This window comes from Nocardia crassostreae (assembly GCF_001613405.1).
GTDB classification, from domain to species: domain Bacteria; phylum Actinomycetota; class Actinomycetes; order Mycobacteriales; family Mycobacteriaceae; genus Nocardia; species Nocardia crassostreae.
Genome location: NZ_BDCH01000011.1, coordinates 1 through 57671 on the forward strand (window position 1 = coordinate 1; position 57671 = coordinate 57671).

General features: G+C 68.7%; 30 protein-coding genes and 4 pseudogenes (1 of these 34 running past the window's edge). 13 read left to right on the forward strand and 21 right to left on the reverse strand.

Translation table 11 applies throughout. The features are described 5' to 3' along the window. From NC4_RS05620 to NC4_RS45275, 3 genes are all read left to right on the forward strand, one after another. On the forward strand, positions 1-24808 hold a 24808-nt coding region (locus NC4_RS05620; protein WP_157554310.1), incomplete at its 5' end, for a non-ribosomal peptide synthase/polyketide synthase. A gap of 111 nt (positions 24809-24919) precedes the next feature. Continuing rightward, a complete protein-coding gene (locus tag NC4_RS05625; protein WP_245721509.1) occupies positions 24920-25576 on the forward strand; it encodes a Uma2 family endonuclease in 657 nt (218 codons plus the stop codon). Positions 25577-25993: 417 nt separating this feature from the next. Continuing rightward, the gene (locus tag NC4_RS45275; protein WP_169814727.1) at positions 25994-27412 is read left to right on the forward strand and encodes a vanadium-dependent haloperoxidase; all 1419 of its coding nucleotides are present in this window, start codon (positions 25994-25996) and stop codon (positions 27410-27412) included. On the opposite strand, the gene NC4_RS05635 is transcribed toward NC4_RS45275, so the two are convergent. After that, positions 27366-28538, reverse strand: coding sequence for a GDSL-type esterase/lipase family protein (locus NC4_RS05635; RefSeq protein ID WP_067533826.1), 1173 nt, complete (start codon positions 28536-28538; stop codon positions 27366-27368). The genes NC4_RS45275 and NC4_RS05635 overlap by 47 nt on opposite strands. Positions 28539-28648: 110 nt before the next feature. On the opposite strand from NC4_RS05635, the gene NC4_RS05640 reads away from it, so the two are divergent. Beyond that, on the forward strand, positions 28649-29122 hold the full coding sequence (locus NC4_RS05640; protein WP_067533300.1) for a MarR family winged helix-turn-helix transcriptional regulator: 474 nt from the start codon (positions 28649-28651) through the stop codon (positions 29120-29122). Between the two features lies 1 nt (position 29123). On the opposite strand, the gene NC4_RS05645 is transcribed toward NC4_RS05640, so the two are convergent. Then, positions 29124-30074, reverse strand: a complete 951-nt coding sequence (locus NC4_RS05645; protein WP_067533303.1) for a helix-turn-helix transcriptional regulator — start codon at positions 30072-30074, stop codon at positions 29124-29126. Positions 30075-30137: 63 nt separating this feature from the next. Between NC4_RS05645 and NC4_RS05650 the strand changes: the two genes are divergently transcribed. Continuing rightward, positions 30138-31292, forward strand: coding sequence for an epoxide hydrolase family protein (locus NC4_RS05650; protein WP_067533306.1), 1155 nt, complete (start codon positions 30138-30140; stop codon positions 31290-31292). A gap of 10 nt (positions 31293-31302) precedes the next feature. Here NC4_RS05650 and NC4_RS05655 read toward each other — a convergent pair whose 3' ends face one another. The 4 genes and pseudogenes from NC4_RS05655 to NC4_RS05670 all read right to left on the reverse strand — a co-directional run bounded on the left by NC4_RS05655 (position 31303) and on the right by NC4_RS05670 (position 36230). Next, the gene (locus tag NC4_RS05655) at positions 31303-33270 is read right to left on the reverse strand and encodes a 5-oxoprolinase/urea amidolyase family protein (RefSeq protein ID WP_067533829.1); all 1968 of its coding nucleotides are present in this window, start codon (positions 33268-33270) and stop codon (positions 31303-31305) included. 44 nt (positions 33271-33314) lie between these two features. Then, positions 33315-33926: an urea amidolyase associated protein UAAP2 gene (locus NC4_RS05660; protein ID WP_067533309.1), complete on the reverse strand. Its 612-nt coding sequence runs from the start codon at positions 33924-33926 to the stop codon at positions 33315-33317. Then, a pseudogene (locus tag NC4_RS05665) lies at positions 33923-34671 on the reverse strand (DUF1989 domain-containing protein). The gene NC4_RS05660 and the pseudogene NC4_RS05665 overlap by 4 nt, the downstream one beginning before the upstream one ends. Before the next feature lie 71 nt (positions 34672-34742). Beyond that, a pseudogene (locus tag NC4_RS05670) lies at positions 34743-36230 on the reverse strand (sodium:solute symporter family transporter). Positions 36231-36513: 283 nt separating this feature from the next. Here NC4_RS05670 and NC4_RS05675 point away from each other — a divergent pair. Then, a pseudogene (locus NC4_RS05675) lies at positions 36514-37166 on the forward strand (TetR/AcrR family transcriptional regulator). Here the strand turns inward: NC4_RS05675 and NC4_RS05680 are convergent. Next, positions 37163-38668: a TerD family protein gene (locus NC4_RS05680; RefSeq protein ID WP_067533312.1), complete on the reverse strand. Its 1506-nt coding sequence runs from the start codon at positions 38666-38668 to the stop codon at positions 37163-37165. The pseudogene NC4_RS05675 and the gene NC4_RS05680 sit on opposite strands and share 4 nt — an antisense overlap. A gap of 158 nt (positions 38669-38826) precedes the next feature. Here NC4_RS05680 and NC4_RS05685 point away from each other — a divergent pair, with 158 nt between their 5' ends. Continuing rightward, positions 38827-40416 (forward strand): MFS transporter, encoded by a 1590-nt coding sequence (locus NC4_RS05685; protein ID WP_067533315.1) that lies wholly within the window; start codon positions 38827-38829, stop codon positions 40414-40416. A gap of 15 nt (positions 40417-40431) precedes the next feature. On the opposite strand, the gene NC4_RS05690 is transcribed toward NC4_RS05685, so the two are convergent. The 7 genes from NC4_RS05690 to NC4_RS05720 all read right to left on the reverse strand — a co-directional run bounded on the left by NC4_RS05690 (position 40432) and on the right by NC4_RS05720 (position 45040). Continuing rightward, positions 40432-40830, reverse strand: coding sequence for an NUDIX hydrolase (locus NC4_RS05690; RefSeq protein WP_157554316.1), 399 nt, complete (start codon positions 40828-40830; stop codon positions 40432-40434). Between the two features lie 21 nt (positions 40831-40851). Beyond that, on the reverse strand, positions 40852-41382 hold the full coding sequence (locus NC4_RS05695; RefSeq protein ID WP_067533321.1) for a hypothetical protein: 531 nt from the start codon (positions 41380-41382) through the stop codon (positions 40852-40854). A gap of 66 nt (positions 41383-41448) precedes the next feature. Then, positions 41449-42246, reverse strand: coding sequence for a family 1 encapsulin nanocompartment shell protein (locus NC4_RS05700; protein WP_067533324.1), 798 nt, complete (start codon positions 42244-42246; stop codon positions 41449-41451). After that, the gene (locus NC4_RS05705; protein WP_067533327.1) at positions 42247-43248 is read right to left on the reverse strand and encodes a Dyp-type peroxidase; all 1002 of its coding nucleotides are present in this window, start codon (positions 43246-43248) and stop codon (positions 42247-42249) included. Positions 43249-43309: 61 nt separating this feature from the next. Continuing rightward, on the reverse strand, positions 43310-43636 hold the full coding sequence (locus NC4_RS05710) for a cupin domain-containing protein (RefSeq protein WP_067533330.1): 327 nt from the start codon (positions 43634-43636) through the stop codon (positions 43310-43312). Positions 43637-43718: 82 nt separating this feature from the next. After that, the gene (locus NC4_RS05715; protein ID WP_067533333.1) at positions 43719-44213 is read right to left on the reverse strand and encodes a dihydrofolate reductase; all 495 of its coding nucleotides are present in this window, start codon (positions 44211-44213) and stop codon (positions 43719-43721) included. Next, a complete protein-coding gene (locus NC4_RS05720) occupies positions 44210-45040 on the reverse strand; it encodes a thymidylate synthase (protein ID WP_067533336.1) in 831 nt (276 codons plus the stop codon). The genes NC4_RS05715 and NC4_RS05720 overlap by 4 nt, the downstream gene beginning before the upstream one ends. Before the next feature lie 20 nt (positions 45041-45060). Between NC4_RS05720 and cobF the strand changes: the two genes are divergently transcribed. Continuing rightward, a complete protein-coding gene (gene cobF, locus NC4_RS05725; RefSeq protein ID WP_067533339.1) occupies positions 45061-45834 on the forward strand; it encodes a precorrin-6A synthase (deacetylating) in 774 nt (257 codons plus the stop codon). A gap of 50 nt (positions 45835-45884) precedes the next feature. Then, positions 45885-46751, forward strand: coding sequence for an Fpg/Nei family DNA glycosylase (locus NC4_RS05730; protein ID WP_067533342.1), 867 nt, complete (start codon positions 45885-45887; stop codon positions 46749-46751). 60 nt (positions 46752-46811) lie between these two features. Here NC4_RS05730 and NC4_RS05735 read toward each other — a convergent pair whose 3' ends face one another. The 4 genes from NC4_RS05735 to NC4_RS05750 form a co-directional block, all read right to left on the reverse strand. Next, entirely contained in the window at positions 46812-48260 is a 1449-nt protein-coding gene (locus NC4_RS05735; RefSeq protein WP_067533345.1) for a carboxylesterase/lipase family protein, read from the reverse strand. 152 nt (positions 48261-48412) lie between these two features. Next, positions 48413-48658 carry a DUF2630 family protein gene (locus NC4_RS05740; protein WP_067533348.1) on the reverse strand — a complete coding sequence of 82 codons (246 nt, stop codon included), beginning with the start codon at positions 48656-48658 and terminating at the stop codon, positions 48413-48415. Beyond that, entirely contained in the window at positions 48655-50064 is a 1410-nt protein-coding gene (gene pdxR, locus NC4_RS05745; protein ID WP_245721511.1) for a MocR-like pyridoxine biosynthesis transcription factor PdxR, read from the reverse strand. The genes NC4_RS05740 and pdxR overlap by 4 nt, the downstream gene beginning before the upstream one ends. Before the next feature lie 57 nt (positions 50065-50121). Continuing rightward, entirely contained in the window at positions 50122-51285 is a 1164-nt protein-coding gene (locus NC4_RS05750; protein WP_169814729.1) for an alpha/beta hydrolase family protein, read from the reverse strand. Between the two features lie 81 nt (positions 51286-51366). On the opposite strand from NC4_RS05750, the gene NC4_RS05755 reads away from it, so the two are divergent. Then, the gene (locus NC4_RS05755; protein WP_067533354.1) at positions 51367-52056 is read left to right on the forward strand and encodes a pyridoxamine 5'-phosphate oxidase family protein; all 690 of its coding nucleotides are present in this window, start codon (positions 51367-51369) and stop codon (positions 52054-52056) included. Between the two features lie 22 nt (positions 52057-52078). Here NC4_RS05755 and NC4_RS05760 read toward each other — a convergent pair whose 3' ends face one another. Beyond that, positions 52079-53320: a hypothetical protein gene (locus tag NC4_RS05760; RefSeq protein ID WP_067533357.1), complete on the reverse strand. Its 1242-nt coding sequence runs from the start codon at positions 53318-53320 to the stop codon at positions 52079-52081. Positions 53321-53350: 30 nt separating this feature from the next. Then, positions 53351-54124, reverse strand: a complete 774-nt coding sequence (locus tag NC4_RS05765) for a crotonase/enoyl-CoA hydratase family protein (RefSeq protein WP_067533360.1) — start codon at positions 54122-54124, stop codon at positions 53351-53353. A gap of 53 nt (positions 54125-54177) precedes the next feature. Between NC4_RS05765 and NC4_RS05770 the strand changes: the two genes are divergently transcribed. Next, positions 54178-54801: a TetR/AcrR family transcriptional regulator gene (locus NC4_RS05770; protein ID WP_067533363.1), complete on the forward strand. Its 624-nt coding sequence runs from the start codon at positions 54178-54180 to the stop codon at positions 54799-54801. Between the two features lie 9 nt (positions 54802-54810). Further along, positions 54811-56426, forward strand: a pseudogene (locus tag NC4_RS05775) (acyl-CoA dehydrogenase family protein). 22 nt (positions 56427-56448) lie between these two features. On the opposite strand, the gene NC4_RS05780 reads toward NC4_RS05775, so the two are convergent. After that, the gene (locus NC4_RS05780; protein WP_067533365.1) at positions 56449-56637 is read right to left on the reverse strand and encodes a helix-hairpin-helix domain-containing protein; all 189 of its coding nucleotides are present in this window, start codon (positions 56635-56637) and stop codon (positions 56449-56451) included. Positions 56638-56740: 103 nt separating this feature from the next. On the opposite strand from NC4_RS05780, the gene NC4_RS05785 reads away from it, so the two are divergent. Then, positions 56741-57671, forward strand: the 5' portion of a protein-coding gene (locus NC4_RS05785; RefSeq protein ID WP_067533368.1) for a CaiB/BaiF CoA transferase family protein. Its footprint extends 146 nt past the window's final position; only the first 931 of its 1077 coding nucleotides appear in the window; its start codon is at positions 56741-56743; the stop codon falls past the right edge of the window.

The window sequence follows — 57671 nt, forward strand, 5'->3', positions numbered from 1 at the left end:
GTTCGCAACCGAGGTCACCTTCCGGGCGCCGCGTAATGCGGTGGAGCACACCATTGCCGAGGTCTTCGCCGAGGTGCTCGGCGTGGAGCGGGTCGGCATCGACGATTCGTTCTTCGCGCTGGGCGGCGACTCCATCGTCTCCATCCAGCTGGTGTCGCGGGCCAAGGCGCGCGGCGTGGTCTTCAGCCCGCGCGATGTATTCGAACAGCGCACCGTCTCCGGTCTGGCCGCCGTCGCGGAAACCACCGACGGCCAGGACGATTCGGCTCCGCAGCTGACCGAGCTGCCCGGCGGCGGCGTGGGTGTCATGCCGCTGACGCCGGTGGTCCGGTTCATGGTGGAGCGTCCGGGTTCGTTCGGGCGGTTCAACCAGACCCTCGCGCTGGAACTGCCGATCGGTATCGACCGCGCGGGTATCGCGGCCACCGTCGGCGCGGTCGTCGACCGCCACGACATGCTGCGCTCCCGCCTGCGCCGGGTCCCCGGCGCGGACTGGATCGTGGAGACCGTCGAGCCCGGCACCATCGAGGTGGACGCGCTCATCGATCGGGTCGAATTCGATTCGGCGCTGACCGACGACGAGCTGGTCGAGATCGCCTCCGCCGCACTGGATGCCACTCTCGACAAGCTGGATCCGGCTGCGGGCGTTGTCATTCGGTTCGTGTGGCTGGAGCCCACCACGGCGAGCCGTGAATCCGGCACCGATCAGACCCGCGCGGGTCGCCTCATCGTCGCCGCCCACCACCTCGTGGTTGACGGCGTGACCTGGCGAATCCTGGTGCCGGACTTCGTCGCCGCCTGGGGTCAGCTGTCCGCCGGACAGACCCCCGAACTCGTCGCGCCCGCCACCAGCATGCGCACCTGGGTGCACGCCCTCGAGCGGGAAGCCGCGACCGAGGCGCGCCTGGCCGAACTCGACTACTGGCGCACCGTCGTCGACGGCCCGGACCCGCTGCTCACCGAGCGGCCCATGGATCCGGCCGTGGATGTCACCGCCGTCATCGAGAAGCATCGCGTCGAGGTCTCGGCCGAGACCACCCGGGCGCTGCTCACCACCGTGCCCGCGCTCTTCCACGGCGGCGTCAATGACGGTCTGCTGACCGCGCTGGCCCTAGCCGTCGCGAAGTGGCGCGCGGACAAGGGCATCGGCGCGGGGGAGAAGGCTGAGGGGCGCAATACAGCCCTCGTCCGCCTGGAAGGCCACGGCCGCGAGGAAGAGGTCGTGCCGGGCGCGGATCTGTCGCGCACGGCCGGTTGGTTCACCGCCATCTTCCCGGTGCGCTTCGACCTCGCCGATATCGACGTGGAGGCCGCCCTCGCCGGTGGCCCGGCCATGGGCCGCGCCATCAAGGCCGTCAAGGAGCAGCTGCTCGCGGTGCCGGACAAGGGCATCGGCTACGGCCTGCTGCGCTACCTGAACCAGGCCACCGCCGATCAGCTGCCCAAGCAGCTGCCCGGCCAGGTCAGCTTCAACTACCTGGGTCGCGTCAACGAGGGCGATGTGCCCGAGGCGCTGCGCGGCTTCGGCTGGATCCCGGCTCCGGAACTGGGCAACCTCGGCGGCGCGTACAACGCCGATATGCCCGCCATGGCGCCCATCGATATCAATGCCATCGTCACCGGCGACAAGCTCAGCGCGAATATCGGCTACCCGAGCACCCTGCTCGGCGCGGCCGAGGTGGCCGAATTCGGCGCGCTCTGGGTCGCGGCGCTGGAAGCGGTTGCGCGGCACGCGGAATCGGCGCGGGCGGGCGGGCACACCCCGTCCGACTTCGGCCTGGTGCATGTCACCCAGCGCGATATCGACGGCTGGGAACAGCGTTTCGGCGGAATCCAGCAGGTGTGGCCGCTGGCGGCCCTGCAGGCCGGTTTGCTCTTCCACGCCCAGCTGGCCGCCACCTCGGTGGACGTCTACACCGCCCAGGCGGTGCTCACGCTCGTCGGCCGCGTCGATGCCGACCGCTTGCGCTCGGCCGCGCAGGCGCTGCTCGACCGGCACGAAATCCTGCGCACCGCCTATGTTTCCGACGCCTCCGGCACCCCGGTGCAGGTGGTCGTGGACGGCGTGCGGGCGGCGTGGGCACAGCACGATCGCACCGCGACCGGCGATGCGAGCGACCTCATCGAGGCCGACCGCATGCAGCGGTTCGATCTCACCGAGCCGCCGCTCATTCGCTTCACCCTGGTGCAGGTCGCCGCCGATCGCTGGCAGCTGGCCGTGGCCAACCACCACATCCTGCTCGACGGCTGGTCCATGCCGCTGCTCATGCAGGACCTGCTGGTGCTCTACGCCACCCGGTCCGACACCAGCGCCCTGCCGCCGGTCCGCTCCTACCGCTACTTCCTGGAATGGGTTGCGCAGCAGGACTGTACGGCCTCGCTCGACTCCTGGCGGCGGGCGCTGCACGGCGTCTCCGAGCCGACCCTGCTGACCCGCCCCGATGCGGGCCGTGAGATCACCGCGCTGTCCGGCGAGTACTTCTTCGACCTGGACGAGGCCGCCACCGCGCGCCTGACCTCCCTGGCCGCGGAGCTCGGCCTCACCCCGAACACCGTGCTCCAGGTGGCCTGGGGCATTCTGCTCGGCCGCCTCACCGGCCGCGACGACGTGCTCTTCGGCACCACCGTCTCCGGTCGCCCCGCGCAGCTGGCCGGTGTCGAATCCATGGTCGGCCTGTTCATCAACACCGTGCCGGTGCGGGTCGCCTTCGATCCGTCCGAATCGGCCCGCGCGCTGCTCGCCCGCACCCAGGGCGAGCAGGCGGACCTGCTGGATCACCACTACATCGGCCTGGCCGACATCCAGTCCGCGGCTGGCATCGGCGGACTCTTCGACACCCTCGTGGTGTTCGAGTCGTACCCCGTCGACGCGGAAGGTCTGCAGGCCCAGGCCGCCGATATCGACGGTATGGGCGTCACCGCCCTGGATGCCGCCGACGCCACCCACTATCCGCTGACCCTCATCGCCCAGCTCGACAGCCGCCTGCGCATTCGCGCCGGTTACCTGCGCGACCTGTTCGACGAGGACACGGTCCGGCGCATCGCGGATCGCCTGATCCGGGTGCTGACCGCGATCACCACCGAACCGGCTGCGGCCGTGGGCGATATCGAACTGCTCGACGCCGCCGAGCGCGACCTGGTCGTCACGCGGTGGAACGACACCACCTTCGACGTGGCCGCGGTGCTCGCCGAACTCGAGGCCGGAGCGTCCGGCGATGCGGCGAACACTCTGGTGGCGCTGTTCGAGGCACAGGCCGCGCGGACGCCCGACGCGACCGCGGTCAGCTTCGAGGGGACAAGTCTGTCCTACGCCGAGTTCGGCGATCGAGTGCATCGCCTGGCGCGCTGGCTCATCGAGCGCGGCGTGGGCGCGGAATCGTTCGTGGCCCTCGGTATGCGGCGCTCGATCGACCTCGTCGTCGGCATGTACGCCGTGACCGTGGCCGGTGGCGCGTATGTGCCGCTGGATCCGGATCATCCGGCCGAGCGGACCGAATACATTCTGGCCACCGCCGATCCGGTCACCGTGCTGACCTCCGGCGAGGATCTGGAGATCGAGACCGCGCAGCTGCGCATCGATCTGCTGGATCTGGCGAGCTTCTCTGGCGCACCGCTCACGGATGCGGATCGTATTGCGCCGCTGCGGGAGTCGAACCACGCCTACGTCATCTTCACCTCCGGGTCGACCGGTCGCCCGAAGGGTGTGGCGGTGCCGCACTCGGCCATCGTGAACCGCCTGGTGTGGATGCAGTCGGCCTACGGGTTGACCGCCGCGGACGTGGTGTTGCAGAAGACGCCGTCCACCTTCGACGTGTCGGTGTGGGAGTTCTTCTGGCCCTTGCAGGTCGGCGCGCACCTGGTCGTCGCCAAGCCGGAAGGCCATCGCGATCCGGTGTACCTCGCGGAACTCATTGCGCGCGAGGGTGTCACGGTCACGCACTTCGTGCCGTCCATGCTCGCGGTGTTCGTGGCGGAGGACGCTGCTGCGCGGTGCACGAGCTTGCGGATGGTCTTCGCTTCCGGTGAGGTGTTGTCGCCCAAGCCCGCGCATCGTCTGCGTGAGCTGACCGGTGCTGAGCTGCACAACCTGTACGGCCCGACCGAAGCCGCCGTCGACGTCACCTATCACCGGGTGGTCGACACCGATATCGACTCGGTGCCGATCGGTCGCCCGGTCTACAACACCGAGGTCTACGTCCTCGATGCGCGTCTGCGGCCCGTTCCGGTCGGTGTCGCGGGTGAGCTGTATCTGGCGGGCGATCAGCTCGCGACCGGGTACGTGGCGCGCCCTGATCTGACCTCGGACCGCTTCGTGGCCAACCCGTTCGAGTCCGGTGAGCGCATGTACCGCACCGGCGACCTCGTCGTCTGGACCGCGGACGGAGAACTCGACTACATCGGCCGCACCGACTTCCAGGTGAAGCTGCGCGGTCTGCGCATCGAGCTCGGCGAGATCGAAACCGCGCTCACCGCACTGGATTCCATCGCCCAGTCGGTGGTCGTGGTCCGCTCCGACGTGCACACCGGCGATCAGCTCGTCGCGTATGTCATTGCGGCCCAGGGCCGCAGCGTGGATATCGAGACCGTTCGTCACGAGCTGGGCGATCAGCTGCCGTCGTACATGGTCCCGTCCGTCCTCATGGTCATCGACGAGTTCCCGCTCAATGCCTCCGGCAAGCTGGATCGCAAGGCGCTGCCCGCGCCGGTGTTCGAGGCCGCGGTCTTCCGCGCCCCCGCCACCCCGGTTGAGCAGATCGTGGCCGGTGTCTTCGGCGAGATTCTCGGCCTGAGCCGGGTCGGCCTGGACGACGACTTCTTCGCCCTCGGCGGCAACTCGCTCTCGGCCACCCAGGTGGCGGCGCGCCTGTCCGCCGCGCTGGAAACCCAGCTGGGCGTGCGCGAGATCTTCGAGGCGTCCACCGTCGCCGCACTAGCCGCTCGCGCCGAAACCCATTCCGGCACCGGCACGCGCCTGGCGCTCACCGCACAGGAGCGGCCCGAGCGGGTGCCGCTGTCCCTCGCACAGCAGCGCATGTGGTTCCTCAACCGCTTCGATCCCGAATCGTCCGTCAACAACATTCCGGCCGCCGTGCGCCTGTCGGGTCTGGTGGACCGCCAGGCCCTCCAGATCGCCGTCGCCGATGTGCTGGCGCGGCACGAATCGCTGCGCACCCGCTACCCGGAGATCGACGGCACGGCGTACCAGGAGATCGTTCCGACCGCCCAGGTCATCCCGGATCTGACTCCCATCGAGATCACCGAAGCCGAACTGCCGCAGGCGCTCTCGCGGCTGCTCGGCGCCGGGTTCGACGTCACCGCCGAGGTGCCGTTCCGGGCCGGGCTGTTCGAGATCACCCCGACCGAGCATGTGCTCGCGCTGGTGGTGCACCACATCTCCGGTGACGGCTTCTCCATGCTGCCGCTCACCCGGGATGTCATGACCGCCTACGCCGCGCGCGTCGAGGGCGGCGAACCGGCCTGGCAGCCGCTGGAAGTCCAGTACGCCGACTACGCGCTGTGGCAGCGCGAGGTGCTCGGCCGCGAGGACGACGAGACCTCGGTCATCGCCCAGCAGATCGCCTACTGGAACCAGTCCCTGCGCGGCCTGCCCGAACAGCTGGACCTGCCCTCGGATCGCCCGCGTCCGGCCGTGGCCTCGGGTCGCGGTGCGGTGCACCACTTCCAGATCGACGGCGACACCCACGCCAAGCTGGCCGAACTGGCGCGCAGCAATGGCACCACGCTGTTCATGGTCGCCCACGCCGCACTGGCCGCCCTGCTGTCCCGCCTGTCGGGCGAGCAGGACATCGCCATCGGCACGCCGGTCGCCGGTCGTGGTGAGCGCGCGCTCGACGATCTCATCGGCATGTTCGTCAACACCCTGGTGCTGCGGACCCAGATCGACGGCGGGCAGTCCTTCACCGATCTGCTGAACTCGGTGCGCGCCACCGATATCGCCGCCTTCGGGCACGCCGACCTGCCGTTCGAACGCCTGGTGGAGATCCTCAACCCGGCCCGCTCGCAGGCGCGGCATCCGCTGTTCCAGGTCATGCTGTCGTTCCAGAACACCGGACCGGCCGAACTGGAACTGCCGGGCCTGACCGCCAGCGGTGTGGACCTGCGCATCGACACCGCCAAGTTCGATCTGCAACTGGTGCTCACCGAGCAGTCCGCCGTGCACGACGCGACCGGCAACGGCTCGACCGCTCCGGCGGGTCTGGCGGCCGAATTCATCTACGCCACAGATCTGTTCGACGCCGCGACCGTCGCCCGGTTCGCCAAGTGGTTCAACCAGCTGCTCAAGGCCGTCGCCCTCACTCCGCACCGCCCGATCGGCGATCTGGCGCTGCTGGATGTGCTGGGCGTGGCGCAGGAGGTGCGCGGCTGGAACGACACCGCGCGGCCGATCGCGGAGGGCACGTTGGTCGAGCTGTTCGCGGCGCAGGCCGCGGCCACCCCGGACGCCGTCGCCATCGTCGACCGCGAGGCCGGGGCGGAACTGACCTACGGCGAGTTCGCCGCCCGCGTGCGCAAGCTGGCCCGCCACCTCATCAGCCAGGGCGTCGGACCGGATTCGCTTGTCGCCCTGGGCATGCGGCGGTCGCTGGATCTCGTGGTCGCCGCCTACGCGGTGCTCGAGGCCGGTGGCGCGTACGTGCCGCTGGATCTGGATCAGCCGCAGGAGCGCATCGCCTATGTGCTCAAGACGGCGAATCCGGTCTGCGTGCTGACGAATTCGAGGGACGCCTTCGCGGACGACGCCCTTGAGATCGACGGCCTGTTCCTGTCCGGCTACGCGGATACCCCGGTCACCGATGTCGAGCGCATCGCGCCGCTGCGGCCCTCCAATGCCGCCTACGTGATCTTCACGTCCGGTTCCACCGGCCGCCCGAAGGGCGTGGCCGTACCGCACTCCGCGGTCGTGAACCAGGTCCGTTGGATCACCGCCGAATACGGTCTGAACGCCGATGACGTGGTGCTGTTCAAGACGCCGCAGACCTTCGACGTGTCGGTGTGGGAGCTGTTCGGCCCGTTGGTGACCGGTGGCCGCATGGTCGTCGCCACGCCGGACGGTCACCGTGATCCGCAGTACCTGGCGGATGTGATCGCGGCCGAGCGGGTCACCATGACCTCGTTCGTGCCGTCCATGCTGACCGTGTTCGCGGGCAGCGCGGACGCCGCCGCACTGTCCTCGCTGCGGGCGCTGCTCGTCGCCGGTGAAGCCTTCACCTCCGACAATGTCGCCGCCTTCCGCCGCATCAGCGCCGCGGAGCTGCACAACCTCTACGGGCCAACGGAATTCACCGTGCACGCCACCTTCGCGCCGGTCGCGGAGGATGTGCAGGGTGCGGTGCCGATCGGTCTGCCGGTGTGGAACGCGCGGGCGTACGTGCTGGATTCGCGTCTGCACCCGGTGCCCCACGGTGTCGCGGGTGAGCTCTACCTCGCGGGCGATCAGCTGGCGCGGGGTTATGTGGGCCGGGCGGATCTGACCTCGGATCGGTTCGTGGCCAACCCCTTCGGCACCGCCGAGCGCATGTACCGCACCGGCGACCTCGTGCGCCGGGCCGCCGACGGCTCGAAAGTCTACCTGGGCCGCACCGACTTCCAGGTGAAGCTGCGTGGTCTGCGTATCGAGCTCGGTGAGATCGAATCCGCGCTCACCGCACACGATTCCGTCGCACAAGCGGTGGTCGTCATGCGGTCGGACGACCGCACCGGCGATCGCCTCGTCGGCTATGTGGTGCCGACCGGCGGCGAGATCGATGTGAATGCGCTCAAGGCCCACCTGGCGGCGCAGCTGCCGTCCTACATGGTCCCGGCCGCCTTCGTCGCGCTCGACGAGTTCCCGCTCAATGCCAATGGCAAGCTGGACCGCCGCGCCCTGCCCGAGCCGGAGTTCGAGGCGCGCGAATTCCGCGCCCCGGCCACCCCGGCCGAGGAGATCGTGGCGGGCGTCTTCGCCGAGGTGCTCGGCGTCGATCAGGCCATCGGCCTGAACGACGACTTCTTCGAACTCGGCGGCAACTCGCTCATCGCCACCCAGGTCGTGGCCCGCCTCGGCGCGGCCCTCGACACCCGGGTGCCGGTGCGCGTGCTCTTCGAGGCCCCGACCGTGGCCGCTCTCGCCGCGCGCGTCGAAAGCCATTCCGGCAGTGGCGCACGCCGCGAACTGGTGGCTCAGGAGCGTCCGGCGGAGATCCCGCTGTCGCTGGCGCAGCAGCGCATGTGGTTCCTCAACCGCTTCGACACCGGCTCGGCCGTCAACAACATCCCGATGGCCGTGCGCCTGTCCGGTGAACTGAACACCGACGCCCTGATCGCCGCCGTCGGCGATGTGATCGAGCGTCACGAGGTGCTGTGCACCATCTACCCGCAGAACGACGAGGGTCTCGGTGTGCAGGTCATCCTGCCCGCCGACCAGGTGCGGCTGGACCTGGCCCCGGTCACCGTGCCCGAGGCCGAGCTGCGAGAGCGGATCGCCGACATGGTGCTCACCGGCTTCGACGTCACGGCGGCGGTTCCGGTGCGCGCCGGACTCTTCCGGGTCGCGGGCGCCGATGAGCACGTGCTGGTCTTCGTGGTGCACCACATCTCCGGCGACGGCTGGTCGGTGCGCCCCCTCGCACGCGATGTCATGGTCGCCTACCTGGCCCGCGCCAATGACGATGCGCCGCAGTGGACCCCGCTGCCGGTGCAGTACGCCGACTTCGCGCTCTGGCAGCGCGAAACCCTCGGCTCCGAGGACCAGGCCGACTCGCTCATCTCCCAGCAGGTCGCCTACTGGTCGGACTCCCTCGCCGGGCTGCCCGATCAGATCGATCTGCCGTCGGATCGCCCCCGCCCCGCGGTGGCCTCCAACCGCGGTGGCGTGCACGAGTTCTCGATCGACGCCGACCTGCTGGACGGCATGAACGCGCTGGCCCGTCAGCACGGCGCCAGCCTCTTCATGGTCGTGCACGCGGCCTTCGCGGCCCTGCTGGCGCGCCTGTCCGGCGGCGACGACATTGCCATCGGCACCGCCGTGGCGGGCCGTGGCGAGGCCGTCCTGGACGACGCCATCGGCATGTTCGTCAACACCCTGGTGCTGCGGACCGCCGTCGACCCGGGCGCGGAATTCACCGAACTCCTCGCTCGCACCAAGGACAGCGACCTGGCCGCCTTCGGGCACGCCGACCTGCCGTTCGAACGCCTGGTGGAGATCCTCAACCCGGCCCGCTCGCAAGCCCGGCATCCGCTGTTCCAGGTCATGCTGTCGTTCCAGAACACCGGCGCGGCCACCTTCACCCTGCCGGGCCTGGAAGTCGCGGGCGTGCCCCTGGATGTGGTCACCGCCAAGTTCGACCTGCACCTCAACCTGACCGAACGGGTCGGCGCGGACGGTGTGGCCGACGGCATGGACGCCGAATTCGCCTACGCCACCGACATGTTCGATGCGAACACCGTCGCGGCCTTCGCGAATCGCCTGGTGCGCATGCTGAACGGGGTCGTCACCGCACCGGATGCCGTCGTCGGCGATATCGAGCTGCTCGACGATCTCGAACGCCGTCGCGTGCTGCGCAATTGGAACGCCACCGAATACGACGTGACCCGCGTCGCCCTGGGCGGTCGCGCCGCCGAGGCCGATGTCACCCTCGCGTCCATGTTCGTGGCGCAGGCGCTGACCAGCCCGAACGCCCCCGCGGTCGTATTCGAGGGGACAGGTCTGTCCTACGCCGAGTTCTCCGCGCGCGTGAACCGGTTGGCCCGCCACCTCATCGCGCAGGGCGTGGGACCGGATTCGCTTGTGGCCCTGGGCATGCCCCGCTCGCTGGATCTGGTGGTCGGCATGTACGCGGTCATCGCCGCCGGTGGCGCGTATGTGCCGCTGGATCCGGATCATCCGGAGGAGCGCAACCAGTACGTGCTGGACATCGCTCGCCCGGCTGCCGTCCTGACCACCGGCCGGGACGCCTTCACCGAGTCGGCGCTGCGGATCGACGAGATCGATCTGTCGGCCTACTCGGACGCCCCGATCACCGATGCGGAACGCATTGCGCCGCTGCGTGAATCGCATACCGCGTACGTGATCTTCACCTCCGGCTCCACCGGCCGCCCCAAGGGCGTCGCGGTCACCCACGCCGCCATCGTCAACCGCCTGGTGTGGATGCAGGCCGAATACGGCCTGTACACCGACGATGTGGTGCTGCAGAAGACCCCCGCCACCTTCGACGTGTCGGTGTGGGAGTTCTTCTGGCCCTTGCAGGTCGGCGCGCAACTGGTCGTCGCCAAGCCCGACGGGCACCGGGATCCGGCCTACCTGGCCGATCTCATCGTCGAGCACGGCGTCACCACGGCGCACTTCGTGCCGTCCATGCTGTCGGTCTTCGTGGCCACTCTCGAATTGGGCGGGAGAGAAACTCCGGACGGACGAGCGCCGGAGTGCACCTCGCTGCTGCACGTCTTCGCCTCCGGTGAGGCGCTGCCCGCGCCCACCGCGCAGCAGCTCATCGAGCTGACCGGCGCGCAGCTGCACAACCTGTACGGCCCCACCGAGGCCGCGGTCGACGTCACCTTCCACGAGGTCACCGCCGCCGACACCGTCTCCGTGCCGATCGGCGCGCCGGTGTTCAACACCCAGGTGTACGTGCTGGATTCGCGCCTGAACCCGGTTCCGGCCGGTGTCCCGGGCGAGCTGTACCTGGCGGGCATCCAGCTGGCGCGCGGCTATGTCGCGCGACCGGAGCTGACCGCGGATCGCTTCGTGGCCAACCCGTTCACCAATGGTGAGCGCATGTACCGCACCGGCGACCTGGTGAAGTGGACCGGCGCGGGTGAACTGGAATACCTGGGCCGCACCGACTTCCAGGTCAAGCTGCGCGGTCTGCGCATCGAGCTCGGCGAGATCGAGGCCGCGCTCGTGGCGGTGGACGCCATCGCCCAGTCGGTGGTCGTGGTCCGCTCCGACGACCGCCTCGGCGATCAACTGGTCGGCTACCTCATCCCGGCCGCGGGTCACACCGTGGACCTGGAGACCGTCCGCGCCGAACTGCACGAGGCGCTGCCGTCCTACATGGTCCCGGCGGCCTTCGTGACGCTGGATGCCTTCCCGCTCAATGCCTCCGGCAAGCTGGACCGCAAGGCGCTGCCCGCCCCGGTGTTCGAGGCCAAGGTCTTCCGCGCCCCCTCGACCCCGATCGAAGAGATCGTGGCCAATACCTTCTCCGACGTCCTCGGCGTCGGCCGGGTGGGCCTGGACGACGACTTCTTCGAACTCGGCGGCAACTCGCTCATCGCCACCCAGGTCACCGCCCGCCTCGGCGCGGCCCTGGACACCCACCTGGCGGTGCGCGACCTGTTCGAGGCGTCCAGCGTCGCCGCGCTGGCCGCCCGCGTCGAGCGCAATGCCGGTTCCGGCCGCACCCGTCCGCGCCTGGTCGCGGGCGAACGCCCGGATCTGCTGCCGCTGTCCCCGGCGCAGCAGCGGTACTGGTTCCTCAACCAGTTCGACACCAGCACTTCGGCGGTGGACAACATTCCGCTGGCCGTCCGGCTCACCGGCGCACTCGACCTGAACGCGCTCGAGCAGGCCATCGGCGATGTGATCAGCCGCCACGAGGTGCTGCGCACGGTCTACCCACGCACCGCCGACGGGCCGAACCAGGTGATCCTGCCCGCCTCGCAGACCGACCTCATGCTGGTCCCCGAAGCGGTGACCGAGGACGGACTGCTCGGCAAGGTCATCGAATTCGCCATGACCACCTTCGACGTCACCGTCGAGGTGCCGCTGGCCGTCAAGCTGTTCCGCATCAGCGACAGCGAGACCCAAGAGCACGTCCTGGCCTTCACCATCCACCACGTCTCCGCCGACGGCTCCTCCATGGGACCGATGGCGCGCGACATCATGGTCGCCTACGCGGCCCGCGTCACCGGCGAAGCCCCGCTGTGGGCCCCGCTGGCGGTGCAGTACGCCGACTACGCGCTGTGGCAGCGCGAGGTGCTCGGCGATGAGAGCGATCCCGAATCGCTTGCCGCCCAGCAGGTCTCCTGCTGGAAGCGGGCGCTCGCGGAGCTTCCGGACCAGCTGGAACTGCCCACCGATCGGCCGCGCCCGCCCGCGCAGTCCTTCCACGGCAAGGCGCTGCGCTTCGATATCGACGCCGACCGCCACGCCAAGCTGCACGAGTTGGCGCGCGCTCACAACGCGTCGCTGTTCATGGTCGTGCACGCCGCGCTGGCGGTGCTGCTGGCGCGCCTGTCCGGTACCGACGACATTGCGGTCGGCACCCCGATCGCCGGTCGTGGTGAGCGCGAACTCGATGATCTGATCGGCATGTTCGTCAACACCCTGGTGTTCCGCACCAAGGTGGACGCCAGCCAGACCTTCGCCGACATGCTGGCCGAGGTGCGCGAACGCGATCTGGAAGCCTTCGCCAATGGCGAGGTGCCGTTCGAGCGCCTGGTCGAGGTGCTCAAGCCGGTGCGCTCCACCGCGCGCAACCCGCTGTTCCAGGTGGGCCTGTCCTTCCAGAACCTGGCCGAGACCGCCTTCGAACTGCCGGGCCTGCACGTGGCCGCGGTGCAGTTCGAATCGGAGCTGGCCAAGACCGACATGCACGTGACGCTCTACGACCGGTACGCCGAGGACGGCACCCCGGCCGAGATCCTCACCGAATTCGGTTACGCCACCGACCTGTTCGACGAATCCACGGTGCGCGCCTTCGCGGACCGGTTCGTGCGGGTGCTCGACGCCATTCTGGCGCAGCCGGGCGTCGCCGTCGGCGAGATCGACCTCCTGGACGAGGACGAGAACGAGCGAATCCTGAAGCGGTGGAACAACACCGCGCAGGACATCGACGCCGTCGTGGACGGCGGATCGCGGGCCACACTGGTGTCGCTGCTCGATGCCTCCGTTGCCGCCGATCCGAAGTCCGTTGCGATCGTGGCCGATCGGGCCGACGGTGAGCCGGAGTCGCTGACCTACCGTGAGCTCGACGCCCGGGTCAACCGCCTGGCGCGTGAGCTCATCGCCCGTGGCGTCGGTGCCGAAGACCGAGTCGCGCTGGCCATCCGGCGTTCCACCGACCTCGTCGTCGCGATGTACGCGGTGGCCAAGGCCGGTGCGGCGTACGTGCCGATCGATCCGGACCAGCCCGCCGAGCGCACCGGGTACATCCTGGAGACCGCCGCTGCGGCGTGCGTGTTGACCACGGTGCGGGACGGTTTCGAATCCGACCTCGCGACGGTGCTGCGCATCGACGAACTCGATCTGTCCGAGCACTCGGATCAGCCGATCATCGACACCGAGCTGGTGCGGGAGCTGACGGCGGCGAACACCGCGTATGTCATCTTCACCTCCGGTTCCACCGGTCGCCCCAAGGGCGTGGCGGTGCCGCACGCGGCGGTGGTGAACCAGTTGCTGTGGAAGACCACCGAATTCGGTCTCGACCCGGCCGATGCGGTGCTGCTCAAGACCGCCGCCACCTTCGACCTGTCGGTGTGGGAATTCTGGTCCGCCGCCGTCTGCGGTGGCCGCCTGGTCATCGCCACCCCGGACGGGCACAAGGATCCGGCCTACCTCAACGAGCTCATCGCCTGCGAGTGGGTCACCACGCTGCATGTGGTGCCGTCCATGCTCGACGCGTTGGTGACCGATGGTCTGCCGGATTCGTTGTGGCGCATTCTCGCCATCGGTGAGGCGCTGCCCGGACCGCTGGCGCAGCGGGTGCGGCGGGAGAGCCCGCGGACCGAGCTGTTCAACCTCTACGGTCCGACCGAGGCCGCGGTCTCGATCACCAACCACCGGGTCACCGAGGTCGATGCCGTGTCGGTGTCGATCGGTTCCCCGGAGTGGAACAGCCAGGTCTACGTGCTCGATGCCCGACTGCGGCCGGTGCCTGTCGGTGTCTCCGGTGAGCTGTACCTCGCCGGTGCGCAGTTGGCGCGTGGTTACTTCGGGCGTGCGGATCTGACCTCGGACCGGTTCGTCGTGAATCCGTTCGAGGCCGATGGTTCGCGGATGTACCGCACCGGTGACTTGGTGGCGTGGAACGCCAACGGGGAGCTGGATTACCGGGGTCGTACGGACTTCCAGGTGAAGATCCGTGGTTTCCGTATCGAACTCGGCGATATCGAATCCGCACTGCTGCGCCAGGACGCCGTCGTCTCGGCCGCCGTTGTCGCGCACAATGATCCGGCGCTGGGCGACCGCCTGGTGGCCTACGTCGTCGGCCCCGACGGCGAACTCGACAAGCAGGCGCTGCAAGCCGCGCTGGCCGCCGAACTGCCGTCCTACATGGTCCCGTCGGTCTTCATGCAGCTCGACGCGCTTCCGCTGAACGCCAATGGCAAGCTCGACCGGAAGGCACTGCCGGAGCCCGTCTTCGAGAAGGCGGTCTTCCGCGCGCCCGTCACCCCGATCGAGCAGATCGTCGCCGGAGTCTTCGCCGACGTGCTGCGCGTCGAGGCCGGTCGCATCGGCCTGGACGACGACTTCTTCGCCTGGGGCGGCAACTCGCTGCTGGCCACCCAGGTGGCGGCCCGCCTCGGCGAGGCCCTCAACACCCGGGTGCCGGTGCGCCTGATGTTCGAGGCCTCCACCGTGGCCGCGCTCGCCGCCCGCGTGGAACTCGACGCCGGAGCCGGGGGCCGCAAGGCGCTCACCGCCGCGCCGCGACCGGAGAACATTCCGCTGTCGCTCGCACAGCAGCGCATGTGGTTCCTCAACCGCTTCGACACCGAATCGGCCGCCTACAACGTGCCCGTCGCGGTGCGCCTGTCCGGCCACCTCGATGTGGACGCGCTGCGCGCCGCCGTCGCGGATGTCGTTGCCCGCCACGAGATCCTGCGGACCATCTACCCGCAGACGGAAGACGGGCCGGTGCAGGTCATCCTGCCGCCCGCGCAGGCCATGTCGGAGCTGCCGGTGCACACCGTCGGCGTCGACGAGGTCGCCGCGGCGGTGCTGGAACTGACCTCCACGGCATTCGACGTCACCGCCGAGGTGCCGCTGAAGGTCGCGCTGTTCCGCATCGAAGGACTCCCGTCCGCCGCCGCGCCGCAGGCGAATCAGGTCAGCGATCTGGACGCGCACGCCGCGGCCTACACCTTCGCGGCCGCCGATCCGTACGCCACCGCCACCTTCGCGGCCATCGACCCGACGGCCGTGACCGCGCCCGCCGCGGAATACGTGCTGGCGCTGGTGACCCACCACATCTCCGGTGACGGCTCCTCTGTGGCTCCACTGACCCGCGACATCATGACCGCCTACGCCGCCCGGTCCATGGGTCTCGAGCCCGCGTGGGCGCCGCTCGCGGCGCAGTACGCCGACTACGCCATCTGGCAGCGCGAATTGCTGGGCAGCGAGGACGATTCCGAATCGCTCGCCGCCAAGCAGGTCGCCTACTGGAAGCAGGCCCTCGCGGATCTGCCCGATCAGCTGGATCTACCCGTCGACCGGCCGCGTCCGGCCGCGCCGTCCTTCCTGGGCGGCAAGGTCGAGGTGCGCATCGACGCCGAACTGCACCGCCAGCTCGTGGAGCTGGCGCGCGCCGAGGGCGCGACGCTGTTCATGGTCGTGCACACCGCGCTCGCGGTGCTGCTGGCACGCCTGTCCAGCACCGACGACATTGCCATCGGCACCCCGATGGCGGGTCGCGGCGAGGCCGTGCTCGACGGCCTCATCGGCATGTTCGTGAACACGCTGGTCTTCCGCAGCCGCGTGGATGTCGGCGAGACGTTCACCGAACTGCTGGCTCGCCAGCGCGAGACCGACATTCAGGCATTCGCCAATGCCGATGTGCCGTTCGAGCGCCTGGTCGAGGTCCTCAACCCCGTCCGCTCCACCGCGCGGCATCCGCTGTTCCAGGTGGGTCTGGCCTTCCAGAACCTGGGCCGCACCGTCCTGGAACTGCCGGGGCTGACCGTCTCGGGCGTGGACGACGAGGTCACCACGGCGCAGTTCGATCTGAACCTGATCGTGGGCGACCAGTACGACGAGAACGGTGTGCCCGCGGGCATCATCGGCCAGTTCGTCTACGCCACCGATCTGTTCGACGAGTCGACCGTGACGGTGTTCGCGCAGCGCCTGCTGCGCGTGCTGGCCGCGGTCGCCGCGCAGCCGCAGCAGCCGGTCGGCGAGATCGATCTGCTCGAGGCCGCCGAAACCTCGCGAATGCTGGTGGACTGGAACGACACTCGCCACGAGATAGCTCCGGAACTGCTCCTGGACGGCTACCGCCGCTCGGTCGCTGCGTACCCGGATCAGGTCGCGGTGGTCTACGAGGGCGCGCAGCTGACCTACGCCGAGTTCGACGAACGCGTCAACAAGCTGGCGCGACTGTTGATCTCGCAGGGCGTCGGCGCGGAATCCCTGGTGGGCTTGGCCATTCGCCGCTCGCTGGACCTCGTCGTCGGTATGTACGCCATCGTCACCGCCGGTGGCGCGTGGGTGCCGCTGGACCCGGATCACCCGGCCGAGCGCATCGCCCACATCCTCGACACCGCGCAGCCCGCGTGCGTGCTGACCACCACGGCGGATGCGGTGGAGGTGCCGGAAGGCATCACCCTGCTGCATCTGGATGCCGTTGCGCTGGGCGAGTTCTCGTGCGAGCCGGTCACGGCCGCCGAGCTGCTGCGTCCGCTGCGGGCGGACAACCCGGCCTACGCCATCTTCACCTCGGGTTCGACCGGTAAGCCCAAGGGTGTCGCCATCACCCACGGCGCCATCCACAACCAGACGGAATGGATGCTGGCCGAGTACCCGATGGGTCCGGAGGACGTCTACTTCCAGAAGACGGCCACCACCTTCGACGTGTCGCTGTGGGGCTACTTCATGCCGCTGCGGGCGGGCTCCACGCTGGTCGTGGCCACCCACGACGGTCACCGCGACGCCGACTACATCGCCGAAACCATTGCGGCGCAGGGCGTGACGGTCACCGACTTCGTGCCGTCCATGCTCACCGTGTTCGCCACGCACACCACGCCGGGCGCACTGCCCACGCTGCGCGATGTGTTCGTCATCGGTGAGGCGCTGCCGCCGGAGACCGTCACCCAGGTGCTCGCGCTCGGCGACGGCATCAAGGTGCACAACCTGTACGGCCCGACCGAGGCCACGGTGTCCATCACCTACTGGCAGGCCGACGGGTCCGACACCCGGACCACGCCGATCGGCGTACCGCAGTGGAACAGCCAGGTGTACGTACTGGATTCGCGCCTGCGGCCGGTCCCGGCCGGGGTGCCCGGTGAGCTGTACCTGGCCGGTGACCAGCTGGCGCGCGGCTACGTCCGCCGACCGGATCTGACCTCGGATCGCTTCGTGGCCAACCCGTTCGAGCCGGGTGCGCGCATGTACCGCACCGGTGACCTCGTCATCTGGCGCGACGGCAGCGACGGACGCCCGGAGCGCCTCGAATACATCGGCCGCACCGACTTCCAGGTGAAGTTCCGCGGTCAGCGCATCGAGCTCGGCGAGATCGAGACCGCGCTGCTGGCGCAGCCCGCGGTCAGCCAGGCCGTGGCGCTGGTGCTGCCGACCGCCCTGGGCGATCAGCTGGTCGCCTACGCGGTACCCGCACCGGGATACGGCATCGATCAGGAATCGCTGCTGGAAGCCATCGGTGAGACGCTGCCGACCTATATGGTCCCGGCCGTCGTCGTGGCCCTCAACGCCTTCCCGCTGAACACCAGCGGCAAGCTGGATCGCAAGGCGCTGCCGGAACCGGTCTTCGCCGCGCGCGAATTCCGCGCCCCCACGGGTGAAATCGAAATCGCCATCGCCGGAGTCTTCGCCGAAGTGCTCGGCGTCGAACAGGTCGGCGCGGACGACGACTTCTTCTCCCTCGGCGGCAACTCGCTGCTGGCCACCCAGGTGGCGGCGCGCCTCGGCGCGGCCCTCGATACCCGGGTGCCGGTGCGGACGCTGTTCGAGGTGTCGACCGTCGCCGGACTCGCGGCCAGCATCGCGCCCGAGGCGGGAACCGGTGGCCGCCAGGCCATTACCGCGCAGGAGCGGCCCGAGAACTTGCCGCTGTCGCTCGCCCAGCAGCGCATGTGGTTCCTCAACCAGTTCGACACCGCCTCGGCGGCCTACAACGTGCCGGTCGCGGTGCGCCTCCGCTCCGTCGACCCGCGCTTCGGCGAACTCGACGTGGATGCGTTGCAGCAGGCCGTCTTCGACGTGGTCGAGCGGCACGAGACCCTGCGCACCGTGTACCCACAGCGCGACGGCGCTGCGGTGCAGGTGATCCTGGGTACGGCCCAGGCGGTTCCGGATCTGACGCCGGTCCCGGTGGGCGCGGCCGAACTGCGCGATCGCGTGGCGGCCCTGGTTACCACCGGCTTCGACGTCACCGGCGAGGTTCCCCTGCGGGCCACGCTGTTCCAGGTGGAAGACGCCGAAACGGCCGAGTACGTCCTGGTATTCGTCGCCCACCACATCAGCGCCGACGGCTGGTCCATGGGCCCGCTCACCCGCGATGTCATGATCGCGTACGCGTCCCGCGCCCACGGCTCGGCTCCCGGCTGGGAACCGCTGCCGGTGCAGTACGCCGACTACGCCATCTGGCAGCGCGAGGCGCTCGGCTCCGAAGACGATGCGGCGAGCCTGATCTCGGCGCAGGCCGAATTCTGGCAGCGCGCCCTCGCCGACCTGCCCGACGAGCTGAACCTGCCCTCGGACCGCCCGCGTCCCGCGGTGCAGTCCTTCCGGGGCGGGCGGGTGCTGTTCCCGATCGATCAGCAGCTGCATCGCGGCCTGAAGCGGATCGCCCGCGAGGAGGGCGCGACGCTGTTCATGGTCGTGCACACCGCGCTGTCGGTCTTCCTCGCGCGCCTGTCCGGCACCGACGACATTGCCATCGGCACCCCGATCGCGGGTCGCGGCGAGGCCGAACTCGACGGCCTGATCGGCATGTTCGTGAACACGCTGACCCTGCGCACCAAGGTCGAGGGCGGTCGCTCCTTCCGGGAGCTGTTGGCCGCCAACAAGGACGGCGATCTGCAGGCGTTCGCGCATGCCGACATTCCGTTCGAGCGCCTGGTCGAGGTGCTCAACCCGGAGCGGTCCACGGCTCGCCACCCGCTGTTCCAGGTGGCGCTGTCGTTCCAGAACCTGCCCGACAGCTCGTTCGAACTGCCCGGGCTGAAGGTCGCGGCCGTCGACTTCGATGTCGAGACCGCCAAGTTCGACCTCATGCTCACCGTGCAGGAAGCCGAGGCCGACGCCGATGCCGGAATGCACGCCGAATTCGGTTATGCGCGTGACCTGTTCGACGAGGACACCATCAAGGTGTTCGCGCAGCGGTTCACCGGACTGCTGGGCGAGATCGTCGCGCAGCCGCGGAAGGCCATCGGCGATCTGGAGATCCTGAGCGCCGACGAGCGGGCCGATCTCACCTCGCGCACCGGCGCACCGGCCATCACCCCCGTGGTGCTGCCGGACATGCTGGCCGCCGCGGTGGCCGCCAACCCGGTGGGCGAGGCGGTCGTCTTCGACGGACCGGCCCTCGGTTACGCCGAACTGGACGCGGCGTCCTCGCGTCTGGCGCGCATGCTCATCGAGCGCGGCGCCGGACCGGAAACCCTTGTCGCCGTGGCCGTTCGCCGCTCGCTGGAGTCGGTGCTGGCGGTCTGGGCCGTGGCCAAGTCGGGTGCGGCCTTCGTGCCGGTCGACCCGTCCTACCCGGCGCACCGCATCGCGCACATGATCAACGACTCCGGTGCGGTGCTGGGCCTCACGGTCACTGCCGAGCTGGAGACGCTGCCGCCGGTCAAGAGCCTGGCCGGATGGATCTCCCTGGACGATCCGCTGGTCATCGCCGAGGTCGAATCGCATTCGGCCGCACCGGTCACCGATGCCGAGCGCTGGGCCCCGGTCCGGCCGGAGCACGTGGCGTACGTGATCTACACCTCCGGCACCACGGGCATGCCCAAGGGCGTCGTGGTGACGCACTCCGGTCTGGCCAACTTCAGCCGGTACCAGGTCGACACCTACGGACTCGACTCGTCCTCGCGGGCACTGCATTTCGCCTCGCCGTCGTTCGACGCGTCGGTGCTGGAGTTCCTGCTCGCCGTCGGCGCGGGCGGCACCCTCGTGGTGGTGCCGCCGGGCATCTACGGCGGTGACGAGCTGTCGGCGCTGATCAAGGCAGAGCGGGCCACGCACGCCTTCATCACCCCGGCCGCGCTGGCCACCTTCGACGCCAAGGGGCTCGACAGCCTGCGCGTACTGGTCGCCGGTGGTGAGGCGGTGCCCGCCGATCTGGTCGCCAAGTGGGCGGTTCCGTTGGCGGACGGCACGATTCGTGCTTTCCACAATGGATACGGTCCGACCGAGACCACGATCATGACGAACATCAGCGATGCGCTGTTGCCGGGCGATCTGGTCACCATCGGTGCGCCGATTCGCGGAATGCAGTCGCTGATCCTGGACGCGCGACTGCGGCCGGTGCCGGTGGGCGTCGCGGGTGAGCTGTACCTGTCCGGTATTCAGCTCTCGCGGGGCTACCACGACCGGCCGGGGCTCTCGGCGGAGCGCTTCGTCGCCAATTCGTTCGTGGCGGGCGAGCGCATGTACCGCACCGGTGACGTGGTCCGCTGGACCCCGACCGGCGAAGTGGAATACGTGGGCCGCAACGACTTCCAGGTAAAGGTGCGCGGCTTCCGTATCGAACTCGGTGAGATCGACGCCGCGCTGGCGTCGTTCGAGACCGTGGACTTCGCGGTCGCCGTCGGCCACAAGACCGAGGCGGGCGCGACCATTCTGGCCGCGTACGTGCTGCCGGTCGCGGGCCGCTCCATCGATATCGCCGCGCTCACCGAGCATGTCGCCGGGCGACTGCCGGAATACATGGTGCCCACGGCCATTACGGTCCTGGACGCCATTCCGCTCACCCCAGTCGGCAAGCTGGATCGCCGGGCGCTGCCCGAGCCGGTGTTCACCGCGCGCGACTTCCGTGCGCCGGTGACCGAACTGGAGGCGACCCTCGCCGAGGTGTTCGCGGATGTGCTGGGCCTGGAACAGGTCGGCGCGGACGATTCGTTCTTCGCGCTCGGCGGCGACTCCATCCTGTCCATTCAGCTGGTGTCGCGGGCCAAGTCGCGCGGCATCGTGTTATCGCCGCGCGACGTGTTCGAGCGGCGGACCGTGGCCGGACTGGCCGAGGTGGCGGCGCTCGGCGCCGAGACCCAGGTGCGGAAGCTGGAAGAGCTGCCCGGCGGCGGTGTCGGCGATATCCCGCTGACGCCGATCATGCACGCCATCCTGTCGAGCGGCTCGTCCTACGACCGCTTCTCGCAGACCATGGCGCTGCGCCTGCCGGAGAACATCGACCGGACGGCGCTGGTCGGGGCCATCGCGGCGGTCTTCGACCACCACGATGTGCTGCGGACCCGCCTGCGCGGCAATGCTTCCGAGGGCTTCGAGTTCGAGGCGCTCGCGCGCGGAGCCGTCGATGTGGACGCGCTGGTGCAGCGGGTCGATCTACCGGGCGATATCTCCGACGAGGAGCTGACCCGCCTGGGCACCGTCGAATTCGACGCCGCCCTCGGTCGACTCGATCCGGCGAACGCCGCCATGGTGCAATTCGTGTGGTTCGCCTTCGACGGAACCCGACGGGACGTGCTGCTCATCGTCGGCCACCACATGGTCGTGGACGGCGTGTCCTGGCGCATCCTGATTCCGGACCTCGGTCTGGCCTGGTCGCAGTTGGCCTTCGGACAGCCCCTCGCGCTGCCCGAGAACGGCACCTCCATGCGGCGCTGGGCGCACGCCCTCGCCGAGGAGGCCCGCGCGCCGGAACACATTGCGGAGCTGCCGTTCTGGAAGAAGGTCGTCGAGACCCCGGATCCGCTGCTCGGGACGCGGGCCTTCGATCCGGCGATCGACACCTTCGCCACCGTGGAGCGGGTCGAGGTCACGGTTCCGGCCGATGTGACCGATGCCGTGCTCACCTCGATTCCGGGGCTGTACCGCGGCGGCGTCAATGACGGTCTGCTGGCGGCGCTGGCCCTGGCCGTCGCGCGCTGGCGCGGCGAGACCGTCGGCAGCGCGGCGCTGTTCAAGCTCGAGGGTCACGGCCGTGAAGAGGATGTCGTCGCGGGCGCGGATCTCTCGCGCAGCGTCGGCTGGTTCACGGCGGCCTTCCCGGTGCGCCTGGATCTGGACGGGGCCGATCTGGCCGATGCGTTCGACGGCGGAAAGACGTTGGGCGACATCATCAAGTCGGTCAAGGAGCAGCTGCTCGCGGTGCCCGACAAGGGCCTCGGCTACGGCATGCTGCGCTACCTGAACCCGGAGACGGGTGCGCAGTTGCGCGATGCGGGACAGATCAGCTTCAACTATCTGGGTCGCGTCTCCGCCGGTGAGGTGCCCGAGGAGCTGGCCGAGATCGGCTGGACCCCGGCCGATGATCTGGGTCGCCTGGATGCCGAGATGGACGCGGATATGCCCGCGAACGCCACCATCGACATCAATGCCATTGCCACCGACGGCGCGGACGGCCCGCAGCTGGGCGCGGCCTTCGCCTTCCCGACCGGGCTGCTGGATCGGGAGCAGGTGCAGCGCTTCGCCGATCTGTACGTGGAGGCGCTGACCGCGCTGGCGCGGCACGCCCGGCGCTCCGATGCCGGTGGTTTCACGCCGTCGGATATGGCGCTGGTCAAGGTCACCCAGCCGGATCTGGATGGGTGGGAGCGGGTCTACCCGGCCATGACCGAGGTGTGGCCGCTGTCGCCGCTGCAGTCCGGTCTGCTCTTCCACGCGCTGCTCACCCAGCACACCGTGGACGTCTACACCATTCAGGCCGTGCTCGACCTGGGCGGACAGGTGGACGTGGAACGGCTGCACGCGGCCGCCCAGGCCATCGTGGACCGGTATCCGTCGCTGCGGACCGCCTTCGTCACCGACTCCGTCGGGCAGGCGCATCAGGTCGTGCTGGACAAGGCCGAGGCGCCGTGGCGGATGGTGGATCTCACCGATCTGCCCGAGGCGCAGCGCAATCCGCGCATGCGGGAGCTCATTGCCGAGGATCGGGCGCACCACTTCGATCTGGCGACGGCGCCGCTCATGCGGTTCAACCTGTTCAAGACGGCCGAGGATCAGTGGAACCTGGTCATCACCACCCACCACATCCTGGTGGACGGCTGGTCCATGCCGCTGCTCATGCGCGATCTGCTGGTGCTGTACGCGGTGCGCGGTGACGTCTCGGCGCTGCCGCGGGTCGCCTCCTACCGCAACTACCTGGCCTGGCTGGCCGGACGGGATCGGTCGGAATCGCTGAAGGCGTGGACGCGTTCGCTCTCGGGCGTGTCCGAGCCGACGCAGCTCGCACCGGCCGCCCGCAAGGACGAGCAGTACGAGGTGGGCCGCCACAGCCTCGAGATCGATGCCGAGCGCACGCGTCAGCTGACCAAGCGGGCCGCCGAACTCGGTATCACCGTCAATACGCTCATGCAGACCGCGTGGGCGATCCTGGTGGGCCGCCTCACCGGTCGCGGTGACGTGGTCTTCGGCGCGACGGTCTCCGGTCGTCCCGCCGATCTGCCGGGCGTGGAGTCCATGGTGGGTCTGTTCATCAATACGGTGCCCGTGCGCATCCGCGTCGACGACCGCCTCACCATCGAGGGTTTGCTGGAGCGCGTTCAGCGTGAACAGGCCGATCTGCTCGATCACCACTACATCGGCCTGACCGAGATCCAGCAACTGGTCGGCGCCGGTGCGGAATTCGACACCCTCGTGGTGTTCGAGTCCTACCCGGTCGACAAGGACGCCATTGCGGCGGCGAGCTCCATCGACGGCATGTCGGTCAGTGGCGTCGGCATCAACGACGACACCCACTACCCGATGACCCTGGTGGTCATGGCCTCCGAAACCATCGAGGTCTCCATGCGCTACCTGGACTCGCGCTTCACCGCCGACGAGGTCGAAACCCTCGCCGCCCGCCTGAACCGAGTCCTGGACGCCCTCCTCGGCGAACCCGCCACCCTGGTCGGTGACATCGATATCCTCGACGCCACCGAACGCGCCCGCATCCTCGCCGAATCCGCTGTGACCCAGCCGGATTCCACCGTGGAACCGGCCCGCGTGGGCACCCGCACGGTGGCCAAAGTCCTCGCCGAGGTCGTCGAGGAAGACCCCCAGGCTCCGGCCCTGCTCGACGACGGCCAGGAACTCGCCTACCACGTCCTCGACCGCCGCTCCTCCCAGCTGGCCCGCCTCCTCATCGACCGCGGCGCAGGCCCCGGCGACATAGTCGCCGTAGCCCTCCCGCGCTCCGCCGATGCGGTCGTAGCCGTCTGGGCCATCCAAAAAGCAGGCGCCGCAGCCCTGTTCGCCGACACCATGTCCTTCGGCGACATCCTCGCCGCGGGCGCGGGCTTCGGCATCGCCCAGGAACCGGCGGCCAGCTCCGTCCGCTGGCTCGTCCCCTCGGACCCGAAGGTCCAAGAGGACCTGGCATCCCGCCCGGCGCACCCGGTCACCTACACCGACCGCGTCCGCCCCTTGACCGAGGCCGACCCGGCCTTCGTCTACCGCACCCCCACCGGCACCTGGACCACCCTCACCCAGGCCGAGGCCCTCGACCGCGCGACAACCCTCCGCGCGGACAACGAAATCGACTACGAATCGACCACGTACACCACCGCCACCACCGGCGCCGCCGCCGTAGACGAATTCCTGGTCTCCGCGACAGCGGGCGCCTTGTCGGTCCTCCCGACCGGCGATGCGGAATCCGACCTGGACGAGGGCGAAGTAACCCACTGGTTCCCCGCCCCCGGCGAACCCACGGACGCCGCAACCGAAGACGTCCGAATCGTGTCGTCCGACTAGCAGCCCCGGGTGCCGAGGTCCCCCGCGAACCTCGGCACCCGGCGCAGCACCCCTCAGTTCCGCGTTTCCGGCGAGTCGCAGATGCCTCTGCGCTAGCGTCATTCGCAGCTCATGGGCGGTATTGTCCGAGGATCCGGAGAAAAGGGGGTGGTTGCGTTGGCCATGCCGGTGTCGAAGGAAGACAATTCGGGTATGCACGTTCCCGACTCCGACCACTGGACTGCGGCCGATCTCGATCATCTTCCTGAGAACGGACTCCGACACGAGGTCCTGAATGGTCAGCTCGTCGTGAACGCCGCACCGAAGCTGCGCCACCAGGTCGTTGTCAATGCATTGCAGCGCGCGATCGAGGCGGTGCTACCGGCTGAGTATTATGCGATTCCGGGCGTTGGAATTCTGATCGGCGAGGACGAGCCGATTCCGGACATTGTTGTCGGTACCGGAACCATCCCCTTGGACGATCGCGGGATTGCGGCCGCTCAGATCGCCCTGGCCCTCGAGGTGGTGTCTCAATCGACGACCTTGACCGATCGCATGCTCAAGCCGGTTCTCTATGCGGAGGCTGGTATTCGCAACTACTGGCGCATCGAAACGAACCGGTTCAAGGGACAGCTGCCGGGGGAGTTGTTGCCTGTGCTGTTCGGCTACGAGCTCGGCGAGGAGGGCGAGTACGAACTCGTGCACCGCGTGTCCTCCGGCAATAAAGTCGGGCTCAGCAGTCCCTTCGACTTCACGATCGATCCCGGGGATCTGTTGCCCGGCGAATGACGGTGGCCCTTCATCTTGTCGGCGGGGTGGAATCGAGTGAGTACCAAGGGTGTTCGGCCACGGCGCGCCAGGCCATATCCCACGGAAACAGGTGCAGGTGGTTCGAGCCTGTCCCGGGTTCGTGCAGTTTGTAGACGTCGTCAATCCCAGCGGCAGGGTGTCGGAGATACCCGCCGCTCACTTCGCCAGTGAGTTGGTGGTCAGCGGAGCCGCGATCATGGCGTCGGCCGCGGAAATGCTGTACAGGGTTTCGCGGACGGCGGGATGCAGCCGGGTTTGCCGAGGTGATGCGGATCAGTGGATCTGTCTATCCAGCATGGGGATTCAGGGCTACTTGCACGTAGTGAGTTCGTGGGGAGCGAATTCGGGTAGCGCACTACTGGGGTCGGATCAGAGGCGAGCACGCAGGGTGGAGGGGTGGATCAGATACTTTATTGGAATGCGGTGGCGCTCGAGTCGGACCGCATCGCGCATACCGAGATCAAGACCGTTGAGCGGGGGGTGCGGGGGCCGGTTGGGAGTTCTCGGGCGCTCGCTATTGTGCATTTGGCTATGCACGATGCTTATTTCAGCATTATTGGGGCGGAGCACGGGACTTGGTTGAGTAGTCCGCCGGTGGCGTCCAATGGGGCTTCGTTCGAGGCGGCCATCGAGGTCGCGGCGCATACCGTATTGACGGCTTTGTATCCGGCGCAAACGGCTCGGTTGGACAAGGCGTTGCGGGAGGCCGGGTTACACGGGCCGGGAACGGGGCGGGGTGGGGCGCATGGGCAGGCCGTGGGGGCAGCGGTGCTGAAGGCGCGGAAGGGGGATCCCGGGGTGGACGATCAGGGGTATGTGCCGGATGTGGGGGCGCCCAATCATCGGCCGGATCCGGTTAATTCGAAGCAGGGGTACTATGCGCCGCGGTATGGGGCGCGGGCTCGGTGTTTCGCTGTGACCAGCAGGTATACGCTCGATTCGCCGCCCAAGGGGAATGATCCGCGGTATCTGGCGGCGCTGCGGGAGGTGCGGGGGAAAGGGATCGGGGCCGAATCGGCGGCGGGGTTGCCCGCGGGGTTCGCCACGCGCACCGCTCGGGAGATGCTGATAGGGATTTTCTGGGCTTATGACGGGGCCAAACAGTTGGGGACGCCGCCGCGGTTCTACAACCAGATCGTGCGGGAACTCGCGATTGCCCGGGGGAATGGGATCGAGCGGAATGCACGGCTGTTCGCGCTGGTCAATACCGCGCTCGCGGATGCCGGAATCCTTTGCTGGGATGACAAATACCGGCACAACCTGTGGCGGCCGGTGCTCGGAATCCGGGAGTACGACCAGTCCTTGGGGCCGGATCCGAGTCCGGGGCACGGACTCGATCCGGATTGCGATCCTTTCTGGCAGCCGCACGGCGCGCCGCGCAGCAATGAGATCGCCTTCAACTTCACGCCGCCGTTTCCGGCCTACCCGTCCGGGCACGCCACCTTCGGCGCGGCAGACTTGCAGATGACCCGGCGCTTCTATGGCGTGCACGCCGATGGGCCGGACAACCTCGCCGACGGAATGGGTTTCTTCTCCGATGAACTCAATGGCGTCACCTCCGACAACTACGGGGTGGTGCGGCCCAGGCACGGCCGGAAATTCCCGAAAGGCTTGTGGCAGATGATGGAGGAGAACGGTCGCAGCCGGGTATTCCTGGGCGTGCACTGGTCTTTCGACGCGTTCGCCACCAACCCCTCCGGCGGAATGGACCTGTCGCAGAACATCGGCGGCGTACGCCTGGGCCGGGATATCGCCAACAATCTGTGGATCAATGGACTGAAACAGGCTGCGGGCGCCGAGCCGAGGCTGCCGTGAACCCGGCGGCGACCACGGAGAGATCCACCGCCCCGGCCATGGCGCGATGGCCCGCGTCATTGAGATACATACCGTCACTGTCGAATTCGGGCCGAGTGAAGTCGGGCCGCTCCGGATCCTCCACGGCGGCAGCCACATCGAACACGGCGTCGAAGACATCGGTGGCGCGCAGCCAGGCATTCACCTCGCGGCGCACCGGAATGCCCTCGGCCACATTCAATCCCGGATAGATCGCACCGCCGAACGGCCCGATGGTGTTCACATAGATCGGCAGGCCCGCCGCATGCGCCAACCGCGCCAGCTCGATGTACCCGGCGATCATGTCCGCGGCGGACGCGGTGGTCTCGGCCAGGATCAGATCATTGATTCCGAAGTTGGCCCACACGGCCGCGACCCCGGGCACCGACAGCACATCCCGCTCGAACCGCCCCAGCCCGTGCACCCCGATCTCATCGGTCAGCAAACGATTCCCGCCGATGCCTTGATTCACCGCCCACCCGTGCGCCAGCAGCTCATTGACCACATCCACCGACCGCCGGTTCGCACCGTGCGTCGAACCCACCCCCTCGAACCAGGAGTCACCGAAAGCGACCAGCACCGGAACCTCGGCGTCGACGAGGACGTCGATCCCGGTCAGGAAGAAACGCGAGGTGATCTCCTCGGCGTCGGGCAGGGCAGCGTCGCCCGTCCGATCGCCGCTCGCGATCCAGCCGGTCTCCACCGGCAGCTGCGCGAAGGCCGGAAAACCGGTCCGCTCCGGCAGATACAGGCTCACCGCGAGTTCCGTGCCCGCCGGAACGGACAGTGCAATCGGATCGCTGACAATATCGCCCCCGGCCGCGACCGTGGTCCGCGCGGACCCGTCGAACAGCACCTCGGTATCCGTCCCGGCCGCGATGGCGCTCCCGTCCGCTCGCACCGCAATGCGCAGCGCACCGATGACGAGTTCCTCGGCCGAGTGCCGATTGGTCAGCCGCACCCGCAGCGCGGATCCGCCGCCCGCCACCCGCGCCACCTGTCGGATGGTCTCGTCGCCGAAGCCGCGCGGCTCGGCCAGCCGGATCTCCTCGGCCGGATTCACCAGCGGCGCACGAAAACCCGCCACCCAGTGCCGCTGTGTCGTCATCGGAACCTCCATTTAGTTGCTGCGAGGAATATTGCGATGGCAAAAACATACACCAGCTGTTCCGCGTGTCAACTATCCGCAGTGAAAACGCTTGGTTTACGCTGGTCACCGTGGATCACAAGCATCTCTTCGACGACCCCCGCCTGACCGCCGTCGGCATCCTCTTCGAGGCCCACGCCGGGGTGCTCGCCCGCCTCGAACCGACTTGGAAGGCCAACGGTCTCTCCGGTCTCGACCTGAATGCCCTGATGCGCCTGAGCCGTTCGCCCGGCCGCAAACTGCGCATGACCGACCTGGCCGTGCAGACCAGCCTCTCCACCAGCGGCGTCACCCGCCTGGTCGACCGCCTGGAACGCAATGGCTTCGTCCGCCGCGAACCCGACCCCGCCGACCGGCGCAGCTCCTATGCCGTGCTCACCGCGGCCGGGGCGACCCGGGTGGCCCGCATCCTGCCCGCGTATCTGGAGGCCGTGGAGCAGTGGTTCACCGGCCTGTTCACCCCCGCTCAGCTCGACGATCTGATCGCCGCCCTGCGCCTGGTCCGCGATACCACCAATCCCGAGGCCACCCACATCTCGGACTGAGTCAGCGCGTGGCCCGGTCCAGCCGGGCGGCGAGCTCGCGGACCCGCTCGACGAGCTCCGGCGGCTCCTCGACATGGAACTCGAAGCCGAAAACGCCTATGTAGAAGGCGAGTTCATCGAGCGAATTGGCGCCGGTGTGCAGCACGCAGGTGTTCTCGTCGATGGTCTCGACGGCTCCCACGGTGGGTGCGATGCGCTCGGCGGCCCGCTGCGCGGAGGTGTGCAGGACGACGCGGGCATGATAGCGGTAGGGGGCAGACGAGATGGCCTGGGAAACAAAGGAAAAAAGATCACCGGTAGGGCCTTCGCGAGGGGCGAAGCGGGGACCGGTGGGCGTCTTCGGGGTGAGGCGGTCCACCCGATAGGTGCGCCAATCCGCGCGGTTCACATCCCAGGCGATGAGATACCACCGGCGGCCGGTGTGGACGAGCTTGTGGGGTTCGGCGGTGCGGCGGGTGTCGTCGCCGGTATGCGAGCGGTAGTCGAACCGCAGCCGGTGCCGATCGCGGATGGCCGCCGCTATGGCGGTGAGGGTTTCGGGATCCACCACCGGACCGCCCGCGGGCATGGCGACCGTGGCCGATTGCAGGGCGGACACCCGGTGCCGCAGTCGCGACGGCAGCACCTGCTCGAGTTTGGCCAGAGCGCGCAGCGAACTCTCCTCGATCCCGGCAATGGTGCCGCCCGCCGCCGTGCGCAGGCCCATGGCCACGGCGACCGCCTCGTAGTCGTCGAGCAGCAGCGGCGGCAGTTGTGCGCCCGCGCCCAGCCGGTACCCGGCCGCACCCGCGACGGCGTGTACGGGATAGCCGAGAGTGCGGAGCTTCTCGATATCGCGGCGCACCGTGCGGATATCGACCTCGAGGCGTTCGGCCAGGTCCGCACCCGTCCAGTCGCGCGGGGTCTGCAAGAGCGACAGCAGCTTGAGCAGGCGGGCCGAAGTTTCCAACATGAAAGAAATTCTGCCCTAGAGCTAGGGCAATAGTCGTCCTAGGCGCTCCCTACCGTAGATGACATGAGCACCGAGATCACTCCCTTCCGGATCGACATTCCTCAGCAGCAGCTCGACGACCTCCGCTCGCGCCTGGACGGCGCGCGCCTGCCCGCACCGCTGCCCGGCGACGACTGGGACACCGGTGTCCCGGTGCACTGGCTGCGCGAGCTGGTGGACTACTGGCGCACCGAATACGACTGGCGCGCAGCCGAAGCCGAACTGAACCGCTATCCACAATTCACTACCGAGATCGACGGGCAGCGCATCTACTTCCTGCACGTGCGCTCGCCCGAGGAGACCGCCACACCGCTGCTGCTCACCCACGGCTGGCCGGGCTCGGTCGTCGAATTCCTGGACATCATCGGCCCGCTGAGCGATCCGCGGGCGCACGGCGGAGATCCGGCGGATGCCTTCCACCTGGTGATTCCCGCGCTGCCGGGCTTCGGATTCTCCAGTCCGGTCGCCGATTCGGGGTGGACCACCGACCGGATCGGCCGGGCCTGGGCCGAGCTCATGAACCGGCTGGGATATGAGCGCTACGGCGTCCAGGGCGGGGATATCGGCGCGTCGGTGAGTCCCGAGGTCGCCCGGACCGCGCCGGATCGGGTGATCGGCGTGCACACTAATGGCGGGCCCGCGCCCATCCCGCATCCGCCGCTGCCGGAGGACGAGTTGGCCGCGCTCACCGAGGTCGAACGCGATCGGGTGCGGCGCATCGAAGCCTTCATGCGGGAGGAGTTCGGGTACATCGCCATCCAGTCCACGCGACCGCAGGCCCTGGCGTACGGGCTGGTGGACTCGCCGGTCGGGCAGCTCGCCTGGATCATGGACAAGTTCCGGGAGTGGACGCATCCGCGAAACGTCCTCCCGGACAAGATCATCGACCGCGACCGGCTACTGACGAACGTGATGATCTACTGGTTGACCGGTACCGCGGGATCTGCGGCCTATGTGGGCTACGCCCAGCGCGGCGCATGGGGCGAGTTGCCCGCCAACTCGGGAGTGCCCACCGGCGTCATCGCCTTCGCGCACGATATCGGGATCCGGCGCTATGCCGAGCAGGCCAATACCATCACCCATTGGGTGGATGTGGATCGCGGCGGGCACTTCGCGGCTCTGGAGGAGCCGGAACTGCTGGTCGCCGATGTGCGGGAGTTCTTCCGCTCGCTTCGTTGAGGTTCTTGGATCACGGCGTGCGGTTCGCGAATTCGCCAGCCGCACGCCATGACTCACGCTCGGCCGCGAATGCCTCGGCCTGCCCGGCTCGGAACTCCGCGATGGAGTCGGCATTGTCGGCGAGGAACGTCCGGTAATCGGCCAGCTTGAACTCGCCCTCCTCGGACTGTAGTTCACCGCGTCCGGCCGCGAAATCGGCGCGCATGTCCGCGAGTTCCTCGGTACTCACCGGATACCAGCTGATCCGATCGAAATACCGCAGCAGCCAGGGATCTTCGCCCACCCCGGAGGATGCGTGATTCCACACCTGCGTGGTGCGGCCGACGAACTGGTAGCCGCCCGGACCCTCCATGCCGTAGATGCACAGGTACGCTCCGCCGATGCCGACCGCGTTCTCCGGAGTCCAGGTGCGGGCCGGGTTGTATTTGGTGGCGACCAGACGATGCCGGGGATCGATGGGTGTGGCCACCGGCGCGCCCAGATAGACGTCGCCAAGGCCGAGCACCAGGTACTCGGCGGCGAAGACGGTATCGAAAACATCATCTACAGTGGCCAATCCGTTCACCCGGCGAATGAACTCGATATTCCACGGGCACCACGGCGCATCGGCGCGCACGCCGTGCATATAGCGGGTGATGGCCTCGCGCGTGGCCGGATCGTCCCACGACAGCGGCATGCGCACGGTCCGGCTGGGCACCACCAGTTCATCGGCCGAGGGGAGTCCGGTCTCGACTTCGCCGAGCAGATCCAAGAGTTTTCCGGTGGGCAGCCTGTCCGGGTCGGTGCGGACCTGAAGGGAGCGCACCCCCGGGGTGAGCTCGGTGACGCCCGGCTCTGAGCGCTCCAGCAGCGCCTGGTGCAAGGCGTGCACTCGGGCTCGCAGCTCCAAATCCAATGTCATATCGCCGTACTCGATGAGCACGCCGTCATTGCCCGCCCGGCGATACGTGACGGCGGTGTCCGCGCCCTCCCGGCGCGCCAGCACACCGTCGTCCCCATCGCCCCCGGAGGACAGCACGGTGGGGAACGAGCCTCGGCGTTCCGCGCCCACCGCCCGCAACGAGGCGGCCCGATCGGCGCGCACCGGAACGAACCGCACGCTGTCGCCGGGCGTGAGCTGCCCCAGTTTCCAGCGATCCGCAGCCACCACCGTGACCGGACAGACGAACCCGCCCAGACTTGGCCCGTCCGGCCCCAGCAGAATCGGCGTATCCCCGGTGAAGTCCAGCGCCCCAACGGAATACGCCGTGTCATGAATATTCGACGGGTGCAGCCCCGCCTCCCCGCCATCGGCCCGCGCCCACCCCGGCTTCGGCCCGATCAACCGCACCCCGGTCCGATCGGAGTTGAAGTGCACCTCGTACTCGGTCCGGACAATGGTGTCGAAATCTTTGCGTGTGAAGAACTCCGGCGCACCGTGCGGCCCCTCGGTCACCGCGAGTTCCCACCGCCGCGTCAGCACCGGCTGATCGTCGCCGGTGACACCCGCCGTCACCCGACCGGGTATCCCGAGAGCCAGCACATCCTCGGCGGCCAGCGCACGTCCGGTACCGCCACCGAACTTCCCGAGCGTGAAAGTCGCCCGACTGCCCAAATATTCGGGAACCTCGATCCCACCCGCTACCAGGACGTAGCAGCGCATCCCCGGCCCGCGCACCGCACCGACATCGAGCACACCTCCCGCGGGCACCAGCACACTCCGCCACTGCCGCACCGCTTTCCCGTTCACGGTGACCGGCACCGGCGCACCGGTCACACACACCCAGGTGGGCCTGTCGAACCGCAGCGAAGGCCCGCCCAGCGTGCACTCCAGCCCCGCCGCCCCCTCGGCATTCCCGAGCGCCCGATTCCCCAGCCGGAAGGACAAATCATCCATCGGCCCCGAAGGCGGCACCCCCACATGCCAATACCCCACCCGCCCAGGCCAATCCTGCACCGTCGTCTGCATACCCGGCCGCAGAACGGTGATCGATGCCATGGGAACCGCTTCCTCCGCGACCAGCGGCTCGGGTAGGACGGCGGTCATCGAGTCACCACCATGCGGACCGGGGTGGGGTCGAAGCCGTTGCAGGGGTTGTTGATCTGGGGACAGTTGGAGATCAGGACGAGGGTGTCGATATCGGCGCGGAGGGTGATCTTCTTGCCGGGGGCGGAGAGGCCGTCGACTATGCCGAGGGTGCCGTCGGGCTCCACGGGGACGTTCATGAACCAGTTGATATTGGAGACCAGGCCGCGTTTGCCGAGGCCCCATTTCATGCCTTCGGCGAGGAAGTTCTCCACGCAGGCGTGCTGGTGGCGGGTGTGGTGTCCGTAGTGGAGGGTGTTGGATTCCTGGGAGCAGGCGCCCGCAACGGTGTCGTGGTTGCCGACTTCGTCGGCGACGACGGTCATGAGGCGGGTTCCGTTGTCGGTCAGCAGGATGCTGCCCGTGGTCAGGAAGATATTGCGCTGGGCGGTGACAGTGGCCTGGGCGCTGTAGCGGTCGGTGTGGTCGGCGGCCGAGTACAGCAGGCAGTCGACGGCTTGATTGCCGTGCAGGTCGATGATCTCCAGCTGTTCACCGGCGTGTACCACGGCCGACCAGGGGGCGCGGGCGGGGACGGTCTCGTCGCGGAGGATGGCGCGGGTGATCATGCGAGGGCCTCCGGAGTGCGGGCGTGCCAATCGGTTTCGGTGTTCTCCACGGCGCGCAGGTACTCCGGATCGGAATTGTGCGCGAGGGTGAGATCGCCGGGGGCGGACCAGGCGACGACATCGAGATCCGTTGGGGGAGTGGGGTCGAGCGGGTGCTCGGCATTGGCGATGAGCAGGGTGACCGGCAGGTGGACGAGCAGTTCGACCGTCCCGCCCGGACCGGAACCGCCGGTGGCGATGAGCCCGCCGTCCGCCTCGACACGCACCCCGCGGAAGAACGAGACGGACGGCCCGATATCCCGGGGTTCGAGGCCCTGTTTGGCGCCCGCCATACGCAGCCGCGCGCGGGCGTCGTCCGACGGGCCGCACAGCGCGTCGTGGTGGCCGGAGGAATCCGCGACGACGGTGGCGAGAATGCGGCCCTGATCCGACAGCAGCGGATGCCCCGTGCCCAGATACGCCTGCCACGGCACCTTCACCGTATCTGCCACATTGAGCCGCTCCCAGGAGGATTCGGCCCGCAGGAGCAGCACGTGCGCACAGGCCGCGCCGTCCGGATCCGACAGCCGGACCCGCGTGTCCCGGCCGAGCACGACATTGGCATAACCACCGGCCGGAAGCCGCCGCGCGAATGTGATTCGCGCGGCGGCGAGGCCGCCGGCAGCACCGGCTCGCTGATCGTGGCGGCGGCCGCCTGCGATCTCGCGTGCGCCCGTGCGCCACCGGTGTCGGCGGTGTTCGTCATCGAAACTCCTTCCGTTCGCCGCCGTCCGGCGGCCGGGATTCGTGGACGGGTGTCGTATCGGCCGGTGCCGCTCAGGTGGGTTCGGTCGCGGGCGCGGCCTGTTCGGCCGGATCGGGCAGCGCGGCGACCGGCGCGGGCACGGCGGCGGGCCGCAGCAGCAGCACCGTCAGGAAGGCGACTATCGAGGCCGCGAAGGCAATGAAGGTCGGCCAGCCGTTGAAACTCGGTCCCACCAGCGAATTTTCAATGTAGAGCAGCGAGTTCTCGGCCCCGTACACCGTCGGAGTCAGAGCGAACAGCACCAGCCGGGTGCCGATTCCGGCAATGATCGCCGCGGCCGCCGCGGCGGTGGTGATCCGGGTGGTGAGATGCGCTGCCACGAACGGCACGATCAGCCCGGCCAGCATGAGATCGAAGGCCAGCGTCAGCAGAATGCCGGTCTGCGGGACCTTGATGGCGAACAGGATCGCCACCGCCACAACCGGAATCATGGTGATGCGCACGGTGCGCAGCAGGGTGTCGCGCCCGGCGGTATCGGTGTGCCGGGTCCGGCCCGCCACATTCCGGGTGGCCACCGAGGCGGTGCCGAGAATCGCGCCATTGGCCGTCGAACAGGAGGCCGCCACAATGGCCGCCAGCACCAGAATGGCCAGCCCGGCGGGCGCCTTGTCGGCGAGCAGGCGCAGCAGCACCGGCCCGTCGCCGTCGCCGAGCAGATCGGCGATCGACAGCGCGACCAGCGCATACGGCACCCCGACCAGGGCGGTGCCCGCGGCGGCGACGAAGCAGGCGCGGCGAGCGGTCTCGGGCGAGCGCGCCGAGAAGATGCGCTGCATGAAGTCGATGGCCACGATATCGCCGATGCCCAGGGAGATGAGCGTCGCCCAATTGATCGGCGCAACTTCGGAACTGTTCGTCAACTGTCCGAAGTCGAAGGGGCCCATGCCGTCCGGAGTATGAAGGCCGGAGGTGTTCGCCACCCAGATGAGCAGGGCCGCCGAGCCGATGACGGTGATCACCATCTGCGCCAGCGCGGTGTAGGAATCGCTGAACATGCCGCCGGTGACGGTGTAGGTCAGCACGATTGCCACGATGAGCACCACGCCCGCCTAGTACGGCACATACAGGAAGCGCTCGAAGATATAGCCGCCCGCCACCAGATTGCCCGCCAGCAGAATGCAGAAGCTGAAGATCATCAGCAGCGACGAGCTGAGCTCGATGCTGCGGCCGTATTTGATGCGGAAGAAATCGGGCAGGGTCAGCAGCCCCATGCGATTCATCGGCGCGGCGAAGAAGATGCCCGTAATGAGCAGGCACAGACCGAGACCCAGCGGTAGCGACGCACCGGCCCAGAAGCCGAGCGAGCTCGCCAGATCGGTGTTTCCGAGGGTGGCATTGGAGTCCACGGCCTGACCCATGAGCCCGGCGGCGACCAGTGGCAGGGCCAGGGAGCGACCGGCCACCAGGAAGTTGGTGCTGTCGCCGTCCACCTTGCGGGCGACCAGCAAGCCGATGGCGATGACAGCGACCACGCTGACGGTGATTCCAGTGATGATCATGGCCGCACCGGTTCCTGCGCGGCGGATCGGGGGCGGGGTTTCGGCGGGGTGGATAGTCGGACGGCCATGAGAACCTCTACCAGGCGGAGCAAATACCTATCGATTGAAAGTTTTGCTGTCGTGATCGCATGGGCGATGACGGCGATGTATCCGTCGGATGGCCCGCCGTAACTTCTGCATTGCCACTATTTCTGTCGAATGACAGAAAACGCACAGCGGGTTGGGAGGGCCTGTGACCAGCTCGGTTGCCGGGCCCGCGGCGGGCGTAGGACAGAATGAAGCCGTGACTCGAGTCGGACCCGGACGTCCTCGCATCGAACCCCGCCGCCGCGAGGGGACGACGCCGCGCGCCGAGATTCTCGACGCCGCCGCGGAGCTGTTCACCGAGAAGGGCTACGGCAGCACCTCGACGCGCATGATCGCCGACGCGGTGGGCATCCGGCAGGCGTCGCTGTATCACCACTTCGGAGCGAAGGACGATATCCTCGACGCGCTGCTCGCCGGAACCATCAGCGCGCCATTGGAATTGGCGGAGCGGCTGGCCGGATCCGGGGCGCCGGCGGCGGTGCGGCTCTACGCGCTGGCCTGGTTCGACGTGAGCCAGCTCTGCGCCGCGCGGTGGAATCTGGGTGCGCTCTACCTGCTGCCGGAACTGCGCACCGAGCGGTTCGCGGCCTTCCGCGAGCGCCGCGACGAGTTGCGCCGCCACTATGAGACATTGGCGGCGGCGGTCATGGCCGAGGCCGGGGGACCGCGGTGCCGGGCGCGGAACTGCTGCCGTTCCGCGTGGTCGAATCGGTGATCAATATCCGATCCGACGAAGGGGCCGCGCCGGATTACGCCGAACAGCTCCTGCCCGACGCGATATTGCGGCTGCTCGGCTGGTCCGCAGACCTGGGCCGAACCCGGGCAGCCGCAATCGAACTCGCTTCCTAGCTCTTGCCCTTCGCGGTGCCCCACTTGAGATTCCAGCGGTAGGCCTGGTCGACGGCCAGTTTGCCCCAGTAGCGGTGCCCGTCCGGCGGTCGCACGAACACTCCCTCGCGCCGGACCACCAGCTCGCCATTGATGTTCTCGATCAGCGCCAGCACCATTTCCCGCGAATCATCGACGCAGCCACTGACCCCCATCTCGATGGGCGGCGAATTGCGCGGGTAGAGCGTGGCGGTGGCGTGCACGCCGCGGAAGTCCTGCGCGCCCTCGTAGAGCGAGGCGAAAACCAGGATGCGCTTGAACTTGGCGGTGTGATCGAGATTGATGGACAGGTTCTCACCCGAGGTGCTGGCGCCGGTGCGATCGTCCTGATCCAGCTCGATGAACGGCGCACGGTACAGATTGCCGAAGGTGTCGAGCGGACTGATGCTGCCCTTGGTGCCGTCGGACAGCTCCCAGAAGCAGCACAGATCCAGATCCAGACCGCCATTGCCGCCGCGCTTGCGGCCGAACAGGCCGTGTGACGCGCCGGGGACCGACCAGTTCAGGTTGACGCGCATGATGCCGCCGGTCGCGCCCTGCTTGGTCAGCGAGACCGAGGGGGCTTCCTTGGTCAGCGAGATCTTGCCCAGATTGACCGGCGGGGTGGCCGCCGGGGCGGGAGCCTGCTGGAAAGGGTTCGGCGGAACGGGATTCGGGGCCTGCTGATAGGGCTGCGCCGGAGGCTGCTGGTAGCCCTGCTGCGGCGGATAGCCCGGCGGGGGCGGCGGCGGGTAGCCGCCCTGGGCGTACTGGCCGGGCGGCGGCGTCGGCGCGTAGTTGGGCGGCGGTGCGTACTGGCCCGGCGGAGTCGGGAACTGCTGGCCCGGCGGGGGCGCGAACTGCTGCTGCGGCGGCGGGGTGTAGCCCTGCGGCGGAGCGTAATTCGGCTGCGGGGGCGCGGTGTAGGCGGGCTGCTGCGGCTGCGGCGGCGCGGTGTGTGACGGCTGCGGCGCCGGGGCGTCGTCGACCGTGATACCGAAATCGGTTGCCAGGCCAGCTAATCCGGAGGCATAGCCCTGGCCGACCGCGCGGAACTTCCAGGCGCCCTGACGGCGGTACAGCTCACCGAGCACGTAGGCGGTCTCCGAGGACGCGTCGGTGGGATCGAAGCGCGCCAGCTCCACACCGGACTGCGCATCCACCACGCGCACGTGCAGGCCCTGGAACTGGGCGAAGGTGCCCCCGTCCGCGGACGTCGCGATGACGATGGTCTCGATCTGCGGTTCCACCTGCGTCAGCTGCACCGACAGCGCGTCCACGACCTGCGGCCCCTGCCGCTTGCCCTCGTGCCGCACCGCCCCCGAGGCGTGCGCGGGCTGGTTGTAGAAGACGAAATCCGCATCCGACCGAACCCTGCCGTTGACCAGCAGCAGCGCCGAGGCATCGGCATCCGGACCTGATTGCCACCCCAGTTCGACCCGAACCGCAGACGCCGCCACCGGTACGTTCGAACCCTTCATCATCGACACGCACACAAACGTAACCGATTCGGACACCCGCTGTCTGCGGGCTGCGCGGGGTCCGACGCGCTGTGCCCGGATGGAACCGGTTCGAATACTGGACCGTAGACTGAAACAGGTTTGTGGCATATGTCTGGCTAACGTGCGAGCGGGAGCGACGAATGACCGAATCAGAGCACGACACGACCGCCGAACTCTGGCGCAAGCGCTGGATCACGCTGGCAGTGCTGGCGCTCGGCCTGTCAATGGTGGTGCTGGACGGCACCATCGTCGCCGTCTCGCTGCCGGTAATCATCGCCGATCTGCAGTTGAGTTTCACTCAGGCGCAATGGATCACCAGTGTGTACGCGGTGGTGCTGGCGGCGTTGCTGATCACCAGCGGGCGGCTCGGGGACCGGCTGGGGCGGCGCAATGTCTTCGCGCTCGGCGTGGTGATATTCCTGGTCGGCAGTGTGCTCGCGGCCTCCGCCACCAGCGCCTGGCCGCTCATCTGGGGTCGCATCGTGCAGGGCGTCGGCGCGGCCGGTGTGATGCCGGGGACGCTCGCGACCATGAACGCCCTGTTCCGCGGGCGGGACCGGATCATCGCCTTCGCCATCTGGGGATCGGTCATCTCCGGCGTGGCCGCCATCGGCCCGCTGCTCGGCGGCTGGCTCACCACCTACTTCACCTGGCCGTGGATCTTCCTGGTCAATATTCCCCTCGGTGCGCTGGTGCTCGTGGGGCTGTTCCTGTTCGTGCGGGAGACCCGCATGGGCAAGGCCGCGCCGGGCCTCGATATGGACGGATTCCTGCTCAGCGCGGCCGGTTTCGCACTGCTGGTGTTCGCGCTCATCGAAGGCTCGACCTACGGCTGGTGGACGCCGCTGCGGGAGTTCCCCATGCCCGGCTTCACCTGGTCGGCGGATGCGCCCATCTCCCCGATCCCGGTCTTCCTGGCGCTCGGCGCGCTCGCGCTGGCGGTCTTCATCCGCTGGGAGAAGCACCGCATCCTGATCGGCAGATCGGCGCTGCTCGACCCGGCGCTGTTCAAGATCCCCAGTTTCCGGTGGGGCAATATCACCGCCTTCGCGGTGGCGCTCGGTGAATTCGGCCTGCTGTTCGTGCTGCCGCTGTTCATGGTCAATGTGCTCGGATTGTCCACGCTGGGAGCGGGTTACGTGCTCGCCGCCATGGCGGTGGGCGCCTTCCTCGCGGCCGGTGTCGCCGAAGGTCTGGTGCGCAGGTACGGGCCGGTGCGCGTGGTGCAGATCGGCCTCGGCCTGGAAGCGGTCGCCATCGCGCTGGCCGCGCTGTTCGTCACGCCGCACATCTCCGGCTGGTGGCTGGCGTTGCTGCTGGTCGGCTACGGCATCGGCCTGGGCATGGCGTCGGCCCAGCTGACCGGCACCGTACTGGCCGATGTGCCCGCCGCGGCCTCCGGTATGGGCTCCGCCACCCAGAGCACCGTCCGCCAGGTCGGCTCGGCCTTCGGTACGGCCCTGGTCGGCGCCCTTCTCTCGGTCGCCCTCGGCAACGATCTGCCCAAACGCCTCGACGAGGTGCCGGACCTGCCGCAGCCCTCCGCCGACACGCTGGCCACCGCCACCCGGGAGTCCGCCGGTGGCGCCATCAGCGGGCTGCGCGAACACGGGGCCGCCGAAGCGATCATCGACGCGCTCTGCCGTGGATTCACCGACGCCACCCGCATCCCGTACCGCCCGGGCACCGCCGTGACCGATACCGCCGATACGTCCGATACGAAGGAATAGCGCGGGGAGACAGCGCTATTCGTCGATCAGGCCGAGCTCGTGGAGGCGCTCGAAGACGAGCAGTGAACCCAGGGCGACATGCGGCATGGCCCGGTACTCGCCCAGGGTGAACCAGCGCAGTTCGGCGATCTCGCCGGAGGGGGTGGGATCGTCGGTGAGTTCGCCGAGGAAGGCGGTCATGTGCAGGCGGGTGCCCGGGGCGTGGCCGTAGGCTTCGGCCTCGAAGATGCCGAGCCGCGAGACCGCGGTGGTGCCGACGCCCAGTTCCTCCCGGATCTCCCGGTGCAGGGCGACTTCGGGGGTTTCCCCGGGATCGATCTTGCCGCCCGCCATGTAGAAGACGTCCTTGCCCGCCGAGCGGGTCTGCAGCAGACGGCGATCGCGGACATGAGCCAGAGCAGCTGTGCGAATCACCCCGCCCACATTAGCCAGGGGTCAGCGGGCCGGTGGAGCCAGCCGCCAGTGCTGCTGCAGGGCCGCGGCGATCTCCGGGAGCACCGTCACCGGAATGCGCTTCTGCCGCAGTAGGGCCCGGATCTCATTGACCTGCTCGCGCTTGCGGTGGTCGTAGGCGTTCGCGATCGGCCGCACCACCGGCGGAATCGACAGCAGCACCAATTCCCCGTGCGGCTCCGCCCCGCCATTGAGATCCAGCGCCAGCGACCACCGCGCCTTCTCGTCCAGCGCGAACCGCCCCACCACCACCCGATCCCATTCGATCGCGTCGGCATGCCAGGGCGTGCGCCGCACGATCGACCGCTCGGTCAGCACCACCCCGTCCCGCCCGAACAGCAGGAACAGCAATGTCATCCCCGCCGCCACGCCCAGCAGCAGCCCGGTGAACACCCGATTCAGCCCGAAGCCCGCCACCACCGCCGCGCAGACGAGCACCGTGGTGAGGAAGCCTGCCACCCCGTACCACGCGGCACGCCGTCCGGGCACCACGCCCGCCCGCACCGCCGTCATGCCGCGCGCACCATCATCGAACCGCCTCCCGCCTACGTGCTGCGCGTCACCGTACCGCCCGGTGGGCTATGCCTCCAGCGGTACCGCGGCTTCGGCGGTGTACACCAGGAAGGTCAGGCTCTCCTGGAAGTACAGCTGCACGGATTCGGCATCGTGGGCGAGGTAGCCGATGGAGAGGTCCTGGCCGACCTGGAGATCGAAGTCGCCGCCGCGGGTGGACAGGACGAAGGCGCCGTCTATGGCCGGGGCCCAGATGATCTCGCCGTCGATGAGGCGTTCGATATGGGTACGAATGGGGTGGCCGTGATCGGAGGTCTCGCTGACCGCGGTGTACAGGTCGGCGGAGAGCAGGACCGAGTACGGGCCGTCCACACCGGCCAGGCGCAGCTTGGACAGGGCCTGGGCCACGGCCTCGGGGGTCAGGCGCGGATCGCCGGGCAGTTTGACCGGTTCGCACGTGGTGGCGGCGCGGATACCGGTGATCCCCGCGGCCGGATAGCCCTCGAAGATGGCGCGGTCCTCGGCGAAGGCGATCTTCTTGGCGGCATCCTTGACCGCGTCCAGATCGGTGTCGCGGGCACCGCGCTCGACATTGTCGAGTTCCTGGCGGGACAGAATGAAGGGGACGCGCAACTCCACCAGCGGGACCACGATGCGCTGACTGGCCAGCACGCCCTCACCGGGTGAGGCGATGATCTGGGTGCGGCCCAGGCCGACGGCATTGAAATCCGCGCCGTGCGGGCCGGATACGTCGACCACGCGGCGACCGGCGATGTGCCGCTTGAAGGTTCGGGTCGCCTCCTCCTCGATGGCCGCCCAGGCCTCGGAGGTGATCGGCGCGAGTTCGCGGTGGAGGTTGTTCATTCATTTGCTCCTTTTCAACGTGCCGATACCGAGAGAACCCGTGGGGACAACGCCGTTCGTGTCCGGAAATTCCTGGACCTCCGCCGCCGGGGCGTCCGGCAGGGCGTCGAAGAAGCCCGCGGGCGGGGTGAAGAACAGGGTGCCGGTGACGGCCGTGGAAAAATCCAGGATCCGGTCGTAGGCCGCCTCGTCACTGCCGAGAAACATGCGCTCCAGCATCTTCTCCGGCACGGCCGGGCTGGCGGCGTAGGCGATGTAATAGGTGCCGAACTCGCCGTCCTTGACGCTGCCGAAGGGCATATTGGCGCGCACGATCTGGCCGTTCTCGTCCTGATCGTTCACGGCCACATGGGAATTCAGCGGCTTCTCGGCCTCCGGCAGCTCGAAGTCGTCGAGTTTCGTACGGCCGATGACCTTTTCCTGCTCCGCGGTGGACAGGGCCTTCCAATCGGTCAGCGGGTGGAGGTACTTCTGCACGATGACGTAACTGCCGCCGCCGAATTCGGCATCCTCGTCCCCGATGACCCCGGCCTGCGCGGCCAGTTTCCCCTCGGGATTCTCGGTGCCGTCCACGAATCCGAGCAGATCCCGCTGCTCGAAATATCGGAAGCCCACCGTCTGGTCGACGATCGTGGCCGCCCCGGCCAGCCTTTCCCCGATGGCCATCGCCAATTCGAAACAGGCGTCCTGGGTTTCGGCCTTGATGTGGAAGAGCAGGTCGCCCGGCGTCACCGGCGCTTCGTGCTTCGCGCCCCGGTAGCCCGGAAATTCGTGCAGTTCAGCGGGTTTCGGTCCGGCGAAGAGCCGATCCCAGGCGGCGGAGCCGATACTGGCGATGCAGGCCAGACCCGCGCCGGGCACCCGGAAGCCAATGGATCGGCGCAGGCCGGGCAGGTCTGCGAGTAAATCACGCACCGCCGTCTCGCCACCCTCGTCGACGGTGGCGACGAGGAAGATCGCGGCGGGTGTCAGTGGATCGAGGAACGGCTGCGGTTCACCCATGTGCCCCAGCCTAGAACTCGGTCCGGACCGACCGGTCTATCAGGTAACCCTGTGTCTGCTGCTACTTGGCGACGGTCAGCAGGAACGCCACATCGTCGATGGCCTTCACGCTGTGCCGGGCATTGGGGACGACCAGCAGGTCACCGGCCGATCCCTTCCACTCGTTGGCGCCGCTGATGAGGGTGAGCACGCCGCTGAGCACGATCATGGTCGCCTCGCCCGGATTCTCGTGCTCGGCCAGCGTATGACCGGCTGTGAGAGCGATCACCGTTTGCCGCAGGCTGTGCGCGTGGCCTCCGTAGATGGTCACCGAACTGCGCCCGCTCGAGGCGGTGGCGGCCAGCTTCAGTTGCTGACGGGCGACCGCGGTCAGCGATTTCTTGTCCATGGACTGCCTTTCGCCGGAGTATCCGTGAGTATGCCGGACGGCCATGGGCACGATCGCCTATTTCAGCGCTTCGTTATCGGGCTTACCTCGTATAACGAAGGAACCGGTATTTCAACCCCGTCGAGGACTGTTGCCACGGTGCGTCGGGCGCTTGCCATTCCGGGCCGATGACGGGTGCGTAGCAGTCGCCCGCAATATCCGCGCCCACCTCGGTCACTCGCAGTTCGGTCGCGAAAGGCATTGCCGCCCGGTAGATTTCCCCGCCGCCCATGATCCATACCGGATCGTCGCCGGTGATTTGCAGCGCCTCGGCCAAGGATCCGGCCCGTTCCGCGCCCTCGGCAGACCAGTCCGTTTGCCGGGTCACGACGATATTGCGGCGGCCCTCCATGGGACGGAAACGCGCGGGCAGCGAATCCCAGGTGCGCCGTCCCATCACCACCGGATGCCCCAGGGTGACTTCCTTGAAGTAGGCCATATCCTCGGGAATCCGCCAGGGAATGGCATTGTCGAGCCCGATCACCCCCGCCGCGGTCTGGGCCCAGATGAGCCCGACCGTGCGGCCCGATCCGCTCACACCGCCACCGCGGCCTTGATGGCCGGATGATGCTGGTAGCCCACGATTTCCACATCCTCGTAGGCGTAGTCGAACAGCGAGGGCGCGGGCCGCAGCCGCAACTCCGGGAACGGATACGGCTCCCGGCTCAGCTGCTCGCGCACCTGCTCGACGTGATTGTCGTAGATGTGGCAGTCGCCGCCGGTCCAGATGAACTCACCGGGCAGCAGTTCGGTCTGCTGCGCGACCATATGCGTCAGCAGCGCATAGCTGGCGATATTGAACGGCACGCCCAGGAACAGATCGGCGCTGCGCTGATACAGCTGGCAGCTCAGTTTGCCGTCGGCCACGTAGAACTGGAAGAAGGCGTGGCACGGGGCCAGCGCCATGCGATCCAATTCGGCCACGTTCCACGCCGAGACGATGATGCGCCGCGAATCCGGATCTGTGCGCAGCGTCTGCAGCACCTGCGAGATCTGATCGATGTGGGTGCCGTCCGGCGTCGGCCAGGACCGCCACTGCACGCCGTAGACCGGGCCCAGATCGCCATTGCGGTCGGCCCACTCGTCCCAGATGGTGACGCCGTGCTCCCGCAGCCACTTCACATTGGAATCGCCGCGCAGGAACCACAGCAGCTCGTAGACGATGGGCTTCAGATGCACCTTCTTGGTGGTGATCAGCGGGAAGCCCCGGGACAGGTCGTAGCGCAGCTGATGCCCGAAGACGCTGCGGGTGCCGGTGCCCGTGCGATCCGCTTTCGGGGTACCGGAATCCAGTACCAGCCGCAACAGGTCCTCGTATTGGGTGTCGGGGGTCGGGCTCTGGGTATCGCGAGGTGCGCTGTCCACGCCTGGTTAGCTTACGCACCGTGCGGAAGCTCTTCGTGATCGGAATCGGCGCCGGTGATCCGGACCAGGTGACGGTGCAGGCCATCAAGGCCATGCGCCGGGTGGACGTGTTCTTCGTCATCGGCAAGGGCGCCGAGAAACAAGAGCTCGTGGACGTGCGCGCCACCCTCCTGGCGGAGTACGCCGACCAGCCGCACCGGGTGGTGGAGATCGCCGACCCGCCGCGGGACCGGACCGTGCCGGGCACCGGTGCGGACGCCGCCTATCAGGGCGTGGTGACCGATTGGCACGAGCGGCGCGCCGAAATCCTGGAGCGGGCCTTCGCCGGAACCGAGGGCGTGGGCGGCATTCTCGTCTGGGGTGATCCGGCGCTCTACGACAGCACCCTGCGCATGGTGGAGCGGGTGCTCGAACGCGGCCGCTCGAACTTCGACTACGAGGTGATTCCGGGTATCACCAGCGTGCAGTCCCTGGCCGCGGCGCATCGCATGGTGCTGCACGAGATCGGCGAGCCGGTGCACATCACCACCGGGCGCAGGATTCGCGAGGACGGCGTGGCCGCCGGGCAGTCCACGCTGGTCATGTTGGACGGCGACTGCTCGTTCACCCAGGTCCCCGGCGACGACCTGTACATCTGGTGGGGCGCGTACCTCGGCATGCCCGACGAGGTGATCGTGGAGGGCCCGCTGCGCGTCGTCGAACAGCGCATCGTGCGCAGGCGCGCGGCCCTGCGCGAAAGCAAGGGCTGGATCATGGACATCTACCTGCTGCGCCGCACCGCCGACCGAGAGTGAGCGCGTTTCGGTGCCCAGCGGGTGTCGGGGCTGGTCGGTAGTGTGGGGCTGTGCCTGAGCTACCGGAAATCGTGGCGCTCGAGCAATTTCTGGCCGAGCACGCGGTGGGCGCCGTCGTGGGGCGTATCGATGTGGCGGCGCTGAGCGTGCTGAAAACCTTCGATCCGCCGGTGACGGCGCTGTCCGGGCGCGATGTGACCGGGGTGGGGCACTGGGGCAAACACCTCGGACTCGATTGCGACGGGCTGTGGTTGATCACCCACCTGTCCCGGGCCGGATGGCTGCGCTGGATCGACGAACCGGGCGCGGCGCCGCCGAAACCGGGTAAGGGGCCGCTCGCCCTGCGGGTGCACCTGTTCACCCCGGAGGGCGCGACACCGGCCTTCGATCTCACCGAGGCGGGGACCAAGAAGCGGCTGGCGGTCTGGATCGTGGCCGATCCGCTCTCGGTGCCGAGCATTGCCCGACTGGGGCCCGATGCCATGGCGGTCAGCGAAACCGAATTCGCCGAACTGCTGCACGGGACATCGCAGCGGGTGAAGAACGCGCTGACCGATCAGACCGTGCTGGCAGGCATCGGCAATGCGTACTCCGACGAAATTCTGCACACGGCCAAGCTCTCGCCGTTCGCCAATGCCTCGACCCTGGACGCGGAGCAGCTGGCCCGGCTGTTCTCGGCCATGCGCGCCACGCTCTCCGATGCCATCGAACGCTCGGTGGGCGAGGACGCCGCGCGGCTCAAGGCCGAAAAGCGTTCCGGTATGCGGGTGCACGGCCGGACCGGGGAAACCTGCCCGGTCTGTGGCGATACCGTGCGCGAAGTCGCCTACGCGGACAAGTCCTTCCAGTACTGCCCCACCTGCCAGACCGGCGGCAAGATTCTCGCCGACCGCCGGATGTCGCGGCTGCTCAAATGATCAGACCAGTGCGGGCAGCTGGATTCCCTGCCAGGCCAGGCGCTTTTCCTTGTCCGGGTCTTACTCCACGCGCGGCGGATAGTCGATGATCAGCGTGGCGCGCCTGTCCTCGGTATAGGCGGGCCAGGACGGCAGCGGCGCGCCGGTGCGGGCGAAGGACAGCCAATTGTCCTGGAATTGGCGGGTCACCGAGCGGAAGCCGCGGCGGCCGCCCGCGACGGTGAGCGCCCGGCCGATCGGGGTGTCGGTGGCGCCGAAGACCGGAATCAGATCCAGGGCGTGGGTCGCGCCGAAGCCCGCGAGATGCACTGCGCGCGGGGCGAAGTCGAAGCGGTAGGCGTAGGTGGGCGCGTGCTGGCCGTGCGCGGCCATGACCGTGGTGCACGGGCGGAAGAAGGTGAAGTCGCCGCCCATGCGGACGGCCACCTTGGCGTCGGGGAACCCGGGATAGGCGGCGATCACCCGGGATTCCACCTCCGCGCCCGCCTGCTGGAGGATGCGGCGAATGCGAGCCGGGGTGGTGGCCAGCACATCGTCGAAACGGGTGAACAGCGTGCCCTCGTCGCGATTGGAGCCGATGATGAGCGGCACCTGGTGCGCGGTGCCGGACAGGAAGGCATCGACGGGGGATTTGGGCAGGAAATCGCCGTCGATGTGCGGCGCCGCGGGGAACAGGCCCGGCTGATAGCGCAGCACATCCTGGATCGCGCGGTCCCCGGCGCGGCGAATATCGTTCGGGGCGGCCGTGAGCAGGGCCGCGGCGGCTTCGCCGGGGGCGGCGCCGAGGCGCTCGACGCAGCGCTGGGCGAAGAGTTTGGCATCGGCGGGGGAGGTGCCCCAATCGGCGGGCGGGCTCTGTGAGATGCCGCGATGGAAGAGTCCGGCGGCGGCCGGGGTGGCGAAGAGCGCGAGTACGGCGTGCGCACCGGCGGATTCGCCGAAGAGGGTGACATTGCCGGGATCACCGCCGAAGGCGGCGATATTGCGCCGTACCCATTCCAGCGCCGCCACCTGATCGCGCAGGCCCAGATTCGAGTCGAATCGATGTGCGGGCGTGGAGAATTCCCCGAAATCGACGTATCCGAACGCGCCCAGCCGGTAGTTGACCGACACCACGATCACATCGCCCAGCGCGGCCAGCCGCGCACCGGAGTACAGGCCGAGCGCGGACGTCCCGATGATGTATCCGCCGCCGTGAATGAACACCATGACCGGCCGGGGTTTCGCCGAATGCCGGTTCGGCACGGTGACATTCAGCGTCAGGCAATCCTCGCCGGTCGGCTGCTCGGTCCGCATGCCGATGCGCGCTCCGGTGCGATGCTGCATGGCCGCGAAACCGAATTCGGTGGCATCGCGCACGCCGCGCCACGGCCGCACCGGTTGCGGTGCGCGGAATCTGAGCTCGCCCACCGGGGGAGCCGCGAAAGGAATGGACCGCCAGCGTGAGACGCGGCGGCCCCGAGAACCTCGGACGACACCGTCGGAGGTCGTGATATCAACCGTAGCCACTGTCCCGCCTCCCCGCGACTTTGGCGCACGGCTGAGTGCCGTCGGGGTTGGGCACGCGTGCCGCCGGTTGCGATGTTTCTGGATTTCGAGCGTACCCGGTGAGTTACCCGGGCCTTACGAAATCAGTCGTCGCTTTGGCATATGCCAGCGGCTTACTGTAAATACCCCTCGACCTGCCGGGCGGTATTCGGCTGGGCTTCGTCGGGATTGCGGCCCTGGTCCATGCGGGCGCGGCGCTGGCGCAGCAGATCCCAGCACTGATCCAGCATGATCTCGAGTTCGGCGAGCTGGCGGCGTTCGGCCTCCGGGTCGATCTCGCCCTTGGTGGTCTTGGAGCGCAGCTCGTGCTCCTGGTCGACCAGGGTCTTGATGCGCGCGAGGATGTCCTGTTCGCTCATGCGGTCGAGTCTACGACCCGGCTCAGCGCATCCCCGGCCAACCGGACGGCGCGCGGCAGCTCCGCCCGGGGCAGCGCGGCGTATCCGAGGGCGATGCCGAAGGTGTGTCGCGGGCCGATGTGATGGCGGCCCAGACCGTCCAGATAGACGCCCAGTTCGCGGGCCAGGGCGATGGCCCGGTCCTCGCGCGCCTGGGAATCCAGCACGACGGCCACATGGGATCCGGCGTCGTCGCCGAGCACGTCGAGTCCGCGCCCGCGCAGCTCGTCGACCACGACCGCCCGGCGCAGCGGCATCTCCCGGCGCAGGCGGCGCAGATGCCGGGAGAGATCGCCGTGGCGGGCCAGTTCGGCGACCACCTGCTGACCCGCGGCGGCCGGGCCGGTGCCGGTCAGCTCGCGGTAGTCGAGGACGGCGTCGGTGACGGCCGGGGCGGCGACCAGCCAGCCGATGCCGAGCGTCGGGGTGAGGATCTTGCTGGTGGTGCCCAGATGGACCACGAGATCCGGGGCCAGGGTCGCCAGCAGCGGCAAAGGCGCGGTGTCGTACCGCAATTCGCCGTCGTAGTCGTCCTCGATGACGAGAGCGCCGGTGCGCCGGGCGAATTCGATGAGCTCCACCCGCCGCGCCGCGGGCATGCGGGCCCCGAGCGGAAACTGATGTGCCGGAGTGCAATACACGGCCTTGGCGGTCGGCGGCAGCAGATCGACCCGCATGCCCTCCGCATCGCAGGGCACCGGAACCAGCCGCACCCCGGCCGCCCGGAACGCACCCGCCGCCCGCTGATAGCCCGGATCCTCCATGGCGATCACATCGCCCGGTTTCCACAGTGCCGCGGTGAGTTCTGCGACGGCGGAACTGGCTCCGGCGGTGGCCAGCACGGTGGTGCCGCTGCCCGCGCCCAGCCCGCGATGCCGCAGCAGATGCTCCACCACGGCCTCCCGGTACTCGGGCTCGCCCGCCCGATCCCGGCGCACCAGGGGTGTGTGATCGGAGGCGGCCCGCCAGGCCCGCCGCCACGCGGCCCGGTCCAGGGTCTCGATATTGGGGGCTCCGGATCCCAGATCCAGCAGGCCGGTCATGGGATTGGCCCGGCGCCCGGTCGCCGCCGGGGCCGCCACCGGTCGCGGTGCGGCCGTCAGATACGTACCCGAACCGTGCCGTCCGCTGAGCCAGCCCTCGGCGTGCAGCTGGTCGTAGGCGGCGGTCACCACCGTCCGGCTCACCCCGAGCCGGGCCGCCAGCTCCCGCGAGGACGGCAGCCGATCCCCGGCGCGCAGGGCTCCGGCGGCCGCCGCACCGCGCAGGCCATCGGCCACCTGCACCGCGAGCGGGGCCGCGGCGGCCCGGTCGACGGTGAACGGCAGATCATCGACCGCCACCGCCCGGTGTTCGGCTGCGCCCACGAACTGGACTCCCGATAGTTCCGAAATCCGGTCGTATCAGAATGCCACCCGCGCGAATCACTTCAGCACGGTGATCTCCGGATCGGTCACCGGCCGGTCGAGCACGGTATCCGCGCGATCGCGCAGGAACTTGTCGAACATGGCGGCCACATAGGTCCGTACCAGACTCGACCCGCGCTCGGCGGGAATCGAGCCGATGTACCTCGAGGCCGCCGACCGGGCCACGGCGGGAACCAGCAGCGGCATATCGGTGAAGTCGTAATGCGCGGCGTCGGCCAGCACCAGGTGGCGCTTCCATCCGGTGCTGTTCTGCCAGAACGCATTCAGCGACGGGTTGCCGTCGCCGACCTCTTCGATCTGCGCGCTGGTGAGTACCAGCACCGGTTCCGCGGTGCCCTCGGTGACCGACCGACCGAAGTTCTCGTCGACCCCGATCTGCCCGTCGAGATCGACCGCGGCGTCGATGCGCGGGTCGTCGTGCATGGACTCGACGGCTATGTATCCGCCCAGCGAATGTCCCACGGCGCCAATCTGTTCCAGGTCCAGGGCCGCACCGAGCCCGGTCGGCAGCGCCCGATTTCCGGCATTCGGATTCTCGCCGCGCGCCAGCCGGGTCAGCGAATCCAGGACGAACCGGAAATCGCCGAGCCGGGCGTCGGTGAACTGCTGCCGGACCTCCGGGGTCATGGCGGGAAAAGGCTTGTTCCGCACCAGTCTGCCGCCCGGGAACTCCACCACCGGCGCCTTGTAGGTGTGGTCCACGGTGACCACCACATAGCCGCGACTGGCCAATTCCTCCGCGAGGCCGGTACCGAGCAGCCGCGTCACCCCGGCACCCGGTGAGTACAGAACGACCGGGTAGCTCGCCCCGCCCAGCGCGGGCGCATCCGTATAGGAGTTGGTGAACAGCCCCGGCGCCTGGAATCCGAACTGCTGCTCCAGATCCGGAATCAGCTGCGTGGACAGATAGCGCGCCAGCGACCACTGCTCGGTGCCCGCGGCCGGATAGAACACCGACACCATCAACTCCCGCGCCCGATCCGGCTGGAACGGATCTGCACGGTCCTGGTCCAGCAGGTGCAAAGTCGTTGTCCCAACCGGCAATTCCCCGCCCGGCCGCGGCAACACGGTAACGCCGATGGGCGCGGCGGCGGTTATACCGGTACCCGCGGTGAGCGCGGCGGCGGCGCACAGCGCGGCCACGGCTAATCGAATGTGCACTGGTTCCCTCCCTAAGTGGTCTTCAATTCTTACCGAGAATTGGCTATTCAGGAAGACCATTCCCCCGGCGAGACTGATCTCATGACCGATCCAGCCGAGACCCGGACCCCCTTGTCACCCACCCCGCGCAGCAGCCTGACCCGCTCGAAGGAGCGCGGCGCGACCGACCGTGCCGCCCTCGACGCGGTGCTCGACGCGGGCCTGCTCTGCCACCTCGGCGTCGTGCTCGGCAACAGCCCCGTCGTCATCCCCACCACGTACGGCCGCGACGGTGACACCCTGTACCTGCACGGCTCGACCGGCGCCGGAAATCTGCGCGCTGCCCTGCGCGGCGAGGTCTCGGTCTCCGTCACCCATGTCGACGGCCTGGTCTACGCCCGCTCGGCCATGCACTTCTCCATGAACTACCGCTCGGCCGTGATCCACGCCCGCCCGGTGGAAGTCACCGATCCCGAAACCCGCATGCACGCCCTGCGCGTCATCGTCGAACACCTGGCCCCCGGCTCCTGGGACGCCGTACGGCGACCGAACAAGAAGGAAATGGCCGCGACCATGGTCCTCGCCGTCGATCTGACCGAGGCCTCGGTCAAGATGCGCGCGGGCGGCCCGCGTGACGACGAGTCCGATATCGAGACCGGCGGCGTCTGGGCGGGCGTCCTGCCCATTCGCCAGGTCTTCGACCCGGCCGTCTCCTCCGCCGATCTCGAGCCCGGCATCGAGATTCCCGAGCACGTGCGTGCGCGCTGTGCCGAACCGGTCGCGGTGCGATAGCCGATGGCCCGCGAACTGCCCGTCACCAACTGGTGACGGGCAGTTCGTACATATTGAGGGCGTTGCGGGCCAGGGTGGTCAGGGCGGTGTGGGAGGGGACGGCATCCGGATCCAGGCTCACCAGTGACAGCGTGTAGCTGTCCGCGATGCGGGTCAGATAGGCGGACAGGCGGGTTCGGGGGAGGGCGTCGGGGCGCAGGCCCGGATGCAGCGCCCGGGCGGCCACTCCGGTGCAGGGGTGCGGGCCCAGCGAGAGCAAGGAGTCGGGGAGGGTTCCGATATTGGAGCACAGGATGTCTCGTTCACCCGCGCCCTTGGCGAGGGCGTGCGCCCAGCGGTCGGGGATGACCTGGAGGAGTTCTTCGGGGATGCCGCCGGGGCTGGTCATGCGGTGTTCGTAGGCGGCGCGGGCCTTGTGGCGAATGGTGGCGGGGGTGTCGTCGCGGGTGACGGCGATCTCGGTCATGGACATGTCGTTGTCCACGCGGGGCTCGTCGCGGGTGTCGACGGGGAGGCTGGCGGCAATGGCGGGGGAGCGGAAGCCGGTGTCCCAGAGCATATTCGCCACCAGGTGGATGAACAGGCTGTTGGCGGTGCCGCCGTGCGCCACCGCCACCCGGGTCCAGGAGCGGGCGGGAATCTGGAGGATGGCGCTGCTGGTGACCGCGGACCCGGCCCCCGGCCGCGCGATCGGGCGCGGGGCGGGAGGCGTCGGGCGGGCGGGGATGCCGGTGCGCAGGGCGCGGGCGGTGCCGCCCAGGACGGTGGCCCACTGGCGCCGGGCGTCGGCCCAATCCGAATGCCCGGCAACGGGTGTGGCGAGCGGGGTGCCCGCCAGGGCGTGATCGACGGCGAGGCTCAGGGCGCGGCCGTCGGCCAGGGCGTGTGAGCAGGTCAGCGAGAGCAGGCAGCCGCCGTCGGCGAGTCCGGCGGCGGACAGCCGCCAGCCGGGACCGAGTTCGGGGTCGAGGTCACCGGCCTCCGCATCGGCCCAATCCAGCAGTGCGGCAGGGGGAATCGGATGCTCGGCAATGACCAGGGGATGCGCCTGGGTGTTCGGCAACCAGCGCGGGCGGGCGCCGGGGACCCGGGCGCGCACCACGCGCCGCCCCAGTGGGCCGATGCGCAATCGATCGTGAATGCCCCGCAGCAGATCGGCGTCGAGCGGGTCGGCGGTACGCCAGAGCCCCTGCAGGGCGATCGGGGTTCCCATCCCCCGATGCGCCCGCAGGAAGATCTCGTCCACCACGCTCAGCCGATTCATCGAACAGCGAGCGTACCGAGGCCGGGAAATTCAGGCCGGGCGGCCGTGGCGGCCCGCCCCCGAGGCGAAGCGCTGGGCGCCGTCGAGGGCGCCGTCCATCAGAGCCTTGACACCGTGCTTCAGTTCGTTGCCGATGGCGGCGGATTCGTCCAGGCCGTCCTGTTCCAGCACCGACATGCGGTCCGAGCGCAGGCAGGTCTGCGGGAGGGTGGCCAGTTCGGCCGCGAGTTCCTCGGCGGCGCGGCAGGATTCGCCTGCCGGGACGACCCGGTTGACGAGGCCGATCTGCAACGCCTCGGGCGCACCCACGGCGCGGCCGGTGAGAATCAGATCCATGGCGCGGCCGGTGCCGATAATGCGCGGCAGGCGCACCGTACCGCCGTCGATGAGCGGCACGCCCCAGCGGCGGCAGAAGACGCCGAACGTGCTGTCCTGCTCCGCGACTCGCAGATCGCACCACAGCGCCAGTTCCAGGCCGCCCGCCACGGCGTAGCCGGAGACGGCGGCGATCACGGGATTGGACAGCACCATGCGGGTGGGTCCCATCGGGCCGTCGCCGTCCTCGGTGACCTGGTTCGAGCGTTCGGTACCGAGGGCCTTCAGGTCCGCGCCCGCGCAGAAGGTGCCCCCTTCGCCCCACAGCACCGCGACCGAGGCGGTGGGGTCGGCGTCGAACTCGCGGAAGGCGTCGGCCAGGGCCGCGGCGGTCGGTCCGTCGATGGCATTGCGGGCTTCCGGGCGGTGCAGGATCACGGTGGTCACGGGGCCGTTGCGTTCGACTCGTACGCTCACGGGCTCGACCATACGCCGTAAATCCACCGTTGCGTCAAGAAATGAATTTATGATTCACTTCTTGCGTGGCCTACCGCAGAACCCCCGCCGTACAGGCCCGCCTCGACGCCCAGGCGGGGTCGATCGTGCGGGCCGCGATGACCGTGCTTTCGCGGGACGGATTCGCCGGACTGTCCATGGCCGCCGTCGCCGCCGAGGCGGGCGTGGCAACCGGCACGGTCTACAAGAACTTCAGCGGCAAGTCCGAATTGGTCACCGCCGTATTCCGCGAAGTCGTCACCCGCGAAGTGGCCGCCGTGGCCGCGGCGGGCGGCGTCTCGACCGCGCCGCGGCCCGCCGAACGCCTTGCGGTGGAACGGGTCACGGCCGCGGTGGAGACCTTCGCGGGCCGCGCCCTCAAGAACCCCAAACTCGCCTACGTGCTGCTCGCCGAGCCCGTGGACACCGCCGTCGACACCGAACGCCTGCGTTTCCGCCGCGCCTTCGCCGAGACCTTCGAATCCGCCATCGCCGACGGCGTCGCCAGTGGTCAACTGCCCCCGCAGGATCCGCGCACCAGCGCCACCGCCCTGGTCGGCGCCATCGGCGAAGTGCTCGTCGGACCGCTGGCCGAGCAGGTGGACAGCGAATCGGTGGTGCCCGAACTCGTCGCCTTCGCCCTGCGCGCACTCGGTGTACCTCAGAAATAGGAGTCCCCCATGCACACCCACGACGTGTTCAATCAGGCGCCGAACATCGTCCCCTTCGACAACTCCGTCAATCCCGCGCTCCTCGAGGGTCTGCACCGGGAGGGCGCGGGGTGGGCCGAGGCCGAGGTGCGCGAACTCGGCGCGCTGGCGGGCAGTGCGACGGTGCAGGAGTGGGGGCGGCTGGCCAACGACTATCCGCCCAAGCTGATCACCCACGACCGCTACGGCCATCGCGTCGACGAGGTGGAGTTCCACCCGCACTGGCACGATCTGATGGATGTCGCGGTGCGGCACGGCCTACACGGTTCGCCGTGGCAGGACGACCGGCAGGGCGCGCATGTGGCCCGTGCCGCCAAGTTCTACACCTGGGGCCTGGCCGATGCGGGCCATATGTGCCCGATCTCCATGACCTACGCCGTGGTGCCCGCGCTGCGCCACAATCCGGAACTGGCCGCGAAATACGAACCGCTGCTGGCCTCCCGGGCCTACGACTACGGGCTGCGGGAACCGTCCACCAAGGCCGGTCTCATCGCGGGTATGTCCATGACCGAGAAGCAGGGCGGCTCGGACGTTCGCGCCAATACCACCACGGCCACACCGCAATCCGACGGCACGTACCGGATCGTCGGGCACAAGTGGTTCACCTCCGCGCCCATGTCGGATATGTTCCTGACCCTGGCGCAGGCCCCGGGAGGGCTGTCCTGCTGCCGCGTGTGCTGCCCGACGGCAGCCGCAACGCCCTGCGCCTGCAGCGGCTCAAGGACAAGCTGGGCAACAAGTCCAACGCGTCCTCAGAGATCGAGTACGAGAACGCGACGGGCTGGCTGGTCGGCGCGGAGGGCGCGGGCGTGAAGACCATTATCGAAATGGTCAATATGACTCGCCTGGACTGCGTGATCGGCTCCGCCACCGGTATGCGCGCCGGTGTGGTGCACGCGGTGCATCACGCCCGGCACCGGAAGGCGTTCGGCGCCAATCTCATCGATCAACCGGCCATGCGCAATGTGCTCGCCGATCTGGTGATCGAATCCGATGCCGCCACCACCGTCATGATGCGGCTGGCCAGGGCCACCGATCGCGCCGCCACCGATGCGGCCGAGGCGAACTTCCGCCGTATCGCCCTGGCGGTCACCAAGTACTGGGTCTGCAAGCGCGCGCCCGCGCATGCCGCGGAGGCCCTGGAATGCCTGGGCGGCAATGGCTATGTGGAGGAATCCGGTATGCCGCGGCTGTACCGGGAGGCCCCGCTCATGTCCATCTGGGAGGGTTCGGGCAATGTGGCGGCGCTGGATGCCCTGCGTGCCATGGGACGTCAGCCCGAAACCGTCGAGGCGTTCTTCGCCGAGGTGTCCCTGGCGCGCGGCGCCAACGGCCACCTGGATGCCGCCATCGACCGGATCGGCAAGGAGCTCACCGATCTGAGCGATATCGAGTACCGCGCCCGGCGCGTGGTCGAGCTGATGGCCCTGGTCATCCAGGGCGCGCAGCTGGTCCGCCACGGGCACCCGGCGGTGGCGGATGCCTTCTGCGCCACCCGGTTCGGCGGCGACTGGGGTATCGCCTTCGGCACCCTGCCGACCGGAATCGATACCGCGGCCATCCTGGAACGCGGTTACGTGGCGTAGGCGGCGGTGGCCCGAAACGCTGTCAGCTCAGGTCCAAACCTCGAGCCGACAGCGTTTCCTTCAAGATGCGAACCGCCTTGGGCCCCACGCCGTGTAGCGCCAGCAGCTCGCTCTCCGGGACTCCGGCCAGTTGTTCGAGATGGCGATATCCGGCCGCGTTGAGGGCCCGGGTGGCGGGCGCGCCGATCTTCGGCAGTGGAGAATCGGTCATGCCCCGAGGGTACTGATCATCTCCGACACCCGACTGGCATCGCTTGGTGGAACGTGTTCTACTCCTGGGGTATTCGACCGACAACCAACAGGGGGTTTGCAGGGTGAACACGAGCAGGGGTCCGCTGGCGGGCATTCGCGTCGTCGAGCTGGCGAGCATCGGGCCGGGCCCGCACGCCGCCATGATGCTGGCCGATCTGGGCGCCGAGGTGGTGCGGGTGCAGCGGCCCAAGGATTCGACGGCCTTCCAGGCGCAGTTGCGCGGGCGCACGCTCACCACGGCGAATCTGAAGGATCCCGCGGATGTGGCCGCCGTGCTGGAGCTGATCGGCAAGGCCGACGTGCTGATCGAGGGCTATCGGCCGGGGGTGGCCGAACGGCTCGGCCTCGGCCCCGAGGTCGCGCTCGAGCGCAATCCGCGCCTGGTCTACGGGCGCATGACCGGCTGGGGTCAGGACGGGCCGCGCGCGCAGCGGGCCGGGCACGACATCAACTACATCGGCCTGACCGGTGCGCTGAACGGTATCGGGCGCAAGGGCGACAAGCCGGTGCCGCCCATCAACCTGCTCGGCGACTACGGCGGCGGTTCGGTCTTCCTGGTGCTCGGCATCATGGCCGCGCTGCTGGAGCGGCAGAGCTCCGGACAGGGGCAGGTGGTGGACGCCGCCATGGTCGACGGCGTGCTCACGCTGGCGCACACCATGATCTCGCTCAACCAGCTCGGCATGTGGTCCGATGAACGCGGCACCAATGTGCTCGATACCGGAATGGCCTGGTACGACACGTATACGACCGCGGACGGCAAGCATATGGCCGTCGGCGCCTTCGAACCGCAGTTCTACGCCGAGCTGTTGCGCGTGCTCGAACTGGGTCCGGAAACCCTGCCGGGACAGAACGATCGGGCCGGACAGGAGGTGCTGCGCAAGGTGTTCACCGAACGCTTCGCCGCCAAGACGCAGGCGGAATGGTCGGAGCTCTTCGATGGCGTGGACGCCTGTGTCACGCCCGTCCGCACCTTCAGCGAAGCTCTCGCCG

What these genes read in the sequence shown, in the direction of transcription:
- NC4_RS05625 (WP_245721509.1), top strand. Translation starts at nt 24,920, where the DNA reads ATGGGCGGTATTGTCCGAGGATCCGGAGAAAAGGGGGTGGTTGCGTTG.
- NC4_RS05635 (WP_067533826.1), bottom strand. Translation starts at nt 28,538, where the DNA reads ATGACGACACAGCGGCACTGGGTGGCGGGTTTTCGTGCGCCGCTGGTG.
- NC4_RS05645 (WP_067533303.1), bottom strand. Translation starts at nt 30,074, where the DNA reads ATGTTGGAAACTTCGGCCCGCCTGCTCAAGCTGCTGTCGCTCTTGCAG.
- NC4_RS05650 (WP_067533306.1), top strand. Translation starts at nt 30,138, where the DNA reads ATGAGCACCGAGATCACTCCCTTCCGGATCGACATTCCTCAGCAGCAG.
- NC4_RS05655 (WP_067533829.1), bottom strand. Translation starts at nt 33,270, where the DNA reads ATGGCATCGATCACCGTTCTGCGGCCGGGTATGCAGACGACGGTGCAG.
- NC4_RS05660 (WP_067533309.1), bottom strand. Translation starts at nt 33,926, where the DNA reads ATGATCACCCGCGCCATCCTCCGCGACGAGACCGTCCCCGCCCGCGCC.
- NC4_RS05680 (WP_067533312.1), bottom strand. Translation starts at nt 38,668, where the DNA reads ATGATGAAGGGTTCGAACGTACCGGTGGCGGCGTCTGCGGTTCGGGTC.
- NC4_RS05685 (WP_067533315.1), top strand. Translation starts at nt 38,827, where the DNA reads ATGACCGAATCAGAGCACGACACGACCGCCGAACTCTGGCGCAAGCGC.
- NC4_RS05695 (WP_067533321.1), bottom strand. Translation starts at nt 41,382, where the DNA reads ATGACGGCGGTGCGGGCGGGCGTGGTGCCCGGACGGCGTGCCGCGTGG.
- NC4_RS05700 (WP_067533324.1), bottom strand. Translation starts at nt 42,246, where the DNA reads ATGAACAACCTCCACCGCGAACTCGCGCCGATCACCTCCGAGGCCTGG.
- NC4_RS05705 (WP_067533327.1), bottom strand. Translation starts at nt 43,248, where the DNA reads ATGGGTGAACCGCAGCCGTTCCTCGATCCACTGACACCCGCCGCGATC.
- NC4_RS05710 (WP_067533330.1), bottom strand. Translation starts at nt 43,636, where the DNA reads ATGGACAAGAAATCGCTGACCGCGGTCGCCCGTCAGCAACTGAAGCTG.
- NC4_RS05740 (WP_067533348.1), bottom strand. Translation starts at nt 48,658, where the DNA reads ATGAGCGAACAGGACATCCTCGCGCGCATCAAGACCCTGGTCGACCAG.
- NC4_RS05755 (WP_067533354.1), top strand. Translation starts at nt 51,367, where the DNA reads ATGACCGATCCAGCCGAGACCCGGACCCCCTTGTCACCCACCCCGCGC.
- NC4_RS05760 (WP_067533357.1), bottom strand. Translation starts at nt 53,320, where the DNA reads ATGAATCGGCTGAGCGTGGTGGACGAGATCTTCCTGCGGGCGCATCGG.
- NC4_RS05765 (WP_067533360.1), bottom strand. Translation starts at nt 54,124, where the DNA reads ATGGTCGAGCCCGTGAGCGTACGAGTCGAACGCAACGGCCCCGTGACC.
- NC4_RS05780 (WP_067533365.1), bottom strand. Translation starts at nt 56,637, where the DNA reads ATGACCGATTCTCCACTGCCGAAGATCGGCGCGCCCGCCACCCGGGCC.